At 71.6% G+C, this 57671-nt stretch carries 44 protein-coding genes (1 of these 44 running past the window's edge); 24 read left to right on the top strand and 20 right to left on the bottom strand.

Annotated elements, in window-relative coordinates:
- The 4 genes from CBQ26_RS07410 to CBQ26_RS07395 all read left to right on the top strand — a co-directional run.
- Window positions 1–196, top strand: partial view of a type II toxin-antitoxin system death-on-curing family toxin gene (locus tag CBQ26_RS07410; RefSeq protein ID WP_088248013.1) — the end only. It extends 203 nt beyond the left edge of the window; the window shows 196 of its 399 coding nt (coding positions 204–399); its start codon lies beyond the left edge, outside the window; the stop codon is at window positions 194–196.
- Between the two features lies 1 nt (window position 197).
- Entirely contained in the window at window positions 198–1013 is an 816-nt protein-coding gene (locus tag CBQ26_RS07405; RefSeq protein WP_088248012.1) for an SDR family oxidoreductase, read from the top strand.
- Complete coding sequence (locus CBQ26_RS07400) at window positions 1010–2152, top strand: phosphotransferase family protein (RefSeq protein ID WP_088248011.1); 1143 nt, start codon at window positions 1010–1012, stop codon at window positions 2150–2152. Before CBQ26_RS07405 ends, CBQ26_RS07400 begins: the two co-directional genes overlap by 4 nt.
- Window positions 2153–2306: 154 nt before the next feature.
- Window positions 2307–3002, top strand: a complete 696-nt coding sequence (locus tag CBQ26_RS07395) for a histidine phosphatase family protein (RefSeq protein WP_088248010.1) — start codon at window positions 2307–2309, stop codon at window positions 3000–3002.
- 3 nt (window positions 3003–3005) lie between these two features.
- Here CBQ26_RS07395 and CBQ26_RS07390 read toward each other — a convergent pair whose 3' ends face one another.
- The 4 genes from CBQ26_RS07390 to CBQ26_RS07375 form a co-directional block, all read right to left on the bottom strand.
- Window positions 3006–4157 (bottom strand): acyl-CoA dehydrogenase family protein, encoded by a 1152-nt coding sequence (locus tag CBQ26_RS07390; RefSeq protein ID WP_088248009.1) that lies wholly within the window; start codon window positions 4155–4157, stop codon window positions 3006–3008.
- 16 nt (window positions 4158–4173) lie between these two features.
- Window positions 4174–5427, bottom strand: coding sequence for an MFS transporter (locus CBQ26_RS07385; protein ID WP_088248008.1), 1254 nt, complete (start codon window positions 5425–5427; stop codon window positions 4174–4176).
- A 150-nt stretch (window positions 5428–5577) separates the two neighbouring features.
- Complete coding sequence (locus CBQ26_RS07380) at window positions 5578–7647, bottom strand: S8 family serine peptidase (RefSeq protein ID WP_088248007.1); 2070 nt, start codon at window positions 7645–7647, stop codon at window positions 5578–5580.
- Between the two features lie 67 nt (window positions 7648–7714).
- Window positions 7715–9730, bottom strand: coding sequence for an Ig-like domain-containing protein (locus CBQ26_RS07375; protein WP_088248006.1), 2016 nt, complete (start codon window positions 9728–9730; stop codon window positions 7715–7717).
- 544 nt (window positions 9731–10274) lie between these two features.
- Here CBQ26_RS07375 and CBQ26_RS07370 point away from each other — a divergent pair.
- Window positions 10275–12395, top strand: coding sequence for a molybdopterin-dependent oxidoreductase (locus CBQ26_RS07370; RefSeq protein WP_088248005.1), 2121 nt, complete (start codon window positions 10275–10277; stop codon window positions 12393–12395).
- A gap of 283 nt (window positions 12396–12678) precedes the next feature.
- On the opposite strand, the gene CBQ26_RS07365 is transcribed toward CBQ26_RS07370, so the two are convergent.
- The 3 genes from CBQ26_RS07365 to CBQ26_RS07355 all read right to left on the bottom strand — a co-directional run bounded on the left by CBQ26_RS07365 (window position 12679) and on the right by CBQ26_RS07355 (window position 16507).
- Window positions 12679–13665 carry a type I phosphomannose isomerase catalytic subunit gene (locus CBQ26_RS07365; RefSeq protein WP_088248004.1) on the bottom strand — a complete coding sequence of 329 codons (987 nt, stop codon included), beginning with the start codon at window positions 13663–13665 and terminating at the stop codon, window positions 12679–12681.
- Between the two features lie 66 nt (window positions 13666–13731).
- The gene (locus CBQ26_RS07360) at window positions 13732–14736 is read right to left on the bottom strand and encodes an aldo/keto reductase (RefSeq protein WP_088248003.1); all 1005 of its coding nucleotides are present in this window, start codon (window positions 14734–14736) and stop codon (window positions 13732–13734) included.
- A 121-nt stretch (window positions 14737–14857) separates the two neighbouring features.
- Window positions 14858–16507, bottom strand: a complete 1650-nt coding sequence (locus CBQ26_RS07355) for a long-chain-fatty-acid--CoA ligase (protein ID WP_088248002.1) — start codon at window positions 16505–16507, stop codon at window positions 14858–14860.
- Between the two features lie 322 nt (window positions 16508–16829).
- Here CBQ26_RS07355 and CBQ26_RS07350 point away from each other — a divergent pair, with 322 nt between their 5' ends.
- Window positions 16830–17204 carry an HU family DNA-binding protein gene (locus CBQ26_RS07350; RefSeq protein WP_088248001.1) on the top strand — a complete coding sequence of 125 codons (375 nt, stop codon included), beginning with the start codon at window positions 16830–16832 and terminating at the stop codon, window positions 17202–17204.
- Window positions 17205–17272: 68 nt separating this feature from the next.
- On the opposite strand, the gene CBQ26_RS07345 is transcribed toward CBQ26_RS07350, so the two are convergent.
- Window positions 17273–18931, bottom strand: a complete 1659-nt coding sequence (locus CBQ26_RS07345) for an FAD-binding dehydrogenase (RefSeq protein ID WP_088248000.1) — start codon at window positions 18929–18931, stop codon at window positions 17273–17275.
- 349 nt (window positions 18932–19280) lie between these two features.
- Between CBQ26_RS07345 and CBQ26_RS07340 the strand changes: the two genes are divergently transcribed.
- From CBQ26_RS07340 to guaD, 4 genes are read left to right on the top strand one after another with little or no spacing between them, the layout of a single operon-like run.
- Window positions 19281–20708, top strand: a complete 1428-nt coding sequence (locus tag CBQ26_RS07340) for a xanthine dehydrogenase small subunit (protein ID WP_088247999.1) — start codon at window positions 19281–19283, stop codon at window positions 20706–20708.
- Complete coding sequence (gene xdhB / locus CBQ26_RS07335; protein ID WP_088247998.1) at window positions 20705–23056, top strand: xanthine dehydrogenase molybdopterin binding subunit; 2352 nt, start codon at window positions 20705–20707, stop codon at window positions 23054–23056. Before CBQ26_RS07340 ends, xdhB begins: the two co-directional genes overlap by 4 nt.
- 24 nt (window positions 23057–23080) lie before the next feature.
- Window positions 23081–23935, top strand: coding sequence for a xanthine dehydrogenase accessory protein XdhC (xdhC, locus tag CBQ26_RS07330; protein WP_088247997.1), 855 nt, complete (start codon window positions 23081–23083; stop codon window positions 23933–23935).
- Window positions 23932–25239: a guanine deaminase gene (gene guaD / locus CBQ26_RS07325; RefSeq protein ID WP_088247996.1), complete on the top strand. Its 1308-nt coding sequence runs from the start codon at window positions 23932–23934 to the stop codon at window positions 25237–25239. The genes xdhC and guaD overlap by 4 nt, the downstream gene beginning before the upstream one ends.
- 189 nt (window positions 25240–25428) lie before the next feature.
- Here the strand turns inward: guaD and CBQ26_RS07320 are convergent, their stop codons facing one another.
- Genes CBQ26_RS07320 through CBQ26_RS07310 form a run of 3 tightly spaced genes read right to left on the bottom strand, consistent with a single transcriptional unit; the run spans window position 25429 to window position 28018 of the window.
- Window positions 25429–26292 (bottom strand): metal ABC transporter permease, encoded by an 864-nt coding sequence (locus CBQ26_RS07320; RefSeq protein ID WP_088247995.1) that lies wholly within the window; start codon window positions 26290–26292, stop codon window positions 25429–25431.
- Window positions 26292–27068, bottom strand: a complete 777-nt coding sequence (locus CBQ26_RS07315) for a metal ABC transporter ATP-binding protein (protein ID WP_088247994.1) — start codon at window positions 27066–27068, stop codon at window positions 26292–26294. Before CBQ26_RS07315 ends, CBQ26_RS07320 begins: the two co-directional genes overlap by 1 nt.
- On the bottom strand, window positions 27065–28018 hold the full coding sequence (locus CBQ26_RS07310; protein ID WP_088248139.1) for a metal ABC transporter substrate-binding protein: 954 nt from the start codon (window positions 28016–28018) through the stop codon (window positions 27065–27067). The genes CBQ26_RS07315 and CBQ26_RS07310 overlap by 4 nt, the downstream gene beginning before the upstream one ends.
- A gap of 104 nt (window positions 28019–28122) precedes the next feature.
- Between CBQ26_RS07310 and CBQ26_RS07305 the strand changes: the two genes are divergently transcribed.
- From CBQ26_RS07305 to CBQ26_RS07275, 7 genes are all read left to right on the top strand, one after another.
- Window positions 28123–29433 carry an RNA-guided endonuclease InsQ/TnpB family protein gene (locus CBQ26_RS07305; protein ID WP_088247993.1) on the top strand — a complete coding sequence of 437 codons (1311 nt, stop codon included), beginning with the start codon at window positions 28123–28125 and terminating at the stop codon, window positions 29431–29433.
- A 118-nt stretch (window positions 29434–29551) separates the two neighbouring features.
- A complete protein-coding gene (locus CBQ26_RS07300) occupies window positions 29552–30508 on the top strand; it encodes an ABC transporter substrate-binding protein (protein WP_088248138.1) in 957 nt (318 codons plus the stop codon).
- Window position 30509: 1 nt separating this feature from the next.
- A complete protein-coding gene (locus tag CBQ26_RS07295) occupies window positions 30510–31487 on the top strand; it encodes a sucrase ferredoxin (RefSeq protein WP_088247992.1) in 978 nt (325 codons plus the stop codon).
- Window positions 31484–32470: a FecCD family ABC transporter permease gene (locus CBQ26_RS07290; RefSeq protein WP_088247991.1), complete on the top strand. Its 987-nt coding sequence runs from the start codon at window positions 31484–31486 to the stop codon at window positions 32468–32470. Before CBQ26_RS07295 ends, CBQ26_RS07290 begins: the two co-directional genes overlap by 4 nt.
- Before the next feature lie 56 nt (window positions 32471–32526).
- Window positions 32527–33486, top strand: a complete 960-nt coding sequence (locus CBQ26_RS07285; RefSeq protein WP_229844171.1) for an ABC transporter substrate-binding protein — start codon at window positions 32527–32529, stop codon at window positions 33484–33486.
- A 5-nt stretch (window positions 33487–33491) separates the two neighbouring features.
- Entirely contained in the window at window positions 33492–34499 is a 1008-nt protein-coding gene (locus CBQ26_RS07280; protein ID WP_244898005.1) for a FecCD family ABC transporter permease, read from the top strand.
- Window positions 34496–35302: an ABC transporter ATP-binding protein gene (locus CBQ26_RS07275; RefSeq protein ID WP_088247989.1), complete on the top strand. Its 807-nt coding sequence runs from the start codon at window positions 34496–34498 to the stop codon at window positions 35300–35302. The genes CBQ26_RS07280 and CBQ26_RS07275 overlap by 4 nt, the downstream gene beginning before the upstream one ends.
- Before the next feature lie 229 nt (window positions 35303–35531).
- Here CBQ26_RS07275 and CBQ26_RS07270 read toward each other — a convergent pair whose 3' ends face one another.
- Complete coding sequence (locus tag CBQ26_RS07270; RefSeq protein WP_088247988.1) at window positions 35532–36479, bottom strand: ABC transporter substrate-binding protein; 948 nt, start codon at window positions 36477–36479, stop codon at window positions 35532–35534.
- Between the two features lie 160 nt (window positions 36480–36639).
- Here CBQ26_RS07270 and CBQ26_RS07265 point away from each other — a divergent pair, with 160 nt between their 5' ends.
- Window positions 36640–37038, top strand: coding sequence for a PAS domain S-box protein (locus CBQ26_RS07265; protein WP_088247987.1), 399 nt, complete (start codon window positions 36640–36642; stop codon window positions 37036–37038).
- Between the two features lie 98 nt (window positions 37039–37136).
- On the opposite strand, the gene CBQ26_RS07260 is transcribed toward CBQ26_RS07265, so the two are convergent.
- The 3 genes from CBQ26_RS07260 to CBQ26_RS07250 form a co-directional block, all read right to left on the bottom strand.
- The gene (locus CBQ26_RS07260; protein ID WP_088247986.1) at window positions 37137–37970 is read right to left on the bottom strand and encodes a uroporphyrinogen-III synthase; all 834 of its coding nucleotides are present in this window, start codon (window positions 37968–37970) and stop codon (window positions 37137–37139) included.
- Window positions 37949–38281 carry a nitrite reductase small subunit NirD gene (locus CBQ26_RS07255; RefSeq protein ID WP_088247985.1) on the bottom strand — a complete coding sequence of 111 codons (333 nt, stop codon included), beginning with the start codon at window positions 38279–38281 and terminating at the stop codon, window positions 37949–37951. Before CBQ26_RS07255 ends, CBQ26_RS07260 begins: the two co-directional genes overlap by 22 nt.
- 107 nt (window positions 38282–38388) lie before the next feature.
- Complete coding sequence (locus tag CBQ26_RS07250) at window positions 38389–38778, bottom strand: hypothetical protein (RefSeq protein WP_088247984.1); 390 nt, start codon at window positions 38776–38778, stop codon at window positions 38389–38391.
- A 235-nt stretch (window positions 38779–39013) separates the two neighbouring features.
- On the opposite strand from CBQ26_RS07250, the gene CBQ26_RS07245 reads away from it, so the two are divergent.
- A complete protein-coding gene (locus CBQ26_RS07245; protein ID WP_088247983.1) occupies window positions 39014–41140 on the top strand; it encodes a molybdopterin oxidoreductase family protein in 2127 nt (708 codons plus the stop codon).
- A 365-nt stretch (window positions 41141–41505) separates the two neighbouring features.
- On the opposite strand, the gene CBQ26_RS07240 is transcribed toward CBQ26_RS07245, so the two are convergent.
- Complete coding sequence (locus tag CBQ26_RS07240) at window positions 41506–42381, bottom strand: hypothetical protein (RefSeq protein ID WP_088247982.1); 876 nt, start codon at window positions 42379–42381, stop codon at window positions 41506–41508.
- A 345-nt stretch (window positions 42382–42726) separates the two neighbouring features.
- On the opposite strand from CBQ26_RS07240, the gene CBQ26_RS07235 reads away from it, so the two are divergent.
- Window positions 42727–44256 (top strand): DEAD/DEAH box helicase, encoded by a 1530-nt coding sequence (locus CBQ26_RS07235; protein ID WP_088247981.1) that lies wholly within the window; start codon window positions 42727–42729, stop codon window positions 44254–44256.
- 543 nt (window positions 44257–44799) lie between these two features.
- Here CBQ26_RS07235 and CBQ26_RS07230 read toward each other — a convergent pair.
- A complete protein-coding gene (locus tag CBQ26_RS07230) occupies window positions 44800–46098 on the bottom strand; it encodes a hypothetical protein (RefSeq protein WP_088247980.1) in 1299 nt (432 codons plus the stop codon).
- A 138-nt stretch (window positions 46099–46236) separates the two neighbouring features.
- On the opposite strand from CBQ26_RS07230, the gene CBQ26_RS07225 reads away from it, so the two are divergent.
- From CBQ26_RS07225 to CBQ26_RS07215, 3 genes are all read left to right on the top strand, one after another.
- Window positions 46237–48318, top strand: coding sequence for an HD domain-containing phosphohydrolase (locus CBQ26_RS07225; RefSeq protein WP_088247979.1), 2082 nt, complete (start codon window positions 46237–46239; stop codon window positions 48316–48318).
- Complete coding sequence (locus CBQ26_RS07220; protein ID WP_244897994.1) at window positions 48315–49892, top strand: GGDEF domain-containing protein; 1578 nt, start codon at window positions 48315–48317, stop codon at window positions 49890–49892. Before CBQ26_RS07225 ends, CBQ26_RS07220 begins: the two co-directional genes overlap by 4 nt.
- An 83-nt stretch (window positions 49893–49975) precedes the next feature.
- Window positions 49976–51184: a sensor histidine kinase gene (locus CBQ26_RS07215; protein ID WP_088247978.1), complete on the top strand. Its 1209-nt coding sequence runs from the start codon at window positions 49976–49978 to the stop codon at window positions 51182–51184.
- A 119-nt stretch (window positions 51185–51303) separates the two neighbouring features.
- Here CBQ26_RS07215 and CBQ26_RS07210 read toward each other — a convergent pair whose 3' ends face one another.
- From CBQ26_RS07210 to CBQ26_RS07200, 3 genes are all read right to left on the bottom strand, one after another.
- The gene (locus CBQ26_RS07210) at window positions 51304–52146 is read right to left on the bottom strand and encodes a hypothetical protein (protein WP_088247977.1); all 843 of its coding nucleotides are present in this window, start codon (window positions 52144–52146) and stop codon (window positions 51304–51306) included.
- Window positions 52143–54992 (bottom strand): hypothetical protein, encoded by a 2850-nt coding sequence (locus CBQ26_RS07205; protein WP_088247976.1) that lies wholly within the window; start codon window positions 54990–54992, stop codon window positions 52143–52145. The genes CBQ26_RS07210 and CBQ26_RS07205 overlap by 4 nt, the downstream gene beginning before the upstream one ends.
- Window positions 54993–55071: 79 nt before the next feature.
- Window positions 55072–56505, bottom strand: coding sequence for an HD-GYP domain-containing protein (locus CBQ26_RS07200; RefSeq protein WP_088247975.1), 1434 nt, complete (start codon window positions 56503–56505; stop codon window positions 55072–55074).
- A 486-nt stretch (window positions 56506–56991) separates the two neighbouring features.
- Here CBQ26_RS07200 and pstS point away from each other — a divergent pair.
- Window positions 56992–57671 (top strand): phosphate ABC transporter substrate-binding protein PstS (gene pstS, locus CBQ26_RS07195; RefSeq protein WP_088247974.1); only part of this gene is annotated, 680 nt, incomplete at its 3' end.

The raw sequence follows: 57671 nt of genomic DNA, 5'->3' as shown, positions 1-57671 counted from the left end.
TGCGTTCATAGATGGCAACAAACGCACGGCCTACGCGTCAACGTACGTGTTTCTCCTTATGAACGGACTGCATTTGAGTGGGTCGGATGACGCAGTGTTCGAGCTGGTCCTGGCGACGGCTCAGGGTCAACTGGCTGACCCGAGAATGGTCGCTGAACGATTAATCCAACTGGTAACACCACTAACGGAGGAATGACATGGAATTCAACGGAAAAGTGATTGTGGTGACGGGAGCGGCGTCCGGGATCGGGCTGGCGCTGGCGCAGCGGTTCGTGAAGGAGGGCGCGGTGGTCGTGGCGTCCGACCGGAACGCGGAGGTTGGCGCGGCGAAGGCGGCCGAGATGGGCGCGCGGTTCCTGCCGGCCGACATCGGGCAGGAGGCGGGCGTCAAGGGCCTGATCGACGACGTGCTGGCGAACGAGGGCCGCATCGACCTGCTGTGCTCGAACGCCGGGATCGCCATCGGCGAGGGGCCGGAAACGAGTGACAAGCACTGGGACCTGATTCACCGCGTGAACGTGATGAGTCACGTGTGGGCGGCCCGTCACGTGCTGCCGCACATGCTGGAGCGGGGCGAGGGGTACCTGCTGAACACGGCGTCGGCGGCGGGTCTGCTGACCGAACTGCACTCCGCGCCGTACGCGGTGACCAAGCATGCGGCCCTGGCGTTCGCGGAGTGGCTGGCGATCACGTACGGCGACCGGGGCATCAAGGTCGCTGCGCTGTGCCCGGAGGGCGTGTGGACGCCGATGATCCAGAACGCGCCGCTGCTTCAGCAGACCGCGATCACCACCGACGAACTGGTCGAGAAGACCCTGGAAGTCCTGCGTGCCGACGGCTTCCTGGTGACCACGCATCCGAGCACCCTGAAGTCCTTCCAGAACAAGGCCAACAACTACGAGGAGTGGATCAGCAAGATGCGTCACCTGCGTGGCAAGGCCATGAAGCTGCTCGACGGTCAGGCCTTCGCAGCGCAGCCCGGCGCGGGTCACCCGGAGGAGTCGCGGGCGTGACCCGACCCGAGACGGCCCCGGTCCGGCCGGGTGAGGAACTGCCGCTGGACGCGCTGCGCGAGGCCATGCGCGGCCGCGTGGCGGGTGACGTGGACGACCTGAGCGCCCTGCAGTTCCCCGGCGGGTTCTCGAACCTGACGTACCTCGTGCGGGCGGGCGATCCGGCGCGGGGCGGGCAGGAGTACGTGCTGCGCCGCGCGCCGCTGGGGCCGGTCCCGAAGGGCGCGCACGACATGGTCCGCGAGGCGCACCTGCTGGAGAAGATCCACCCGGTGCTGCCGGTCGCGCCCCGCCCGGCGCTGATCGTGGAGGACCCGGCCGTGATCGGTTCGCCGTTCTACCTGATGGAACGCCGCCACGGCACGGTGGTCCGCACGCGCCTGCCCGCCGAGTACCGCGACCTTCCGGACGCGGCGCGGCGCATGTCCGGCGCGCTGGCCGACACGCTAGCGGACCTGCATGCGGTGGATATCGACGCGGCGGGCCTGCGGGACATCGGCAAGCCCGAGGGCTTCAATGCGCGGCAGGTATCCGGCTGGGCCGGGCGCTGGCGACGCGCGCGCGAGGCGCTGCGGGACACGGGCGACCTGCCCGCCCCGGACGACCTGAACGACGAGCGCGTGATCGCGTGGCTGGAGGCGCACACGCCCCCCGAGAGCGCGCACACGCTGGTCCACAACGACTTCAAGCTGGACAACCTGATGCTGGACCCGGCCGATCCGGGCCGCGTGACGGCGCTGCTGGACTGGGAGATGACCACCGTGGGCGACCCCCTGGTGGACCTGGGCCTGACCCTGACCTACTGGACCATGCCCGAGCTGCCCGGCGGGGCGCCCAACGAGGTCGGCGCAGCCTCGCCCGGCTTCCTGGGCCGCGACGAACTGGTCGCCCGCTACGCGGCGCGCGCTGCTCGTCATGTGACGAGCGACCCGCAATCACACCTCGCGGCGCTGGAACGGGCGCTGCCGTGGTACGAGGTGCTGGGCCACTTCAAACTGGCGGTGATCGTCATCCAGATCTTCGCGCGCTACCGCGCCGGGCAGACCAGCGACCCGCGTTTCGCCCCGCTGGCCGGTCAGGCCGGGTGGCTGATCCGCGAGGCGTGGCGGCGCATCCGGGAGCAGGACGCCCGCGCGTGATACGGGTTCCGTCTGTTTCGCTGACAGATCGGAACACCACTGATCTGCCAGCTTCACGTCCGGAACCCGTTTTTCTCCTACTCTGCGGGGCAGCTCTACGAGTCGCATCTGCCCGGATTGAATGGGCTTTGCAGCCCATTCAATCGGAGTTCATATGAGCGAACTGATCCTGATCCGCCACGGGCAGGCCACGCCGTTCGAGGCCGACACCGACCGCCTCTCCCCGCTGGGCGAGCAGCAGGCCTGGACGGTCGGCGCGGCCCTGCACGCGGCGGGCGTGCGCCCCACGCACGTCCTGCACGGCCCGCTCGTGCGGCAGCGGCGCAGCGCCCAGCTGGCCCACCAGCCCGGCTGGCCCGACCCTGTCCTCGACCCCAGACTGGCGGAATTCGACGGGGACGGCCTCGTCGGTCACCTCGCCCCCATCCTGGCCGAGCGGGACCCGGCCTTCGCGGCGCTGTCCGCCGAACTGGCCGCGCAGACCGGCGGCCCGGAACGCAACCGCGCCTTCCAGAACTACCTCGAAGCCCTGGCCGCCGCGTGGCAGGCCGGGACCCTCACCGACCGCCGGGTCGAACCCTGGGCAGAGTTCCGGGCGCGCGTGCGGGCCGCGCTGACCGACGTGCTGCGCCAGGGCAGCGGCTCGACCGTGCTGGCCTTCACCAGCGGCGGCGTGATCGGCCTGACCGTCGCCCTCGCCCTGGACGCCCCGGACGCCTCCGCGCTGACCCTGAACTGGCGCGTGAAGAACGCCTCGGTCACGCGGCTGACCTTCGGCGGGGGGCGCGTCAGCCTCGATACCTTCAACGAGACGCACCACCTGCCGCCCGACCTGATCTCCTGGCGCTGAAGCCTACGCCCGGTCGGGGGCGTCCAGCAGCGCCGCGCCGTACGCCGTGAAGGCGGTGTCCTCGCCCGGCGGGTGAGTCAGGCCCGCGCGGGCGTCCCGCAGCAACTTTCCCAGCGGCAACGCGGCCGTCAGCGCCCCGCCCCCGGCGGCGCGCATGGCGAGGTCCGTGGCGTCCACGGCGGCGTTCGTGCAGACCGCCTTCGCCGCGCCGATCAGCGGGACCGCCCCCGCGCCGGGCCGGGCGTCCCAGGTGGCCGTCGCGTGCGCCAGCAGCGTCCGCGCCGCCATCAGCTGCGCCCCGATGCGGCCCACCGTCTCCTGCACGCGCGGCAGCGTGGCGATCGGGGCGCCCAGCGCTGTCGGGATCCGCTCGTGCGCGTAGCGGCGCAGGGCGTCCAGCGCCGCCTCGCCCACACCCAGGTACGTGGCGGCCACCGCCGTCCAGAACCACGCGCTGCTCGCCGGATGAGACGCGGCCGGCGGGGCCTGCAGCGCGGCGGGCGCCCGCTCGAACACCACGTCGTGGCTGCCGCTGCCGCGCAGGGCCAGCGCGCCCTCCCAGGTCGGCTCGACGCGCACGCCCTCACCGCGCAGGTCCACCCAGTAGCGGCCCACCCGCCCATCCGGCGTGGCGGCCGACACCAGCGCCCAGCGCAGCGCCCGCGCGCCGGTACTCCAGGTCTTGCGGCCCGTCACGAACCACACGCCGCTCTCGAAGCCGCTGCCGTCCGGGGTCGCCACCGTGCGCGGCAGCCCCCCGCGCGACGGACTGCCCAGCTCCGGTTCACTTGCCAGGGCGTTCAGCAGCTCGCCGCGCACACCCGCGCCCGCCACGGCGTCCAGCAGGTGCGGCGGCAGGCTGCGCCCCTGGAACGCCGCGCCCGTCACGTGCCCGTGCATCGCCAGGATCAGGGCGAGGCTGGCGTCCGCGCGGCCCACCTCGGCCTGCGCGCGCGCGAACACACCCAGGCCCGCGCCCAGGCCACCCGCCTCCGTGGGCACGGTCAGGCGCGTGTACCCGCTCTGCGAGAGGGCCAGCGCCGCCCCCGGCGTCACGTCCTGCGCCGCCTCGCACGCCGGGGCGTGCTCCTGAATGGCGCGGACGGCGCGGGCCACCACCTCGGCCTGCTCGGACGTGAACTCCGGAAAGGTCATGCGCGCAGGCTAGCGTTCAGGCGGCGGGCCGCGCGTCCCGCCGGGCCGGGGCGCTGATGCCCAGCGCCAGCAGGCCCGCGCAGACGGCCAGCACCGCCGACGCCAGGAACGCCGGGCCGTAACTGCCCAGCACGTCCCGCACCTCGCCGCCCAGCCAGGACGCCAGCGCCGCGCCCACCTGATGCGCGCAGAAGATCCAGCCGTACACCGTGCCCACGTTCGCCCGACCGAAGGTGTCGGCCGTCAGGGCCGTGGTCGGTGGCACCGTGGCGATATAGTCCAGCCCGAACAGCACCGCGAACGCCGTGAACGCCAGCCCCGGCGGCACCAGCGGCAGCAGCGCGAGGCTCAGGCCGCGCACCACGTAGTACACCGCCAGCAACAGCCGGGGGTCCACGCGGTCGGTCAGGTAGCCGCTGGCCAGGGTCCCCACGAAGTTGAACGCGCCCATCAGCGCCAGCAGGCCCGCCGCGAAGGTGGCGGTCAGGCCCAGGTCGCCGCAGTACGCCATGAAGTGCGTGCCGATGATGCCGTTGCTCGTGAACCCGCACGCCAGGAACGTCAGGCTCAGCAGCCAGAAGTCCCGGCTGCGCACGGCGCGGCGCATGACGTGCGGGTCAGGGACGGGCGGCGGCGTGGGCCACGCGTGCGTATCCCCGTCCGGTTGCAGTCCCAGCGCCTCCGGCCGGTCGCGCAGCAGCGCCCACAGCGGCAGCGCCAGCAGCAGCGCCGCGCCCGCGACGACCAGCGCTGCGCCGTCCCACCCGATCCGGCCCGCCCAGGCGGTCAGCAGCGGAATGAACAGCAACTGCCCGGCACTCGTGGCCGCGCCGAACACACCCACCACCAACCCGCGTCGCCTCACGAACCAGCGCGTGGCGACCGTCGCGCCCAGCACGCTCCCGACCAGTCCGGTGCCCAGACCGCTCAGCAGGCCCCAGCTCAGGTGCAGCGCCAGCGCCGATCGCGCCAGCGTGCTCAGCCCGAAACTGACGGCCAGCAGCAGCAGGCCCGCCGTCGCCACCCGGCGCGGCCCGAAACGGTTCATCAACCGGCCCGAGAGCGGCGCGGCCAGCCCGAACACCAGCAGTCCCAGGCTGGCCGAGAAGGACAGCGTGCCCCGGTCCAGGCCCAGCGCCTCCTGCATGGGCAGCAGGAACACACCCGGCGCCGAGCGCGCACCCGCCGCCACGAGCAGCGCGACCACCGTGACCGCCACCACCACCCACCCGTAGTACAGCCGCCCACGCGGCCCCGAGTTGTCTGTCATGCGCCCAGCATACGGGGGGCGCGGCGCGGGTGGGCGGCCATTTGCTGCCACCCACTACAGCAGAACCCCCACCGTCGCGGGTGGGGGGGCAGGAACCTTACATGGACCCGGATTGAACAGGCTTCGCAGCTTATTCAATCCGAGTGCATATCAGTTGGTCTTGCTGAGTTTCAGGCGGTACTTGTTGAAGGGGCTGTCGTCGTCCTGCCCCTCGCTGATGTCGTAGCTGGTGACGGCCAGGAAGTAGTTGCCGTCGGCCGGCAGCGTGAAGTTCAGTTCGGAATCCGAATCCCCGGCGCCGCGGTCGTCATTGACTTCCAGGACCTTGCCGGTCGGGTCGAGCAGGTACACGAACGAGTCGAGCTGACCGCCGAACTGGATGCGGGCCTGCACCTCGGCGCGGATGGCGTCGCCCTTCTTGCCGCTGAAGGTGAACACGTCGAAGTCCTGGGGTTTGCCGTAGATGTACGCCGTCTGGGTGGTCTGCCCGTACGCGATGGGCGCGGCGTTCCCGAGGTCGTCGTTGGGTTCGTAAGGGTCGGTGGGGTTGGTGTCCACGAACGCGGCGGGCAGCAGCAGGCGCTTGCGGTCCGGCGCGGCGTAGGTGCTGCCGCTCGTGGCGGTCAGGGTGCCCACGAACGTGCCGCGCTCGTCGGTCTTGCCGCCAGTGGTGCTCAGATCCGGGCCGGCGATGTACAGGTCGTACGTGCCGGGCGCGATCTCGCTGAAGCGCACGTCGCCGTTCTCGTCGGTGGGACTCAGGTACAGCGGGGTGGGGTCGTCGGTGGCGCCGGCGCGCATGCCCTGGCCGCGCAGGATCACGTCGCCCAGGATGCCCTTCTGGGTGCCGCTGCCGTTCACGTACGAGAGGTTCACGTGGACGTTCGCGCCGCGGGCGGGCAGGGCGGCGCAGTCGGTGAGGGTCTGCGCGATCTTCCCGGCATCCAGCGCGCCCCAGCCGGTGTCACGGTCGAAGCCGGTGGGGTTGCTGCCGATGGCGCCGTTGGCGTTCATCTCCATCACGCGGCGCACCTGGTAGGGCGTGGCGGCCGGGCATTTCTGCAGGACCAGCGCGGCCACCGCGGCCGTGTACGGTGACGAGAAGCTCGTGCCGGAGATCAGGGCGTACCCGCCGCCCTGCCAGGTGGGCCGGGCGAGCATGGTGTCCTGGCCAGGAGCGCTGCTGGAGATGTGACGGCCGGTGGTGCTGAACGTCACCTTGCGGTTGCTGCCGTCCAGCGCGCCAGACGCGATGATGCCGGGCAGGGCCGCCGGGTACTGGAATTCGTCGTGGTAGGAGTTGCCCATGCTGGCCACGACGGTCGTGCCGTTCGCCATGGCGTAGTCGAAGGCGTCCTTGACCGGCCCGAAGCTCACGCCGCCGCCCCAGGAGTTGTTGATGACCCGCGCGCCGTTGTTGGTGGCCCACACCGCCCCGAGCGCGATGTTGAAGCTGGAGTACCCGCCGGGGTTGAACATCACGACCGGCATCCACTTGGCTTCGTAGGCGAGGCCGACGATGCCCTGGCCGTTCTTCGCGGCGATGATGCTGGACGCCACGTACGTGCCGTGGTCGTTCTCGGGTTTCTGGAAGTACTTGGCCCACTCGGCGCCGTTGGTGTACGTCTTGGCCTGCGCGGGATCGAAGGCCTTCCCGGCCCAGTTGGGCGCGAGGTCCGGGTGGGTCACGTCGCCCGGATCGTCGATGACGGCCACCAGCACACCCTTGCCGGTCAGGCCCTTGTCCCAGGCGGCCTTGGCGTTCAGGTGGCGGGGGTCGAGCGCGTACTGCGGCAGTTCGTCGAAGATCTGGTCGGCGCTGGCCGCCTGGGCGTTCAGGCCCGCCCCGGCGACGGGCGTGGGGTCGCCGCGCTGCGGGGTGACGACCACGTTCGCGCGGGCGTAGCGGACGCCGCTGACTTTCGAGCCGGTCCCGGCGACTTTCAGGGCGTCGCCCGGCACGCGGATCAGCGCGGTGCGGATCTCCGGGATGGTCCGGACGACCGTGCCGTTCATGGCGGCGGCGGCGGCGTTCAGGCCGGCCTGGGTGTCGTACCCGACGACAACCTCATTGCGCACGTACTGCGTGGTGCCGGCGGTGGCGAGGTCGGTGTCGGCGGGTGCCGGCGCGGCGACGGGAGCGGCGGTCTGGGTGGAGCACGCGGCGAGCAGGGCGGTCAGGCCCAGCACTCCGAGGGTCAGTGGGAGGTTCTTACGCATCAGGGGGTTCCTCACAGGGCAAAGCACGGTCGGGGAAAGGTCAGGAGAGGACGGGGAGGTCGCGGGGTTACTTCTCGCCGGTGATGAAGTCCCAGTTGAGGTTCACGGGGCGCGTCTGATTGATGGGCGCTTCCTGCGCGGACGGCCAGGTGAACACCGAGTACGCCGAGATGCGGTTGCCCTCGTCCGGGGCGTAACGGTACGCGAAGCCGGAGTACATCTCCCACTTGTAGGGCCGCAGGGGTTGCAGCGGGGTCGTCACGAACGAGTTCAGCGGGAGGCTGACGGTGTGCGCCGCCGTGTCCACGCTGGCGCGACCGGGGTTGCTGGGCAGGTACCGGCCGCCGGTGTCGGCCAGGATGGACGCGGCCGTGGTGGGCGCCCCCAGGACCGGGCCGGTGCTCGTGAACACCAGCGACTGGCCGGGCGTGACGCCGTTCCCGCCGCTGCCGGTGCCTTCCTCGACGCGGATCAGGGCGTTGGAGGCCGTGCCGGGCAGGTTGTAGCCGCCCAGGGTCATCAGGTCACGCAGGCGCAGGTTGAAGGCCGCGCCGTCCGCGCCGATGGCGGTCTGGTTATGCCCCAGGACGAAGGTGGGGGTCAGGCTCACGCCGGTGGATTCGTCGGCGGGACCCTGGAAGGTCGGCGTGAACTGCGCCAGGGGCGTGGTGCGGCTGTCGTTGCCGGCCACGCTGTTCGCGCCGCGCGCCTTGACGCGGTACGTGAAGGTCTTGCCGACGCTCAGGTCGCTGCTGGTGTCCCGGAAGTTGTAAGGGCGGGTCGCCTGGTTGGTGCTGCACGAGGTGGTTGCTGCGCCGCCGACCGTGCCGATCTTCTGGAAAGTGGTGCCGTCGCTGGAACGTTCGATGTCGAACGCGAAGGGCGTGGCGGCCACGTTGGTGTAGCACCAGCGGACGTCCACGAACACGCCGCTGCCGTTCGGGGCGGCGTCGGGGGTGGGCGCGTCGTAGGGGGTGGTCCACGAACCTTCCTGCTTCAGGGTGAAGGCCGTGGCGGCCACTCGGGTCGGGGCGGTCACGGTGGGGGCCGCGGCCGCGCCCGTGTTGATCAGGTTGATCGGCACGACGTAGCGGGAGTAGTTGTAGTTGTAGTCAACCGTCATGATTTCCAGGTAGACGCGCTCGCCGGTGGCGCTCCCGAACCCGGCGGTGAAGTTGCCGCTGGTGGTCACCTTGTCCGTGTCGATCACGCCAGTCTGGTCCTGGGGCGGCGAGTAGTTCCAGTTGCTGGCGGTGGTGGAGCCGGTCACGCCGCCGCTGCCGGGCGTGCGGCCCAGCTGCGCGTACATGATGCGGATCGGGCCGACGTGGTCGCTGGTGGGGGCGGTCTTGATCCGGAAGTCGATCTTGTCGGTGAAGGTCGCGCCCGCGATAGGGCTGCCGTCGGCGCGGGTGATGACCAGCGTGGCGGGGTTGGTGGTGGCGCTCGTCTCGAAGGCGGGGCGCTGTACGAGGCTCACGCTGGGCGTCTCGGTGCCCACCACGACGCCGTACAGGTCCGAGCCGGCCATGCCGGTCTTGCGCGCGCGGAGGTCGTAGGTGCCGGCGCTCAGGCCGCTGAGGGTGAAGGTGCCGTCGGCGCCCGTGGTGACGGTGCCGAGCGCCTTGCCTTCGCGCAGCACGGTGATGGTGCTGCCCGCGACGGGCGCGCCGATGTTCTGGTCCACGACCGTGCCCCTGAGCGGGGCGGTGTTGGCGGTGATGGCGACCGTGACGTCGGTGCTGCCGCTGGCCTTGTTGCCGGCGGCGTCGTAGGCGGTGGCGGTGTAGGTACGCTTGCCGTTGTTGAGCGCATTGACCGTGGTGGTGAATTCGAAGGGCGAGCTGGTGTCCTCGCCGACCTTGGTGGTGCCCTCGAAGAACTCGACGCGGGTCACGCCGTTCTCGTCCTTGGCATCGGCTTTCAGGGTGAGAGTGCCGTCAGCGGTGACGGGGTTGGGCGTGGCGGTCAGCGTCACGGTGGGGGCGGTGGTGTCGCTGGGCGTGGTGTTGGTGCTGCCGCAGCCGATCAGGAGGGTGCCGAGCAGAAGGGCAGTGCCGATGGAGCTTGGTTTCAGGGCCATGGGGTGGGGTGACTCCTTGATGAGGGCGCGTGATAAAGGGCAAGGAATGGCCGCGCCGGTCCAGGTCCGGGCGCGCGGACTGAACACGGGAGATGGACGGCCAAGTTTCAGAACGCAGAAGTCCTTGCGGAACTTCTGAGACCACAGGCCGAATCATGTATGACTCGTGAGGTTGAGCCTACGGGGGTGGGGGGGGGTGGGTCAAGTCAAACTGTCAATGTGTCAGATCATGGTCAGGCGGCCTGCCTAGACCAGCAATACAATGCCTGCACACTCTTTTTGTGTGGTCGCTACCAGACGACAGGTCAAATAAGGCGTGACAGAGCACGTTTCTTTTCTGAGTGACTTGTACCCCTGGCAACCGTCTGACCCTGGATGAAGAGTTCATAAACCCCCTGCCCCGGCGCGCTGTCCCACATGCCGGGCCGACTCCGGGTGGCATACTGAACCCAGTCCACAATTCAGCGCCCAGGTCGCCCCGGCCCACCGCCGGCCCGCTCCTGACCCCAGCCGGTCACCGCGACCGGACCCCACGGAGGCCCCCATGACCGCATCCACCCACACCAGCCCACCCGCCCCCGACGGCGTCCACTACCGCGCCTGCAACCTCTGCGAGGCCATCTGCGGCCTGAAGATCACCGTGCAGGGCGGCCGCGTCACCGACGTGCGCGGCGACCCCGACGACCCCCTGAGCCGCGGCCACATCTGCCCCAAGGGCACGGCGCTGCCCGACCTGCACGCCGACCCGGACCGCCTGAAAACCCCCATGCGCCGCGTCGGGGACAGCTGGGAACCCATGGAATGGGACGCGGCCCTCGACCACGTCGCCGCGCGCCTGCGGGCCGTCCGGGAGCAGCACGGCCCCGACGCCGTCGCCACCTTCCAGGGCAACCCCAGCGTGCACAACAGCGGCACCCTGCTGTCCGCCGGGGCGTTCCTGAAAGCCCTGGGCAGCCGCAGCCGCTACACCGCCACCAGCATCGACCAGCTGCCGCACCACTTCGCCGGGGCCGAGATGTTCGGACACCCACTCCTGCTGCCCATCCCCGACGTGGACCGCACCGACTTCTTCCTGATGATGGGCGCCAACCCGCTCGCCAGTAACGGCAGCATCATGACCGCGCCCGGCATCCGCGACCGCCTGAAAGCCATCCGCGCGCGCGGCGGCCGCGTCGTGCTGCTCGACCCGCGCCGCACCGAGAGCGCCGAGTACGCCACCGACTTCCACCACATCCGCCCCGGCACCGACGCCCTGTTCCTGCTGGCCCTGCTGAACGAGGTCTTCGCCAGCAACCTGGAACGCACCGCACACCTGGGCGGCGTCATGACCGGCCTGGATTCCCTGAAGGCCGCCGCCGCGCCCTTCACGCCCGAGGCCGTGGAGGCCCGCACGGGCGTCAGCGCCGGCGTGACCCGCGAACTCGCCCGCGCGTTCGCCACCGCGCCCCGCGCCGCCGCGTACGGCCGCATCGGCCTGAGCATCCAGGAATTCGGTGGGCTGTGCCAGTGGCTCGTGAACGCCCTGAACGCCGTCACCGGCCACCTCGACACGGTGGGCGGCGCGATGTTCCCCGCCCCCGCCTTCGACCTGCTCGCCGGCGCGAAAGCCGGCGCGACCCACCACGGCCGCCACCACACCCGCGTGCGCGGCCTGCCGGAATTCGACGGCGAACTCCCGAACGTCGCCCTGGCCGAGGAGATCCTGACACCCGGCGACGGCCAGATCCGCGCGCTGGTCACCGTCGCCGGGAACCCCGTCCTGTCCGTCCCGGACGGCGCCGCCCTGGACCGCGCCCTCGGGAGCCTGGACTTCATGGTCAGCATCGACCCCTACCTGAACGAAACCACCCGCCACGCCCACGTGATCCTGCCGCCCGCCTTCGGCCTGGAAGTCCCGCACTACGACGTGATCTTCCACCACTTCGCCGTGCGCAACACCGCCCGCTACTCCCAGCCGGTCTTCCCGATCCGCCCCGACCAGCGCTTCGACTACCAGATCTTCGACGGCCTCGTGCAGCGCCTGACCGGCAAGGCCCTCGCCACGCCCGAACAGCGCCTGGGCGCCGGCCTCGCCCACGGCCGCAGCGGCCTGACCCTGGACGACCTGAAAGCCAACCCGCACGGCGTGGACCTCGGCCCACTGCAACCCTGCCTGCCCGGCCGCCTGCTGACCGCCACCGGCGAACTGCACCTCGCGCCCGCCCCGATGCTCGCCGACCTGCCCCGCCTGCGCGCCACCCTCGACCAGACGCCCGAACCGCTCGTCCTGATCGGCCGCCGGCAACTGCGCAGCAACAACTCCTGGATGCACAACACGCCCCGCCTGATGCGCGGCCCCGACCGCTGCACCGTGCAACTCAACCCCGCCGACGCCCAGGGTCTCGAACACGGCCAGACCATCCTGATCCGCTCCCGCGTCGGCGAGATCACCGCGCCCCTGGAAATCACGGACACCGTCATGCCCGGCGTCGCCTGCCTCCCCCACGGCTTCGGACACGCCCGCAGCGGCACCCGCCTGAGCACCGCCGCCCGGCACGCCGGAGCCAGCCTGAACGACCTGACCGACCCCACGCGCATCGACGCCCTGACCGGCAACGCCGCCGTGAACGGGACCCCCATCACCGTCCACGCCACCGAGCAGGTAGGGGAGAGCGCCGCCGACTGACGGACGGCGAGTGCGCGGCTGACCTCCGCCCCGGTCACTCCCTGCCACAACCTCTCCCCAACAACGATGCGGAGGCCCCCGGTGTGATCTGCCGGGGGCCTCCACTCAGGCCTGATGGCGCTTTACACGGACTGCCGTTTGTTTCGCCGACAATCCGGAACTTCACCGCCCCTGCCGGCTCCACGTCCGGAGGGGCGTTTCTCTCCTTCTCTGCGGGGCAACTATACGAGTCGCATCCGCTCGGACCGGGCGGGCTTTGCAGCCCATTCAATCGGAGTCCGGATCAGTCCTGTGGGGAGTCGTTACCGCTGCTCTCCGCTGGCCCCACGCCCACCTGCGCGACGAGTGCCCGGCCGTGCCCGTCGATGCGGTAGGGGCCGGTCGCGGCAGGAATCAGGACGGTCTGGTGGGTGTGCAGGGGCAGGCTCTGGTTTCCGGCAAGCAGGGTCAGGGTGTCGCTGAGGGCAGTCACCAGGGCGAAGCGGCCGGCGGTGTTCTGCTCGATGCCGCCGCTCACGCCGGTCAGCGTGAACTGTTCGCAGCGGACCAGTTCGCCCAGCCCGCCGGTCTGCGCGGCGGTGCGCAGCTCTCCCTGCCGGGCCGGGTCGGTCACGGCGACGCTCTCCTCGAGGTGCAGGGCGCGGCCGGCGCTGGCGGGGCGGTCCCAGTCGAACACGCGGTACGTGGTGTCACTGGCCTGCTGCACCTCGTACAGCAGCAGGCCCGGCCCCAGGGCATGCAGGGTGCCGGCCGGGATGAACAGCGTGTCGCCCTCCTGCGGCCGGTGCCGCTGGCTGAGGTCCAGGATGCCGCCCCCGCGGATGGCGTCCGCCAGGGCCTGCGGGGTCGTGCCGGGCTGCACGCCGGCCAGCAGTTCCCCGCCGGGTTCCACGTGCAGGAAATGCCACGCCTCGGTCTTGCCGCGCTCGCCGGGGCCGACCATCTCGCGGGCCTGCGCGTCGTTCGGGTGAACCTGCACGCTCAGCCAGTCGCGGCAGTCGAGCAGCTTGATCAGCAGCGGAAAACCAGACTGCGGGTCCCCCCCGGCACCCAGCAGCGCCGCCGGGTGCGCCTGCATGACGGCCGTGACGGTCTGCCCGGCCAGCGGGCCGCCGCTGACGACGCTCTGCCCGTCGGCCATCCAGGCCTCCCCGATGGGCGTGCCGTCCGGGGCGGGCGGCGCGAGGCGGTCACCGCCCCACACCCGCGCCTGGTAGCGGGGCGTGAGCGGCAGGAAGGCGGGCAGGTCGGCGTTCGTCGGGTGGGTCATGGCGGGCGTCCTTTGAGGAGTGGGGAGTGGGGTCGGGGAGGATGAAAGCTCGATTGTACGCAGGGCCTAGGCGGGCGTGCCGCGCAGGATCGCCTCGATGGCCTCCAGTTCCGCGTCGGTCAGGGGCGGGGCGTTCAGGGCGCCGGCAGCGTCGGTGATCTGCTCGGGACGGCTCGCGCCGATCAGGGCGCTCGTCACCTGCGGCCAGCGCAGCGCCCACGCCAGCGCCAGTTGCACCAGCGTCTGCCCGCGCGCGGCGGCCACGTCGTTCAGCGCGCGGACCTGCGCGATCCGCTCCGGGGTCACGGCGTCCGCCTTCAGGAACCCGGTGGCGCTCGCGGCGCGGGAATCGCCGGGAATGCCGTTCAGGTAACGGCTGCTCAGCAGGCCCTGCGCCAGCGGACTGAACACGACCGCGCCCACGCCCTCGTCCTCGAGCGCGCCGATCAGCCCGTCGGGTTCCAGCCAGCGGTTGAACATCGAGTAACTCGGCTGGTTCAGCACGAACGGCGTGCCCAGGTCCCGCAGGATGGCGGCCGCCTCGCGCAGCCGCGCCGCCGGGTAATTGCTGACGCCCACGTACAGCGCCCGCCCGCTCCGCACGATCTGGTCGAGCGCGCCCATCGTCTCCGCCAGCGGCGTGTCCGGGTCCGGGCGGTGGTGGTAGAACACGTCCACGTACTCCAGGCCCAGCCGCCTGAGGCTCGCGTCGCACGACGCCAGCAGGTACTTGCGGCTGCCCCAGTCGCCGTACGGGCCGGGCCACATGGTGTATCCGGCCTTGCTGGACACGATCAGCTCGTCCCGGAACGGCGCGAGGTCGCCGCGCAGCAGCCGCCCGAAGGTCTCCTCGGCGCTGCCGGGCGGCGGCCCGTAATTGTTCGCCAGGTCGAAGTGCGTGATTCCGGCGTCGAAGGCCGTGCGGACCATCGCGCGGGCGTTCTCGAAGCGGTCCACGCCGCCGAAGTTATGCCACAGGCCCAGCGACACGGCCGGCAGCCGCAGCCCGCTGCGGCCCGCGCGGCGGTAGGGAAGAGCCTCGTAACGCTGCGGATTCGGTTCGTAGGGCATGCAGGGCACCTCGCGAGGGGGGGGGAAGTGGAGCCGGACGGACGCCCATTCTGACAGCGGGCAGGCGCGTCCCGGTGATCGTGACCGGGACGCGCCTGCCCGCCGCTCGGGGGGCGGATGTTCAGGAGGCCATCTGGGCCCGCGCGGCCTCCTGCAACTGCCGCCACGCGACCTTGCCGGTCGGGCTGCGCGGCAGGCTGTCCACGAACTGCCAGTCGCGCGGGACCTTGTAGGTGGCCATCTGCTCGCGCGCCCAGGCTTCCAGTTCGGCCGGCGTGGCGCTCATGCCGGGACGCAGCACGATCAGCGCGCGGGCGCGTTCGCCGCTGCGTTCGTCCGGCACGCTGATCACGCAGGCCTCCTGAATGGCGGCGTGGCCGTGCAGCAGGTTCTCGACCTCGGCCGGCCAGACCTTCATGCCGGACACGTTCACCATGCGCTTCAGGCGGTCCGCGAAGTAGAAGTACCCCTCGTCGTCCATGTACCCCAGGTCGCCCGTGCGGAAGAACCGCTGTCCGCCGATGTCCATGAACGCCTCGGCGGTCGCGTCGGGGCGGTTCCAGTACCCCTGCATAACCTGCGGTCCCCGGATCACGATCTCGCCCGTCTGCCCGGCCGGAAGTTCCTGCCCGCTCTCGATGTCCACGATGCGGGAATCCACGTTGAACAGCGGAATGCCCAGGCACTGGAGTTTCTGGCGGCCCTTGGGGTTGCTGTGCGACTGCGCCATCGTCTCGGACAGACCGTACCCCTCGAGGAACATGATGCCCGTCAGGTCCAGCAGGCGCTGCCCGACCGACGCGGGCAGGCTGGCGCCGCCGCCCGTGACGCTGCGCAGCGACCCCAGGTCCGCCGGGTCGAAGTGCGGGGAGGCCATCAGGTCGATGACCATGGTGGGCGTGTTCGTCCAGAGCGTCACGCCCTGCGTGCGGATCAGGGTGCGGGCGGCGTCGCGGTCCCAGCGGGACATGATCACGACCCGCGCGCCGCTGCTCACGGCGCCCATCAGCGAGTTGATGAAGCCCGTCACGTGGAAGAACGGCAGGGCCGCCAGGAACACGTCCTCGACGGTGCTGTCCACCCACACGCCCGCGCCGAACACGTTCGCCTGCACGCTGCGGTGCGTGTGCATGCAGCCCTTGGGCAGCCCGGTCGTGCCGGACGTGTACGGCATGATGCACAGGTCGTCGGCGGTCACGTCCGCCATCGGGACCGGCGCGGCCTGGAGCGCGGTTTCCAGCGTCACGTCGCTGCCCTGCATCTCGGGTGTCAGGTCCAGCCCGTCGGGCAGCGCGACCCCGGCGCGGGCGGCGTCCGTGCCGTGCATGACGTTCGCCACGACCGCGTGCGCCAGTCCGCCCTGCTTGGCCCGTTCGTACAGTTCCGCGCCGACCACGCCCACGCGGATGCCGGCGTCCTGCAGGAAGAACCCGAACTCGCGGGCCTGCAGCATGGGGGCCAGCGGCACCACGACCGCGCCCAGGTGCCACGCGGCGAAGGCGCTGATCACCCAGGCGGGACTGTTCTGCATCCACACGGCCACGCGGTCGCCCTTGCCGACGCCCTGCGCGGCGAGGTGCCCGGCGAGCCGCTCGGCCTGCTCGCGCAGCTCGCGGTACGTGATCTCGCGGCCGTAGTGCCACAGCGCGACCTTGTCGGGGTAACGGTCGGCGGACACGTGCAGGCTGTGCATCAGGCCGGTGGCGGGCAGCGTCAGGGACCGGGGTTTCCCGGCGGGCCAGTAGCGGGTAGGAGCAGGAGCAGTCGTCATAGGAACCTCCGTGGCAGTGAGACGGCGGCCCCCTGGGTCCAGACAACGCGGGTGGACCGCCGAAAACAGGTTGTGGGTGCCCCGAGTGTAGCGCAGCCCCGCGCCCCGGCAAGCGCGATTCGTCTGCCCAGCTGCCCGGCCCGGCCGTGAGCAGACCTTCATACATGGGCAGGTACGGGAAGTGACGTGCCACACGCCCGAATTCCCCGAATGAAAAAAAGCGCGTCTGGGAGGGGGTTTCCGGGCGTGTGGTCGGCGGAAGGGCGTGCTGGCGGGCATTCCCGCCCCCTCCCCCCCCTTCCCAAGGGCGCGGCGGTATGTCATGCTGCTCACCATGACGAAAAAGTCTGCTAAAGCCCCCGCCAAGAAGCCCGCTGCCAAGGCCGCTCCCGCCGCCAAGGCCGCCACCAAGGCCGAGAGCACCAAGGTCGCCAAGACCCAGCTCGTGGAAATGGTCGCCGACAAGACCGGCCTGACCAAGAAGCAGAGCGAGGAAGCCGTCAGCGCCATGCTGGACGTCATCGTGGGCGCCATCAAGGGCGGCCAGAGCGTCGGCCTGCCCGGCCTGGGCACCCTGAGCGTCAAGGCCACCGCCGCCCGCACCGGCGTGAAGCCCGGCACCAGCGAGAAGATCCAGATTCCCGCCGGCAAGAAAGTGGCCTTCAAGGTCGCCAGCACCCTCAAGGGCAACCTGTAAGAAACGGTCTGACCGTTTGAAGGGAGGCGCGGCCACTGCGGCCGCGCCTTCCGTCTTGTGGTTCCGCGCTACACGGCTCCGGCGGCGGCGCGGCCCGCGATCCGGCCGCTGAACAGGCAGCCGCCCAGGAAGGTGCCTTCCAGCGCGCGGTAGCCGTGCAGGCCGCCCCCGCCGAAGCCCGCGACCTCGCCCGCCGCGTACAGGCCGGGAATGGGCTGCCCGCCCTGCCCCAGCACGCGCGCGCTCAGGTCGGTTTCCAGGCCGCCGAGGGTCTTGCGGGTCAGGATGTTCAGTTTCACGGCGATCAGCGGGCCGCTCTGCGGGTCCAGCAGCGGTCCCGGTTTCGCCACGCGCACCAGTCGGTCGCCCAGGTAGGCGCGGGCGCCGCGCAGCGCGGTGATCTGCGGGTCCTTCCCGAAGGGGTTGGCCAGGGCCGCGTCGCGCGCGTGAATCTCGCGGCGGACCTGTTCGGGGTCCAGCAGGCCGTCGCCGGTCAGGTCGGCCATGCCACGCAGCAGCTCGTCCAGGGTGTCGCGCACCACGAAGTCCTCGCCCTTATCCATGAAGGCCTGCACGCTGGGCGACACGCGGCTGCCCACGCGGCCCAGCGTGGCGCGGATGTCCCGTCCGGTCAGGTCGAGGTTCTGTTCCGAACCGCTGAGCGTGAATTCCTTCTTGATGACCGCGCGGTTCAGCACGAACCACGTGTACGGCCAGCCGCGCGTGGTGATGTGCGTCAGGGTGCCGAGCGTGTCGAAGCCCGGCGCGTGCGGGTACGGCAGCCGCTCACCAGTGGGGGAGAGCCACAGGCTGCTCGGCCCCGGCAGCACGCGGATGCCGTGCCCCTGCCAGATGGGATTCCAGTTGCGCAGGCCCTCGGTGTAGTGCCACATGCGGTCCGGGTTGATCAGGTTCGCGCCCTGCGCGTGCACCGTCTGCTGCAACTGCCCGTCCACGTGCGCCGGGACGCCCGCCACCATGAACGCCGGGGGTTCACCCAGCCGTTCACGCGGCCAGTTGCGGCGCACCAGATCGTGGTTCCCGCCGATCCCGCCGGACGTCACGACGACCGCCCCGGCCCGCAGGTCGAAGTCCCCGACGACCACGCGGGAACTCGCCTCGCCGCGCGCGACCGCCGAGGGTTCCAGCACGTCGCCGCGCACGCCCGCCACGGCCGGGCCGTCGAACACCAGTTCCCGTACCCGGTGCCGGAAGTGCGCGCGGATGCGTCCGGACAGCAGGTGGGCGCGCACGCGCCGCTCGAACGGTTCGACCACGCCCGGCCCGGTGCCCCAGGTGATGTGGAAGCGCGGCACGCTGTTGCCCGGCCCCAGCGCGCCCTGCCCGCCCCGCTCGGCCCAGCCGACCACCGGGAACAGTTTCAGGCCCTGCGCGGCCAGCCAGGAGCGTTTCTCGCCCGCCGCGAAGTCCACGTACGCCTGCGCCCACTGCCGGGGCCAGTGATCCTCGGGCCGGTCGAAACCGGCGGTGGTCATCCAGTCGCTCAGGGCCAGTTCGCGGCTGTCGCGGATGCCCAGGCGGCGCTGCTCGGGGCTGTCCACCAGGAACAGGCCCCCGAAGGACCAGAAGGCCTGCCCGCCCAGGTTCTGCTCGCCCTCCTGGTCCAGCAGCAGCACGCGCTTGCCGGCGTCGGCGGCCTCGGCGGCGGCGACCAGTCCGGCCAGTCCGGCTCCCACCACGATGATGTCTGCGTTCGGTTCGCTCATGGGTTCTCCCTGGGTTCAGGTCGGGCCTGCCTGCGCCCGCTCTGTGTGGTGCCGCGTGGCGCGGCTGGATTCGGAACGCCGCCATTGTGCCGCAATCCGCGCTGTTCTGTACCGGGTTCACTGGACGACCCGGCCCCTTTCCTGCCCAGACGAGCGGCGTGCGCAGCGGCCACTCCTGCCTTATGCTGGGCGGGTACCCAATCAGGCCGTTGTTCTGCATGGATAACCAGCGGCCCGCCCCAGACACCGCGTCCGGCGTGAACCATGCGTCCGCCCTTGAAGGCCTTCAGGCCGGTGGGCGCAGGGCGCCGGGTGTTTCCCACCGCACGAAGGGTGGTCAAGGAGCGACATGCAGACAGTGAACCTGACCTTGAACGGCCAGCCGCGCGAGCTATCGGCCGGCGCGCACACGAACCTCCTGAACACGCTGCGGGCGCAGGGCCTGACCGGCTGCAAGGAAGGCTGCGCCGAGGGCGAGTGCGGCGCCTGCGCGGTCCTGATCGCCCGCGACGACGGGCAGGGCGGCACCCGCTGGGACAGCGTGAACGCCTGTCTGGTGACGCTGGCCGCCGTGGACGGCGCGCAGGTCGTGACCAGCGAGGGTCTGGGCTCGCCCGCCGCGCTGCACCCGGCGCAGCGGGAACTGGCGGTGCGGGGCGGCTCGCAGTGCGGGTACTGCACGCCGGGTTTCGTGGTCAGCATGGCCGCCGAGTACCTGCGCCCGGACCGCGTGGACGGCCAGCACGGCGCCGCCAACGGCTTCGACCTGCACGCCCTGAGCGGGAACCTGTGCCGCTGCACCGGCTACCGCCCCATCGCGGACGCCGCGTACGCGCTGGGCACGCCGGACGCCGCCGATCCCCTCGCGGCGCGCCGCGCCCGGCCCGCCCCGGTCCCGCGCCCCACGGCCCTGAACGCCCCGGACGGCGCGTTCCACCGGCCCGCGACCCTGGCTGAAGCCCTGGACCTCCTCGCCGCGCACCCGGACGCGAAGCTGCTGTCTGGCGGCACCGACTGGGGCGTGGAGGTGAACCTGCGCCACGCGCGGGCCGCCGTGACGGTCGCCGTGGATCACCTGCCGGAACTGCGGGTGTTCGAGGAGGGCGCGGACTCGCTGCTGCTGGGCGCGGGCCACAGCCTCAGCGAGCTGGAACGCCGCCTGGACGGGCGCGTGCCGCTCCTCTCGGCGTGGTTCCCGCAGTTCGCCAGCCGCCTGATCCGCAACTCCGCCACGCTGGGCGGCAACCTGGGTACGGCGTCGCCCATCGGGGACAGCCCGCCCGTGCTGCTGGCTCTGGACGCCTCGGTGCAGCTCGTAGGCCCCGGCGGCGTGCGCGAGGTCGCGCTGGCCGACTACTTCACCGGCTACCGCCAGACGGTGCGGCAGCCGGGCGAACTGATCGCCGCCGTGCGGATTCCGCTGCCGCTCTCGCCGCTGACGGCCTTCCACAAGATCGCCAAGCGCCGCTTCGATGACATCTCCAGCGTGGCGGTGGGGTACGCGCTGGACGTGCGCGGCGGCGTGGTCATGCGTGCCCGCATCGGCCTGGGTGGCGTGGCCGCCACGCCCCTGCGCGCCGTCGAAACTGAGGCCGCGCTGGAAGGGCAGCCCTGGACGGAGGCGACCGTCCGGACAGCCGCGCGCCTGCTGGGGCAGACCGGCACGCCCCTGAGCGACCACCGGGCCAGCGCCGCCTACCGCGCCGCGATGCTGGAACAGAGCCTGCTGAAACTCTGGTTCGAATCGCAGTCCGCTGAACAGGAGGTGGGCGCATGAGCCTGCACGAACGCCCGGCCGCCGCGCCCGTGGGCGAGGCCATCGCGCACGAGAGCGCCGCGCTGCACGTCACCGGGCACGCGCTGTACACCGACGACCTGGGCGTGCGGCTCCAGAACCTGCTGCACGCGTGGCCGGTCGGGTCGCCGCACGCGCACGCCCGCGTGACCGGCCTGGACATGGGGGCCGCACTGGCCGTGCCGGGCGTCGTGCGCGTCCTGACGGCCGCCGACGTGCCCGGCGTGAACGACGCGGGCGTCAAGGGCGACGAACCGCTGTTCCCCACGGAGGCCATGTACCACGGGCACCCGGTCGCGTGGGTGCTGGCCGATTCCGAGGACGCCGCCCGCCTGGGAGCCGCCGCCGTGCAGGTGACCTACGAGCCGCTGCCGTCGGTCATCACGGTCCGTGAGGCCATCGCGCAGGACGCCTTCCAGGGCGCGCAGTCCACCCTGGCGCGCGGCGACGTGACGGTCGGCTTCGAGCAGGCCGCGCACGTGTTCACGGGCGAGTTCGACATCGGCGGGCAGGAGCACTTCTACCTCGAAACGAACGCCGCGCTCGCGCACGTGGACGAGGCCGGGCAGGTGTTCATCCAGTCGAGCACGCAGCACCCGACCGAGACGCAGGAGATCACCGCGCACGTCCTGGGCCTGCCGTCCAGCGCCGTGACCGTGCAGTGCCTGCGCATGGGCGGCGGCTTCGGCGGCAAGGAGATGCAGCCGCACGGCTACGCGGCGGTCGCGGCGCTGGGAGCCACCCTGACCGGACGACCCGTCCGGCTGCGCCTGAACCGCACGCTGGACATGACCCAGACCGGCAAACGCCACCCGTTCCACGCCGCCTGGAAGGCCGGCTTCGACGCCGACGGCCGCTTCACGGCGCTGGAGGTCACCCTGACCAGCGACGGCGGCTGGAGCCTGGACCTGTCCGAACCGGTCATGGCGCGCGCCCTGTGCCACCTGGACAACGCGTACTTCATCCCGCACGTCCACGCGCGCGGGCGGATCGCCAGAACGAACAAGACCTCGCAGACGGCCTTCCGGGGCTTCGGCGGTCCGCAGGGGATGCTGGTCACCGAGGACATCCTGGGCCGCGTGGCCCCGCTGCTGGGCCTGGACGCCCACGAGCTGCGGGCGCGGAACTTCTACCGGCCGGGCGAGGCGACCCCCTACGGCCAGCCCGTGCGGCACGCCGAACGCATGCACGACCTGTGGGCGCAGCTGCTGACGCGCAGCGACTTCCGGGAACGGCAGGCGGAAGTCGCCGCGTTCAACGCCGCGCACCCGCACCGCAAACGCGGCCTGAGCGTCACGCCGGTCAAGTTCGGGATCTCGTTCAACTTCACGGCATACAACCAGGCGGGCGCCCTCGTGCACGTGTACAAGGACGGCTCGGTGCTGATCAACCACGGCGGCACCGAGATGGGCCAGGGCCTGCACACGAAAATGATGCAGGTCGCCGCGACCGCGCTGGGCGTGCCGCTCTCCAGCGTGCGCCTCGCCCCGACCCGCACGGACAAGGTGCCGAACACCAGCGCCACCGCCGCCAGCAGCGGCGCGGACCTGAACGGCGGGGCCGTCAAGGACGCCTGCGACCAGATCCGAGCGAACCTCGCCGCCGTGGCCGCCGGAACGCTCGGCGTGCACCCGGACGACGTGCGCTTCGAGGCGGGGCGCGTGTTCCCGCTGGGCCACCCGGAACGCGGCCTGGACTGGAAGGCGCTCGTCCACGACGCATACCACCTGCGCACGCAACTGTGGGCGGCGGGTTTCTACCGCACGCCGGGCCTGCACTGGGACCGCGTGGCCATGCAGGGCGAGCCGTTCAAGTACTTCAGTTACGGGGCCAGCGTCACCGAGGTCGAGGTGGACGGTTTCACCGGCGCGTACCGCGTGCGCCGCGCCGACCTGCTGCACGACGTCGGGGACAGCCTCTCACCGCTGATCGACCTGGGGCAGGTCGAGGGCGGGTACGTGCAGGGCCTGGGCTGGCTGACGCTGGAGGAACTCCGCTGGGACGAATCCGATGGCCCGAACCGGGGTCGCCTCCAGACCCAGTCGGCCAGCACGTACAAGCTGCCCAGCTTCAGCGAACTGCCCGGGCAGTTCAACGTGGGCCTGCTGGAACGCGCCACCGAGACCGGCGTGGTGTACGGCTCCAAGGCCGTGGGCGAACCGCCGCTGATGCTGGCGATCTCGGCGCGCGAGGCGCTGCGCGAGGCCTGCGCCGCCTTCGGCCCGCCCGGACGGACCACGCCGCTGAACAGTCCTGCCACGCCCGAGGCCGTGTACTGGGCGCTGGACGCGGCCCGCGCCGCCCGCCCGCAGGAGGTGCCCGGTGACTGACGCCCGCGTGCGCGGTGGCCCCGCATGAACTGGCGCGAGGCCCTGAACGCCCTGCACGCGCGGGGCGAGGCGGGCGTGCTTGTCACGGTCGCTGCCGCGCGCGGGCACACGCCCCGCGAGGCCGGCGCGAAGATGCTCGTCAGCGCCGAACACACCTGGGACAGCGTGGGCGGCGGGAACCTCGAGGCGACCGCCGTGGACCGCGCCCGCGCCCTGCTGGCGACCGGCGCGACCGCACCGGACCTGATGACGCTGCGCCTGACGGACCGCGCCGCGAACGACCACGGCCGCCAGTGCTGCGGCGGCGAGGTCACGCTGCTGCTCGAACCCATGCAGGCCGCCCGCGCGCACGTCGCGGTGTTCGGCGTGGGACACGTGGGCCTGGAACTCGCGCGGATCCTGTCGCGGCTGCCGCTGCACCTGCACCTCGTGGACTCGCGCGCCGCGCAGCTGACCCCCGAGCGCCTGTCGGTCCTCTCGGACGCCGCCGCGACCCTGCACGTCCATCACTCGCCCATTCCCGAGATGACCCTGCACGACCTGCCCGCCGGCACGCACCTGATCGTCATGACGCACGATCACGCCGAGGACGCCGCCCTGATCGACGCCGCGCTGCGCAGGTCCGACCTGGGGTTCATCGGCCTGATCGGCTCGTCCGCCAAGTGGACCCGCTTCCAGACGCAACTGCGCGACCTGGGTCACCCGCCCGCCGCGCTGGCGCGTGTCACCACGCCCATCGGCCTGCCGGACCTGATCCGGGGGCCGCAGCGCAAGCACCCGGCCGTGATAGCGCTGGCCGTCGCCGCTCAACTCCTCCCGCTCATTCAGGCCGCACCTGTCCTCCCGACGCTGCCCGCCGCCCCAGAAAGGACCCCATGACCTCCCCCTCCACCGCCCCCACCCTGTACCGCGCCACCTACCTGCACACGCCCCGTAACCCCTTCACGCACCCGGACGCGCTCGACGCCCAGTCGGACGGCGGCCTGCTCGTCCAGGACGGCGTGATCCGCGCCGCCGGACCCTTCGCGGACATCCGGGCCGCGCACCCGGACGCCCCGGTCACCGACCTGCGCGGCGGCCTGCTGCTGCCGGGCTTCATCGACACGCACGTCCACCTGCCGCAGGTGCGCGTGATCGGCGGGCTGGGCCTGCCGCTCCTCGACTGGCTCGACCAGTGCGCCCTGCCCGAGGAGGCCCGCATGGCCGACCTCGCCTACGCGCGCGGCGTGGCCCGCGACTTCATCGGCGGCCTGATCGGCGCCGGCACGACCACCGCGCTGGTATTCGGGTCGCACTTCGCGGGCGCCGTGGACGCCTTCTTCGAGGAGGCCGGCCGCACCGGCCTGCGCGCCGTGGCGGGGCTGGTCGTCAGCGACCGCCTGCTGCGTGACGAACTGCACACCACGCCCCAGCGCGCCTACGACGAGGGCCGCGCCCTGATCGAACGCTGGCACGGCACGGGCCGCGCCCTGTACGCCGTCACGCCCCGCTTCAGCCTGTCGGCCAGCGAGGGCATCCTGGACGCCTGCGCCGCCCTGATGAAGGACTTCCCCGGCGTGCGCTTCACCAGCCATATCAACGAGAACACCCGCGAGATCCAGACCGTCCGGGACCTGTTCCCCTGCGCACGCGACTACCTCGACACCTACGAACGCGCCGGACTGGTCGGCCGCCACTCGGTCCTGGCGCACAACGTCCACCCGACCGACCGCGAACTGGGCGTCATGGCCGCGCACCGCTGCACGGCCGCGCACTGCCCGTGCAGCAACTCCGCGCTCGGCAGCGGCTTCTTCCCGCTGCGCCGCCACCTGGACGCCGGCGTGCACGTCTCGCTGGGCAGCGACGTGGGCGGCGGCACCGGCTTCAGCCTACTCAAGGAGGGCCTGCAGGCGCACTTCATGCAGAACCTGATGCCCGGCGGCGTCCCCCTGAGCCCCTCGCACCTGCTGTACCTCGCCACGCTCGCCGGGGCCGAGGCGCTGGACCTGCCGCACACCGGATCCTTCGAGCCGGGCCGCGCCTTCGACGCCGTGCACCTGAACCCCGCGCCCGGCACGCCCCTGGACGCCGTGTTCCGCCACGCCGCCAGCCCCGAACGCGCCCTGGCCGCCGCCTTCGCCACCGGCACGCCCGCCGACGTCGCCCGCGTCTGGATCGGCGGGGACACCGTCCTGGGCGGCTGACCCCAAAAGAGAGGCGCGCCCCTGGTCAATCCGGGGGCGCGCCTTTTGTTGTGCCTTGTGTGGAGTCCGTCTGTTTCGTCCTCCACCCGGAACCACCACCGGGTGGAGAACTCCACGCCCGGACCCCGCTCTGTTCCTGCTCGCTCCGCTCGGATGGAACGATCTGCAGACCGTTCCATCGGAATCCTTTCAGCCCTGCAATTCCGCCTCGCGTTCCAGGCGTTGCTGGCGGCGGCGGGCGAGCTGGCCGTGTTTCGGGGCGAACAGGAACGCCAGTCCGAACAGCACGCTCTGCGTCAGGACGATGCACGCGCCGGTCGCGCCGTCCAGGAAGTAACTGACGTACGTGCCGAGCAGGCTGGACAGCACGCCGGTCGCCACGGCCAGCCACATCATGCGGCTGAAGCGGTCCGTGAGCAGGTACGCGGTCGCGCCGGGCGTGATCAGCATGGCGACGACCAGAATCACGCCGACCGTCTGGAGGGCGCTGACGATGGTCAGGGCCAGGATGACCAGCAGCGCGGCGTACAGGAAGCCGGTGTTCAGGCCGATGGAGCGGGCGTGCGTGGCGTCGAACACGTACAGCAGCAGGTCGCGGCGCAGGATCAGGATGGCGCCCAGCGCGACGGCGCCCGCGACGACGGTCTGCCACAGTTCGTTCTGGCTGATGCCCAGCACGTCCCCGAACAGGATGTGCGACAGGTGCACGTCGCTGGACACGCGCGAGATCATCACGAGGCCCAGCGAGAACAGCGCCGTGAAGACCACGCCGATCACGGTGTCCTCCTTGACGCGCGAGCGGGACTGGATGAAGCCGATGGCGCTGACGCTGATCAGGCCGAACACGAACGCGCCGATCACGAACGGCAGGTTCAGCAGGTACGCCAGGACCACGCCGGGCAGCACGGCGTGCGACACGGCGTCGCCCATCAGGGACCAGCCCTTGAGGGTGATGAAGCACGACAGGACCGCGCAGACCGCGCCGACCAGCGAGGAGACCAGCAGGGCGCGCAGCATGAAGTCGTATCCGAGGGGGGCCAGCAGGGCGTCCATCAGCGGACCTCCAGGGCGCGTTCGGGAATGCGGGCCGGGTCGTGCAGCGGCGAGCGGCCCCCGAAGGCGCGGGCGAGGTTCCCGGCGGTGAGGGTCTGCGCGGTCGGCCCGACGGTCAGGACGGTGCGGTCGGCGATCAGGGCCACGTCGTCGCAGAAGGTTTCCAGGGTGCCCAGGTCGTGGGTGCTGACCAGGACGCTGCGGCCACTGTCCGCGAGGTCGCTCAGCAGGCCCGTGATGGCCTCGCTGGTGCCGACGTCCACGCCGCCGAAGGGTTCGTCGAGCAGCAGCAGGCGGGCGTCCTGCGCCAGCGCGCGGGCCAGGAAGGCGCGTTTACGCTGCCCGCCGGACAGTTCCCCGATCTGCCGCTCGGCGAAGTCGGTCATGGATACGCGCGCCAGGGCGGCCTGCACGGCGTCGCGGTCGGCGGCGGACGGGCGGCGCAGCAGGCCCATGCGGCCCTGGCGGCCCATGGTGACCACGTCACGCACGCTGACCGGGAAGTCCCAGTCGACGTCCTCAGCCTGCGGGACGTAGGCGATCACACCGGCCTTCTGCGCCTGCCGGACGGGCTCCCCGAACACCTGCACCTGTCCGCGCAGCGGCGGCAGGAAGCCCATGATGGTCTTGAACAGGGTGCTCTTGCCGGCGCCGTTCATGCCGACCAGACCGCAGATCCGGCCGGGTTGCAGGGCCAGCGTGGCGTTTCTCAGGGCGAGGCGGCCGCCGCCGTAGGCGACGCTCACGCCCTGCACGTCCAGGGCGGGGGCGCTCACGGCTGGCCTTCCGTCAGGCCGGCGAGGATGACCTCGGCGTCGCGGCGCAGCAGGTCGAGGTAGGTGGGGACCTCGTCGGACAGCGAATCCACGTGCAGGTCCCCGCCGTAGCGGGCGCCGGCCTCGGCGGCGACCTGCCGCATGCCCTTGTCCGGGACGGTGCTCTCGCAGAACACCGCCGGGATGCCCTGGGCGCGCACGCCGTCGATCACGGCGCGGATCTGGCGGGGCGTGCCCTGGCCTTCCTCGGCGTTGACGGGCCACAGGTACAGTTCCTTCAGGCCGTAGTCGCGCGCGAGGTAGCTGAAAGCACCCTCGCAGGTGACCAGGGCGCGGCGGTTCGGGGGCAGCTGGCCCAGCTGCGTGGAGAGCTGCCTGTCAACCTCGCGGATCTGCTTGGCGTAGGCGTCGGCGTTCGCCTGGAAGGTGTCGGCGCCGGCCGGGTCGAGGTCGGTCAGGGCGCGGCGGATGTTCTCGACGTAGATCAGCGCGTTTTTCGGGGACATCCAGGCGTGCGGGTTGGGTTTGCCGGCGTAGGCGTCGGCGGCGATGTTCACGGGCTCGATGCCCTCGGTGAGGGTGACGGTGGGCGCCTCGCTGTCCTGCGTGAAGCGGCTGAACCAGCGTTCGAGGTTCAGGCCGTTGTTCAGGATCAGGTCGGCGTCCTGCGCGCGGATCAGGTCGCTGGGGGTGGGCTGGTAGCCGTGGATTTCCGCGCCGGGTTTGGTGATGGACACGACCTCGATGCGGTCCCCGGCGACACTGCGGGTCATGTCGGCTAGGATGGTGAAGGTGGTCAGGACGCGCGGGCGGTCGCCAGCGCCGGAAGCGTCATCGGGAGCGGCGTCCGGGGTGGCGCCCTGTGTGGTGGTCCGGGTGGCCGGTTCGGCCGGGCCGCAGGCGGACAGTGTGCCGGCCACGCACAGCAGAGCGGCGGAAAGCAGCAGCATCTTCATAGGTGTGACGACTGTGTGAGGTACCAGGATCACGCCGAAGGCGGACCGAATTTCCGAATTTTGTTGCCTATTTTTGTTCATTGACATAATATCTCCCTGTGAAGTTGACGATCAGCGCTAAGTTGAAACTGCGGCATACCCCAGAGCAGAAAACTGCTCTGGACGCCGTGACTTTGGCCTACCGCGACGCGCTCAACTTCGCTTCCGAGAAGGCGTTCAAGCTGGAGAAGACGTCCTCGGCCCCGAAGATTCACAAGGCGGTCTACGAGACGCTGCGGGATCAGGAGGGGCCGTTCCGCCTGGGGTCGCAACTGGCCTGCACCGTCAGTCGTCAGGTGGCCGCGTCCTACAAGACCCAGTGGACGAAACTCAAGCAGAACATCAGCGCTCGGCAGAAGGGTTTCACGAAGAGGCGCTACAAGGGTCTGGATACCGCGCCAAAGTTCGTGTCCCGCACGCTGGAATACCAGTACGGACGCGACTACTCGTGGAAGAAGAACGGCAAGGTGAGCGTTGGGACGCTGGCTGGGCGCCTTGTTCTGGAGTTCGACGGCTACCAGAAGCACCTTGATCTGATTCAGGCAGGTGCAGAAACGGGCGCCGCCAAACTCTACTACCAGAAGTCGAAGAAGCAGTATTACTTGATCGTGGCCCTGAACATCAAGCTGCCAGACCCACAACCCACGGACCACCAGAAGGTCGTGGGTGTTGATGTGGGGCAGCGCTACCACTTCGTCGCCACCAACCTGAACGGGCAGAGTCTGTTCGAGAAGGGGGCGGCGATCCACCACAGAAAAGACCAGTTCTCTCGCGTCAGAAGATCCCTCCAGCGCAAAGGCACCCGTTCTGCCACAAGGCGACTCGTCGCCTTGTCGGGCCGGGAAAGACGGTTCGTCGCTGATCGCAACCATGTGTTGAGCAAGACCCTGTTGACCCGTTTCCCAGGTTCGATCTTCGGCCTGGAAGACCTCACGAACATCCGCGACCGCACCGAGGGACGCAGCAACCCACAGTCCAGCCTCAGGGCCAGACGGTCGAGGCGTCGCCGTTCCCAGTGGTCGTTCGCGGAACTCCAGGCGAACCTGGCGTACAAGGCTCCGCTGCACGGCTCGCTGGCGGTGCAGGTGGATGCCGATTACACCAGTCAGGCTTGCCCGCGTTGCGGGCACACGTCGAAGGGGAACCGGCCGAACGCGGGGCTGATGTTCGTGTGCGAGGTGTGCGGTCATGCGGGTCACTCCGACAGGGTGGCGAGTGTGAATATTGCGTTACGAACGTTACTTGTCCGGCAGGACTGGATGAGTACGGGTGCCTTATCAATGCGCCCTGATGTGTCGGATGTTGAAGTCAAAGTCGCTCGCCTTTCGAGGTACGCGGAATTGCGATGGAATCCAGACACAAACCCGTGACTCCAGTCATGGGCTATTGATATTTTTAGTCTTGCCTAAAAATTTCTCGCGGTCAAGCTGAGACAGCGTTTACCTTTTATACTTGACTAAATCGCTCGGATTACCTAGGGTGCAGTCCGTGAATCGCCTCCCCTCCCTGCTGGCCGCCCTGCTGAGCGCCGCCCTGACCGGCGCGGCCGGCGCCCAGACCACCCAGACCGGCCTGCCCTGCGCCGGCACGACCGTCACGCACGCCATGGGCCAGACCTGCGTGCCGAAACTGCCCCGGCGCGTCGTCACCCTCGAATGGACCCACACCGAGAACCTGCTGGCCCTCGGGGTACAGCCCGTCGGGGCCGCCGACCTGAGCGGCTACGCCCAGTGGGTGCGCGTGCCCGCCGCCCTGAACGCCTCGGTGCAGGACGTCGGCACCCGCCAGCAACCCAGCCTGGAACGCATCCGCGCCCTGAAACCGGACCTGATCATCACCACCCGACTGCGCGCCACACAGAACTATGCCGGACTGTCGGCCATCGCCCCCACCATCGTCTTCGACCCCTACGCCGGCGGCTCCCAGCTCGCCGAGATGCGCGCCACCTTCCAGACCACCGCCCGCCTGCTCGGCCGGGAACGCACCGCGCAGCAGGTCCTGAGCAACCTCGACGCCCGCCTCGACCGGGTCCGGCAGGACCTCAAACGCGGCGGCCGCGCCGGGCAGAGCTTCGTGTTCGCGCAGGCCTACACCGCGCGGGGCGGCGCCCCCACCCTGCGGCTGTTCACCGGCAACTCCATGCTCAGCGAACTCCTGACCCGCGTGGGCCTCGTGAACGCCTGGAAGGCCCCCGCACAGCCGTACGGGTTCAGCGAGGTCAGCCTCGAGGCGCTCGCCGGCCTGAACACCACGCACTTCCTGTACGTCGCGCAGCAGGAGGACGACGTGTTCGGCGCGCCCAGCGTGCGCCCGCTGTGGCAGGCGCTGCCCTTCGTGAAGGCCGGCCGCGCCCACGCCCTGAACGAACGCACCTGGACGTTCGGCGGTCCCCTGAGCGCCCTGACCCTGACCGGCGAGATCAGCCGCGCCCTCAGCGGCCGCTGACGTGCCCCGCCTGAACCTCTGCGCGGACGACTCCCGCGCCGCCGGAGAGGACCCCATCGGCACCGCCCCCCACTGGGCCGAGGTGACGGTCCTGGAACTCGACGTGCCCATGTGGGCGCGCCTGCGGGACGTGAACGCCTGGACGCCCGAACAGCAGGCCGTGTTCACCGCGCTGCGGGGCAAGGTCGAGGCCAGCGGCGCCGGCTTCGGCCTGCTCATGAGCGCCCCCGCCACGCCCGGCCAACCCCTGCGCGTGCGGCACTACACGCTGGGCGCCGCCGGTGACGGCACCCTGGGCGGGTACGTCCGGCGCGACTACGCCAGCGACCTGCCCCAGAGCGAGTGGGCGCGCGGCCTGCACGACACCCTGCTCGACCCGTCCGCCCTGACTGGCGGCGACAGGACCGGCGGTGACAGGACCGCCGTGCCCGCCCCGGACGGCCCGGACCTGCACGTCTGCACGCACGGCACCGTGGACGCCGCCTGCGGCCGCTACGGCGTGCCGGTCTACCAGGCGCTGGGCGGCGCGGGCGTGCGCGCGTGGCGCACCGGGCACTTCGGCGGGCACCGCTTCGCCGCGACCGCCGTGGACCTGCCCTCGGGACTGCTGTGGGCGCACCTGACCCCGGAACTGGCCGTGCAGGTCGCCCGGCGCGAGGTCACGCCCGCCCAGGTCGCCGGGCACCTGCGCGGCCACGCGGGCCTGCCGCCGCTGGCGCAGCTGCTCGACCGGCACCTGCTCGTCCAGCACGGCTGGGACTGGCTGAACCGCGCCCGCCACGCGACGGTCGAGACCCACCCGGACGGTGACCACACCGTCACCCTGACCGCCAGCGGCCCGCACGGCCCCGAGACGTACCGCGCGCCGGTCCTGACGGCCGCGCCGCTGCACCTGCGTGGCTCCAGCCACTCCGGGGACACCGCTCCCGTCCGGCAGTTCACGCTGGGAACCGTCACGGCCTGCGCAGGACACGCGTGAAACTCCGGCCCGCCGCGCTGCTGCCCCTGGCCGCCCTGACGCTGCTGCTGGGCGTGCTGCTGTCCCTGGCACTCGGCGCGACCGACATTCCCCTGGCGGACGCCGCGCGCCTGCTGCTGCGCCCGGACGACAGCACCGACAGCCTCGTCATCCACACGCTGCGGCTGCCGCGCACGCTGGTCGCCGCGCTGGCCGGCGCCGCCCTGGGCGTCTCGGGCCTGCTGCTTCAGGGCGTGACCCGCAACCCCCTGTCCGACCCCGGCATCCTGGGCGTCGAGGCGGGCGGCGCGCTCGCCATCCTGATCATGGTCGTGTTCCTGCCCACCGCGCCCGCCGCGCTGTTCGTCCCGGCGGCCTTCCTGGGCGGCCTGCTGGCCGCCGCCGCCGCGTACGGCGCGGCCCGCACGGCCGGCGTGACCCCGCTGCGGCTGGCGCTGGCCGGCGTGGCCGTCGCGTCCCTGGCGGCCGCCGCCACCCGCGCCGTGCAGATCCTGTTCGAGGAACGCGCCCAGGGCGCGCTGTTCGCCCTGTCCGGCTCGCTGGCCGGGCGCACCTGGGAGCAGCTGGCGCAGATCGCGCCGTGGCTGGGGGGCGGGCTGCTGCTGGCGCTGCTGGCCGCGCCGCGCGTGAACGTCCTGACCCTCGGTGAGGACGTCGCCCGCAGCCTGGGCGCGCGCACCGAACGCGACCGCGTGATCGTCACGGGTCTGGGCGTGCTGCTGGCCGCCGGGTCGGTCAGCGTGTGCGGCCCCATCGGCTTCGTCGGCCTGATCGTCCCGCACGCCGCCCGCGCCCTGATTGGCCCCGACCACCGCCTGAGCCTGCCGCTCGCGGCGTTGCTGGGCGCCGCGTTCCTGACCCTGGCCGACACCGCCGCCCGCCTGATCGACCGGCCCGCCGAGACCCCGGTCGGGATTCTGGTCGCGGCCGTCGGCGCGCCCGTCTTCGTGATGATCGCCCGCCGCGTGGGCCGCCGCACCTGACTCCCACTCCTCACCCTGACCTTCATACCGAACGAACTGCCACGAAAGGAATCACCATGCCTGACCGCTCCATGCGCCCCGCCCACCTCCTGACCGCCCTCCTCCCGGCCCTGCTGCTCGCGCCCGGCGCCTCGGCCGCGCCGGTCAGCGTGCCCACCGACCGCGGCACCCTGAGCCTGCCCGCACCCGCCCGGCGGGTCGTGGCCCTCGAATACTCCTTCGTGGACACCCTGCTGGCCCTGGGCGTCCGCCCGGTCGGCGCCGCACTCGGCACGCAGGGCGGCGACCGGGGCGCGCCCCCCTACCTGCGCCCGAAGGTGGGCGGCATCCCCCACACCGGCAGCCGCGGCCAGCCCAGCCTGGAAGCCATGGCCGCCGCCCGCCCGGACCTGATCCTCGCGGACGCCCTGGTCCACAAGGACAGCGCCGCCGGGTTCGGGCGCCTCGCGCCGACTGCCGTATTCCCCAGCCGCCGCGCGGACCTGGACGAACTGAACAACCAGACCCTCCAGATCGGCCGGCTGGTGGGCCGCGAGGCCGCCGCCCGGCAACTCCTGGCGGACCAGAAGACCCTGATCGCCAAGGCCCGCGCGTTTGCCAAGAAGAACGCCCCGACCTTCGTGGCGGGCGTCGTGACGCCCACGTCGTTCACGGTGCACACGCAGGGCAGCTTCGCCGGCAGCTTCCTGGAAGCGGTGGGCCGCCGCAACGCCGTGCCGGTCCGTGACGGGCAGACGCAGTTCGAGACCAGCCTGGAGGGACTGGTCGCCCTGAACCCGCAGACGCTGGTGCTGTTCACCGCCCCCGACGAGAAACCCGTCACGGACACCTGGGCGAAAAATCCGCTGTGGCAGAAACTGAGCGCCGTGAAACGCGGCCGGGTCTACACCTTCGACCGGGACGACTGGACCCGCGGGCGTGGCCCGACCGCGCTGAAACTCATGACCGCGCAGGCCATCGAGAGCCGCTTCCTGCAGGACGCCGCGCCCGCGCGGGGCTACCAGTACCAGCCGTGACCGCCCTGCCCGGAGGCGCCCCGCGCTTCACGACCGCCCGCGCCGTCACGGTCGCCGTGATCCTGGCCGCCCTGTGCGCCGCGCTGGCCATCCTGGCGCTGGGCCTGGGCGCCGTGCCCACGCCCGCCCGTTCGGTCCTGGCCGCGCTGCTGGGCGGCGGGGACGACCTGACCCGTCAACTCGTGCTGGACCTGCGCGTCCCGCGCGTGGTCGTGGCGCTGCTGTGCGGCGCGATGTTCGCCGCGTCCGGCACGGTCATGCAGGGCGTGATCCGCAACCCGCTCGCCTCGCCGGACCTGGTGGGCGTGGGCGCCGGCGCGGGACTGGCCGCGACGGTGTTCCTGCTCGCGTGGCCCGCCGCGCCCCCCGGCGGCCTGCCCTGGGCGGCGCTGGCCGGCGCGTGGGGCGGCTTCGGGCTGGTGCTGCTGCTCGCGCAGGAACGCGGCGGGCGGCTCCACCCGGTGCGGCTCGCGCTGGTGGGCGTGGCGGTCGCCGCCGCGCTGGGCGCCGCGCAGCAGCTCGTCCTCGTCCGCGCGCCCGACGGACTGGGCAGCGCCCTGACCTTCCTGACCGGCACCGTGTACGGCGCCGACAGCCTGCGCGCCGCGCGCCTGCTGCCGTGGGCGCTGATCCTGCTGCCCGCCGCGTGGGCGCTGCACCGCACGCTGGACATCCTGAACCTCGGCGAGGACCTCGCCACCAGCCTCGGCACGCGCGTCAACCCCGCGCGACTCCTGGCCCTCGGCGTCGGCGTGGCCCTGGCAGGCGCCGCCGTGACCGGCGCGGGTATCCTGGGCTTCGTGGGCCTGCTCGCCCCGCACCTGGCCCGCCTGCTCGTCGGCGCGCGGCACGCCCGCGCCCTGCCCGTCTCGATGCTGCTGGGCGCGGCGCTGGTCCTGGCCGCCGACACGCTGGGCCGCACGCTGCTCCCCCCCCTGGAAGTCCCGGCCGGACTGCTGACCACCCTGGTCGGCGCGCCGTACTTCCTGTACCTGCTGAGGAAAACCCCATGACCGACCCCGCCCACCCGCCCGCGCCGCTCTCCACCCGCGACCTGCGCCTCGGGTACGGACAGAACGTGATCATCCCGGACCTGAACCTCAGCATACCGGCCGGGCAGGTCACGTCCATCATCGGCCCGAACGGCTGCGGCAAGAGCACCCTGCTGCGCGCCCTGGCCCGCCTGCTCCCACCGGGCAGCGGGCAGGTCCTGCTGGACGGTCAGGCCCTGCACACCCTGCCCGGCCGCGAGATCGCCCGCCGCCTCGCCATCCTCCCGCAGGGCCCGGTCGCCCCCGAGGGCCTGAGCGTCGAGGAACTCGTCTGGTTCGGCCGTCACCCGCACCAGGGCCGCTTCCCCGTCCGCCGCCCCGGCGACCGCGAGGCCGTCGAGTGGGCACTCGACCAGACCGGCATGCGCGTCTTCGCGGGCCGCGTCCTGGACGACCTGAGCGGCGGACAGCGGCAGCGCGCCTGGATCGCCATGAGCCTCGCTCAGCAGACCGACATCCTGCTGCTGGACGAACCCACCACCTACCTCGACCCCGCCCACCAGCTCGAGGTGCTGCACCTCGCGCAGCGCCTGAACCGCGAGCAGGGCAAGACGGTCGTGATGGTCCTGCACGACCTGAACCAGGCGGCCCGCTACAGCGACCACCTGATCGCCCTGCGGGGCGGCGAGATCTACGCGCACGGCCCGGCCGCCGGGGTCCTGACGCACGACATGCTGCGCGACGTGTTCGGCCTGAAAGCGCACCTGCTGGCCGACCCGGACACCGGCTGCCCGCACGTCATCCCGTACGCCCTGACCCGCTGAACCGGACCCCGGTCGATCCAGCCGGACGCGCGCCCCTGCACAGGTCGGGGGCGCGCGTTCTGTTCGCTCTGTCTGTCAGCCAGGGTGTCGGCTCATACGGACTCCGATTGAAAGGGCTGCAAAGTCCTTTCAATCCGAGCGGACGCGAGAAGGAGCAACACGGGTTCCGGACGTGGAGCCGGCAATCCGGTGAAGTTCCGGATTGTTGGCGAAATAAACGGAATCCGTATCAGGGGTTCCACTGCCGCTGGAGTTCGCGGACCATCAGTTCCTCGGCGATGGGGCCGCGCAGGCGGCTGAACAGCTGGGCGTCCAGGACGTACACGCGGCCGCTGCGGCTGGCGTTCAGGCGCTGCGCGAGCGGGTTGGCCTGCCAGTCGCGGCGGGCCTGGGCGGTGGTGTTGCGGCTCGACGCGATCAGGAAGACCACGTCGGCGTCCAGGCCGGCTAGGACCTCGCTGCTGACCTTGCGGTAGCCCTCGCCGAGGCTGGGGTCGGCGCTGCCGGGCAGGGCCAGCCGGAAGCCCAGGTTCTGGAAGAACCCGCCGGTCCAGTCGCGCGGCCCGAGGACCGTGAACACGTCCTTCTGCGCGCCGCCGGCGTTCCAGACGACCAGGGCGCGGGCGCCGCGCAGCGGGGCGGGCACGTCCTGCGCGGCGCGGCGGATGAAGCTGGCGTGGCGGTTCAGGACGGTTCGGGCCTGCTCCTCGCGGTTCAGGGCGCGGCCCAGCGTCACGAGGCTCTTCTGCCAGTCGCCGCTGTGAATGCCGTGCAGCAGCAGCGTGGGGGCCAGTCGGGTCAGGGCCGGGTAGTTCGCGGCGGCGTAGTTCTCACCGACGATCAGGTCGGGCTTGACGGACAGCAGGACTTCCAGGTTGGGGTTGAAGCGGTCCCCGACGTTGATGGGCGCGCCGGTCACGCGGCTGCCCAGGTAGCGGATCTGCCGGATGGGGGAGCCGTAGTCGCGCGTGGCGATGTGTGAGGCCTCGCCGTACCCGGCGGGCTGCACGCCGAGCGACAGCAGCAGGTCCAGGGCGTGCGGGCCGAGCGCGACGACCCGGCGGGGTTCGGCGCGCAGGGTCGTCTGCCCGGAGGTGTGGGTGACGGTCACGGGGTAGCTCGCGGCGGCGGCGGTGCCGGTCAGGAGGGTCAGGGTGAGGGGCAGCAGGACACGCATCAATTGAGAATAGCAAATCATTATCAGGTGTGGTCATGCCCCGACAGGTCAGGGCCGGATACGGTCCCGCCTGCCAACGAACGTGAACAGGACGGCTCCCGGCGCGGGAATGGACCGCCGGATGCCCTAGAATGAACCATGCTCCCCAGGAGGCCGCCGCATGTCCGACCTTGAAACGCAGCTGTTCGTCGCCATGTTCAGGAAGTCGCCCATCGGCATGGCGCTGGTCTCCCCGCTGGGTCGCTTCATGACCGTGAACGACGCCCTGTGCGCCCTGCTGGGCTACCCGCGCGAGCGGCTGCTGACCCTGACCTTCCAGGACATCACCCACCCGGACGACCTGGACGCCGACCTGACCCTGCTGCGCCAACTCGTCGACGGCGACATCACCCAGTACGAGATGCGCAAACGCTACCGGCACGCCGACGGCGAACTGCTGTGGGCGCAGCTGAACGTCTCCATGATCCTGTCCGACGACGGCTCCCCGGCGTTCTTCGTCTCGCAGATCCAGGGCCTGCCCGCCCCGGCACCCGTCCCGCCTGCCACCGTCACCGGCTGAGCCGGTCGCCTGCTCCTCGGGACACGGCAGAAGCAGGGAGGCGTGCCGCCGGACGTGGCGCGCCTCCCTGCTTCTGCCCCGCTGTCCCGCGGGGACGGTCAGCCGGCGCGGCCCAGTCGGGCGGCCAGGATGGCCGGGGCGTGCTCGGCGGCCGTGCGGACCAGGATGCCCATCTTGTGCGGGTTGGCTTCCAGGTCGATGCGCAGGCCCAGATCGGCGGCGGCCTCGCTGCACGCCGGGCCGATGGACACCACGACCATGCGGTGCAGGCCGGCGCGGGCCTCTTCGAGCAGGTTCAGTTTCTCGGCGTACTTCAGGAAGTGCAGGATCTGCGTGCCGCTGGACAGCAGCAGGATGTCCGGCCCGCCCAGGATCACGTCGCGCACGGCCTTCGCCAGCGGGGCGGTGTCCTGCGGGAAGGCGCAGCGGTACACGGGCACGCTCGTCACGCGGATCCCGGCGTACCCGAGTTCGCGCAGCATGGCGGTCGGGACGGCCTCGCCATACTCGAGGATCACGGCGTGCTGCCCGCGTTCCAGCGTGGCGATCAGGTGCTCCTGCACCTCATGCCAGGTGCTGGGTTTGGGCACGATGGTGCTGCTCAGGCCGAAGGTCTTGAGGGCCTGGGCGGGTTTGCTGCCGCGCGACACGAACGGCACGCCGCGCAGGGTTTCGAGGTGTTGCGGGTCGCGGGCGGCGAGTTCTTTCAGGAACATGCGGGTGCCGACGCCAGTGAGGCAGGCGACGGCGTGAATGTCGCCGGCGTGCAGGTCGCGTTCGAACTGCGCGAGCGGCGCGCTCAGGTCGAGTTTCATCTCGCGCATGCTGGGGGCGACCTGGGGCGCGCCGCCATACCGGCGGATCAGGGTGTCCATCTCTTCACTGCGGCGGGATTCCAGACTCAGTACGTTCAGGCCGGCGAACCAGTCCATACGTCACCTCCTTCGGTGCGGGTGGCGTACACGGGAACGCGTACGCCGGGGGTTTCCAGGCTCTCGCCGGTTTCGAGGTCAAAGGTGTGTTTCAGCAGGGGCGAGGCGACCTTCAGGCGGGTCTGACCGTCACGGGTGTCACTGCCGGTCAGGCCGCGCGAGAGGACGCCCACGCCCGTGAACGGGTCGAGGTTCCCCAGGGCGAACACGCGCCCCGCGACGCGAAACACCTCGACCTGCTGCCCGGCGATCAGGGCGCACACGCGCGTCCACGGCAGGGCAGGTGGGGTGGGGGAGACGGTGAGGGTCATGCGGGGCTCCTTGCAGGTGCGGGGGCGGGCGTCGCGGTCAGGGTGAGGGGCGGGGGTCAGGCCGGGGTCAGCGGTGGGCCAGTGGTCCGGATGGTGGCGCGGGTGGGTCAGTCGCCGCCCAGGGGCAGCGGGTACAGGTGCGGGTTGTCGGCGGGCCGGATCTGGCCGCGTTCATCCACCCACTGCACGCCGTCCTCACGGGCGTCGCTGTTCACGAAGGTGCGCAAGCGGGTGCGGATGGCGGGGTCCTGCACGACCGTCACGCCCGCCTCGCGGTAGCTCACGTCGATCGCCAGGGAGAGGTCGGGGCGGGGGTCGTCGAGGGGGTTCGACAGGTGCACGCGGTCGTACGCGAGATGGGGTTCCTCGTTCAGCACCGTGACGCTCAGGTTCCGGGCGCTGGCGTGAGTGCGTGGCTGTTTGGCCGGGTGGTGACCGACCATGCCGTTGCCGATGATCACGACGTGCGGGGTGCTGGGAGCCTGGGTTGGGGTCATGGGGTCCTCCGGGCGGGTCGCGGCCAGTGTGTGGGGGGCTGGCGGGTACGGTGACGACTGCTGCCGCACATTGAGCCGGATTCTGAGCATTTTGTCAAGTTTTTATGGCCAAATCTGTCTAATGACCGAACGTCAATCAATCTATGCCGTCAAAACCGGCATGTTGTGATCAAAAAATCCGACAGTCTGCAAAATTGATCTTGACTTTTCTCACGCTGGCCATCAGGCTACCCCCATGAACGCGGCTCCCTCCCGCACCGTCCGCACCACCTGCCCCTACTGCGCGGTGCAGTGCAACTTCGACCTGCACACTGAACAGGGCCTGGTAACGCGCACGACTCCCACACGCGACTGCCCGGTCGCGCACGGCACCGTCTGCAAGAAGGGCCTCTCCGCGCCGGGCGACCTGCGCCACCCGGACCGCCTGACCACGCCCCTGCTGCGCCGCGACGGCCAGCTGGTCCCCGTCGGCTGGCCCGAGGCGCTCGCCTACGTCCGGGACGCCCTGACCCCGCTGGTCCAGAGCGCCCCGCAGCGCGTCGGCGTGTTCGGCGGCGGCAGCCTCACCAACGAGAAGACCTACCTGCTGGGCAAATTCGCCCGCGTGGCCCTCCGCACGCCGCACATCGACCACAACGGCCGCTACGGCGTGGCCTCGGCCAGCGCCGCCCTGAACCGCACCTTCGGCCTGGACCGGGGCCTGGGCTTCCCGCTGGACGACCTGCCCCGCAGCGACCTGATCGTGCTCGTCGGCGCGAACGTCGCCGAGACGCTCCCGCCCGTCATGCAGTACCTCAAGGCCGCCAGGAACCGGGGCGGCGCCGTGTACGCCATCGACCCGCGCGTCACGCCCACCGCGAAGGTCGCCGGGCGGCACCTCGCGCCGCGCCCCGGCACGGACGGAGTGCTCGCCCTGGGCCTGCTGCACCTCATGAAACAGTGGGGCCGCATCCGCCCCACCGCCCCCGCCCACGGCCTGAGCGACGTCCTGTGGCACGCCGACGACTACCCCCCGGCCCGCGTGGCGCACGACTGCGGCGTTCCCGAGGAGGAACTGATCGTCCTGGCCCGCGCCTACGCCGACGCGCGCACGCCACTGATCCTCACGGGACGCGGCCCGGAGCAGCACACCCACGGCACCGACACCGTCCAGGCCTGGATCAACCTCGCGTTCCTGACCGGGCACGTCGGCAAGCAGGGCGGCGGGTTCGGCACCCTGACCGGCCAGGGCAACGGCCAGGGCGGGCGCCAACACGGCCAGAAGAACGACCAGCTGCCCGGCGCCCGCAGTCTGCGCGACCCCCGCCACCGCGCCCAGATGGCCGCCCACTGGAACATCCCGGAACACCAGCTGCCCCAGCCCGGCCACAGCGCGCAGGAACTCCTGAACGCCTGCGGCGACCCCGGCGAGGGCGGCCTCGACGCGCTGATCGTGCTGGGCAGCAACCCGGTCGTCAGCGCGGCCGGCGCCGGACAGATCACCGAGCGCCTCAAGGCCCTGAAGCACCTGATCGTCATCGACTTCCTGCCCAGCGAGACCACGCAGCTCGCCACGCTGGTCCTGCCCGGCAGCATGTGGTGCGAGGAAGAAGGCACCACCACCAACCTCGAAGGCCGCGTGCAACGCCGCCGCCGCGCCATGACCGTCCCCGGCGCCGCCCGCGAGGACTGGCGGATCCTGTGCGACCTCGCCCACGCCGTCGGCCGGCCCCACGGGTTCACGTACCCCACCTTCCGCAGCCTTCAGGACGACTTCTTCCTCGCCACGCGCGGCGCCAGGGCCGACTACAGCGGCCTGAGCGCCGAACGCCTCGACCGCGCCAGCGCCCAGTGGCCCGTCCCGCGCGCCGACGGCCCCGACACGCCCCTGGCCTACGCCCCCACCTACCCCACGCCCGACGGACTGGCCACCCTGCATGTGCCGCGCCTGCCCGCCCCGGACCTCGCCCCGCGCGCCCTGCGCCTGACCACCGGCCGCCTGAGCGGGCAGTACCAGAGCGGCACCCAGACCCGCCGCAACCCCGCCCTGAAAGGAGCGAACGCCGCGCAGATCCACCCGGACACCGCTCACGCGCACGGCCTGCGCGCCGGCCAGAGCGTCACCCTGATCACCGCGCACGGACAGGCGACGCTGCCCGTCACCCTGACGCCCGGCATCCGCCCCGACACGCTGTTCATTCCCCCCTTCCACTGGCCGGGCGCGGCCAACCTGCTCACCGACCCGGCCGCCCTGGACCCGCACTCGCGAATGCCGGGATTCAAGGTCACGCCCGTCACGCTGCGCCCCGCCCCTGCCATCACTGCGAACAGCGCCCCGGAACGCGCCACGCCGCACCCGACCAGCCCCGCGCTTCAGCCCTGAGCGGCCGCGCTCCGATCGGTATTCCCCGGTACACCCGACACGCGGGCACTCGCCTGGGCCAACAGGCACAGCACGCTGCTCGTGCTGGCGTTCAGGGTAGTCCGGCCTGGATCGGGAACGCATGGACCGCGCAGGGGACGCTGGTTTCCCGGTAGGGCCTCACACTGGGCACCTCTGGAGCGGGGAACCCAGGGGCCAGTTTCCCGGCGGATGGTAGTTCGCGCTCGGTTCTGTCGTTGCTGTGCGCCGCGCTGACGGCCGTGGTCCGGCTGAAGTCCTGCGGAGCCAGCCGCGTCTGACCTGATCCGGTCGCCCGCTTTTGCTTCCACTGGCTTCGCTCGGATTGAAGGGGCTGCCAAGACCGTTCAATCGGGGTCTGCGTGAGTCCCGTCCGGGTCGCGGGTGCCGAGGCTGCGGGCGAGGTTCTGTGCGAGTTCGAAGGAGCGTGGGTCGGCGTACCCGGCGTCCGTCTGCGACAGTGGGAAGTCCCGCAGGCTGGCGCGGCGGATCTGCGACGGTCCGATGAACGGCAGGTTGGCGCCCTGGCACACCCGGAAGATCGCGAGGCGCAGGTCGTCCTGCGTGCGGTACGGGAAGACGTGCGCGTCGTCGTGGGCGTGCAGCGGGCCGCCCGCGTCTGCCAGGAGCGGTTCGAGGGCCTGCACGCCCTGCGGGTCGAGGGTGCTGACTGTGCGGCGGCGCAGCAGGCGGCCGCGGGCGTGGTCGTACATGCCCCAGCGCATGGACAGGATTTCCGTGACCTGCAGGGCGTGGCGGTACATCAGGGTCAGCGCGGCGTGCAGGGCGGGGTCGGTGGCGTTCAGGAGCAGGCGGGTCAGGTCGTCGCGGTGGGGGAGGGCGTCGCGGGCGTGTTCTGCGGGTGGGGTCTGGAAGTCGGTCAGGGGGTCGCTGGTGATCAGGCTGGCGCGGCGCAGGGTGGTGTACAGGCCGCGCAGGGTGCTGGTGCGGGCGATGATGGTGTTGTTGCTGGCGACGCCGCCACGGGCGTTGCTCAGCAGCGGCGTGCGCAGCCAGCGGTGAAAGTCGGCGGGGGGGCGCAGCAGGTTGATGTGGTCGGTGCGGGCCTGTTCGAGGATGGGTTTGAGGTTCGCGCGGGTCTGCGCGGGGGGCCGGGTGAGGTTCCCGCCGGCCTGGAGGGTGGCGACGAGGGTGTCGAGGTCGAGGTCCGTGAGGGCGCGGGTGAGTTTCAGGGCGAGTTCGTCGGGGTGCGGGCCGGCCATGTGGACCTCCGGGGGAAATCGGGCACTCGGATATTTGTATGTATATGATAGCACGTATCTCTCCCTGCCAGCGCACCGTGCTCACCTCCTCCCACTGCCCCCACTTGCGCCCCCGCCAGCTGACCGTGCGCCCAGCCGCGTCCCGTGCAGGGGGGAGGCTGTGTTTTTCGCGCCGGATGCGGCATGATGGGGGGATGACTGGTCGCCGGGAGCGACCGGCTCGTGCAGTAGCTCTCGCCGGGATGTCTGGTTCTGTCCGCCTGGACGGACGTGTGACGGCGCCCCATTAGTTTCAAGCTGCGCTCCGGCGCGGCGCGCCCAGTGTGGGCGTCGACAGGATGTTTCATGACCCGAATTCAGGATAAACCCCGCCAGTCGGCGGTCGCTTCTTCGTCTGCCAGCGCCTCGTCTGCCGGCCAGACCCGTTCCTCCGCCCAGACCCCCGCCCGCGCTCCGGCCGCAGCCACCGCCGACTGGCGGGCGCTGCTGGGCGACCGTACGCCCACGCCCGTGCAGGCTGGCGCGATTCCCGCGCTGCTGTCGGGCCGTGACGTGATCACGACTGCCCGCACCGGCAGCGGCAAGACCCTGGCGTTCCTGATCCCGGCGGCGGCGCGCGGCATCGGCATGGGCGCCGTGCGCGGCATGCGTCCCGAGGTGCTGGTCATCACGCCCACCCGCGAACTGGCCGTGCAGATCCGCGACGTGGCCCGCGAACTCGGCCTGACCGCCGGGCGCATCACGGGCGGCATCACGCCCGGACAGACGCGCAGCGAGGCGACCGGCAAGGGCCTGATCTCCGGCACGCCCGGCCGCCTCAAGGACCTGATTGGCCGCAACGAACTCAGTCTCGCGGGCCTGCGGTACGTGGTGCTGGACGAGGCCGACGAACTGCTGTCCCTGGGCTTCCTGCGGGACGTGGGCGACATCCTGCGCGCCGCGCAGCAGCAGAGCTCCAACAGCGGGCACCTGCAGGTCGCGATGGCCTCGGCGACCTTCCCGGCCGAGATCCGCGCGGTCGCCGAACGGTTCATGCTGAACCCGGAACGCATCGACATCGCCCCGGCCCGCTCGGACGACGCCGCCGCGAACGCCGCCGACGTGCTGGGCGGCGCGACCGGCGCCACGCACCTGCTCGTGAACACCACCCGCGATCAGGTGCTGGACCTCGCCGCCGACCGCGCCCGCGAGGCGCTGCGTGAACCCGGCGGTTGCGTCGTAATCTTCAGCCGCACGAAGTCCCTCGTGAAACGCCGCGCCGAGAAACTGAACGAACTGCTGCCCGGCGAGATCGTCAGCCCGCTCGAGGGCAACATGGACCAGAAGAAACGCGAACGGACCATGGCGCTGCTGCGCGAAGGCAAGTCCCGCATCCTGATCGCCACGGACATCGCCGGGCGCGGCATCGACCTGCCGGAAGTGCGGCTGGTGATCCACATGGACATCTCGTCCACCGCCGAGGATCACGTCCACCGGTCGGGCCGTACCGCCCGCGCGGGTCGCCCCGGCACGAACCTCGTGCTGTTGATTCCCGAACAGCGCGCCCTGTGGCAGAACGTGCGGCGCAAACTGCCGGGCGCGCTGCACCCGCCCCTGACCCGCGAGGAAAGCCAGATCGACAAGGACATCCAGGAGAAGCAGGGCCAGGGCCGTGGTCAGCAGGGTCCGGGTGGCCGTCAGGGTCAGCCGCGCGCGCAGGGTCAGGCCCAGCCGGCCCGTTCCCAGGGCGGCGGTCAGAACGCGGGCGGCGGCACGCGCGGCGCTCAGGGTGACCGTCCCCGCCAGGGAAGCCAGGGTCGCGGCGACAGCCCCGCCGGGACCGGCGCGGGCCGGGTCGGTCCCCAGCGTCCCCGTGGCCGGGGCGGGCGCCGCTGAGCGGACGTTCCTGATGTTCAGAAGGGAGAGGCGGGTGCGCCTCTCCCTTTTTCTGTGCAGCTGGAGGGATCATCGTCGGAAAAAACCGTACTGGACGGCCAAAAACTACCATCCTCACCTGATTGCCTCTAGGCGACCGCGATCGATCCCCGAAGGGTTCTGGATGGGGAGAACGGTCCTGGCGTTTTCACACTAATCTCTCTTAGCTTGAAACCGTGAGAGCGTTCCGGAGAAGGACGATACGTGGCAGTAACCAGGGTCTGCACGCGGGAATCCGGAGCTGGGGACTTGGCATCAATCCAAGTCCCCAGCTCCGGCAGGTGGAAACCGCTGGTGTTAGCGGGTTCTTGCGCCGCTCGTTTCATACGGACTCCGATTGAATGGGCTGCAAAGCCCGTTCAATCGGAGCGGATGCGAGCAGGAGAGAAACGGGTTCCGGACGTGAAGCCGGCAATCCGGTGAAGTTCCGGATTGTCGGCGAAACAAACGGAATCCGTATCAGGTGTGCTGAGGGGAACCCCTCAGCGTACCTGAACACTGCTGTCAGAATTCCGCGCGGCAGTTGCCGTCCTGTTCGCGTTTGCCGTTCAGGATCAGTGCGGAGTCGCCGCTCAGGCTGCCGCCCAGCGCGCCCTGCGCCTGTTCGGGCAGCACGCAGCTGAAGGTGACGCCGCCGCGCGTGACGTCCAGTTTCAGGCCGGTTGCCAGCCACGTCAGGCGGTACGTCCAGTCGGTCGGGAGTTTCTCGGCAGTGCCGTTGTCGGTCAGGGTCGCCCGTCCGCTCCAGCCGTCCGCCTCGGCCCGGTCGAAGTCCAGCCGGTACGTGAGCAGGAAGTTGCTGAACTTCCAGCTCTGACCGGCTTTCGGGACGCGGTTCACGGCGTCCAGCCAGCGGGGCGGTTGCGCCGCGCCGACGCTGCTGCCCGGCGCAAGGGCGCCCAGCGTCAGTTCGCACAGCGTGTCGGTCAGCAGGGCGCGGCCCGTCACTGTCAGGCCCGGCGTGTACCCGTTACTGGCGAAACTGAACAGGCACACCACGGCGCGCGGGTCGTTGTCCTGCCCGATCTGCACGGCCAGCGTGTCCGGGTACTGCCGGTCGCTGCGGTCGAAGTACCGGAATTCGGCGGGCGCGCTGCTCAGGCCGGTCGCCTGTCCCTGACCGGCGCTGGCGGTGGCGCTGTCCACCCGCACGTTCCATTTCGCGGTGGGCGCCCCGAACGCCGGGCGGGTCTGCAGGGTCCAGTTCTGCCCGGCTTTCGGCAGGACCGGCCAGCCGAGCGCGGTCGGCGTGGCCGGGCGGGAATAGGTGGTCGGGGTTCCGTTCTCGCGGGTGGCGGCGCAGCCCACGCCGAGGTCCTGGGCGGGGCGGTTGAGGCTGGCGGCGTAGGCGCGTCCGGCCAGGGTGGTGGGGTTGCCGGGGGCGGGCGGGCCGGTCACGACGCACAGCAGGCGGTAGTAGGCGTTGCCGCCGATGATCTGGCCGTTCTCGGGTTCCACGGCGAACAGCGCGTACCGGCTGAGTTTCGGGAGGCCGTCGACGACGCCGGTGGCCCGGTCCCGTCCGGCGCTGAGGTCCTCGGCGGTGAACATGAACGCGGCCGCCCGGTTGCCGGCGGTGCGGCCGGTGGCCGTGCCGGTCAGCTGGCGGCCCCGGACGGCGCCGGGCGTGCCGAGCTGGAAGGTCCAGTTGCCGACGCCCTCTTCGAAACGGACCTGCCAGGTCTGCGGTCCCTCGAAGGTGACGGGGAACGTGACGGTCTGGGCGTGGGTGACGGTCTGCGCGGCGGCGAGCGTGAGGACGCTCAGGGCGGTCAGGAGTCTGGGCCTGCGGGGTCTGGGCATACTCCATCTAAAGCACATTCCGGGAGCGTCTGCCAGGGCGTTCGCGCGGCGGAGCAGACCTGCTGACCGGGCGACTTCTTGTGAGAATCGTCACGCTTGCGGGGGAACGCGCGGCGGGTCCGGGGCGCAGCAGGTAGGATGACGCTCAGGACTTCCATGCCGACCCTCCCGCCCGACAGTGAAACGCTTCTGCTGACCGTCACGCGGCAACTGCTCGCGCAGGGCAGCGAGACGGACCTGTGCCAGCAGGGACTGGCGTTCCTGTCCGAGGTGCTGGGCGCGGACCTCGGGATGCTGCACCTGCGCCTGAGCGGGCACGAGTACGTCCTGACTGCCTCGTGGGGCGACCATCCGCTGCTGGGCGTTCACCGCCGTCAGGTGATGGAACCCGACTGGGTGACGCTCCTGACGGCCGGCACGTGGATCAGCGCGCCGGTCCCGTCGCCGGACTGGCACGGTCCGGAGGAACGGAACTACGCGCGGCTGGGAGCGCGTCACCTCGTGAATTTCGGGCTGTTCAACGGGCCGGAGCTGGTGGGGACGGTCAACCTGCTGTTCAACCGGCCGCGCCCGGACCTGAACGGGCTGGGCGTGCTGGGCACGATCGGGGCGCTGTGGGGAACGCTGCTGAGCCGCCTGCAGGCGGAAAGCACGGTCCGCGCGCGTGAGGCGATGCTGCGGACCGTGACCGATCAGGGCACGGACCTCGTGACGGTCCTCGACCGGGACGGGCGGGTGCTGTACCAGAGCGGAGGCGCGCGGCAGTTGCTGGGCCGCAGCGCGCGGGACGTGACAGGCCGCGCCGCGCTGAACGTCGTGCATCCGGACGACCTCGGGCGGGTTCAGGAGGCGTTCATGGCCATCCAGCGGCTGCCGGACTCGGCGCTGAACCTCACGTTCCGCGCGCTGCACGTGGACGGGCGGGTGCTGTGGCTGGAGGCGCGCGGCCGGAACCTGCTGCAGGAACCGTCGGTGCGCGGGGTGGTGGTCCACTCGCGGGACGTGACGGCGCAGCACCTCTCGAAACGGGCGCTGGAGCGGCGGGTGCAGGAACTCACGTTGATGCACGCCACGGGCCTGCAGTTGCAGGAGGCGCAGAGCGTGGATGAGATCGCGTCGCGGGTCGCGCGGCTGATCGAGGGACGGCTCGGGCATCCCTTCGTGTGGGTGGCCGAACGCGTCGGAGAGCAGCTGCTGATGCGGGCCTGCGACGGGAACCGGGAAGCCTGGACGGCCCTGGACGCGCAGTCGCTGCCGGTCAGCCGGGGACTGTGCGGCGCGGCCGTGCGGGGCGGCGTGACGCTGATGGTCGGGGACGTGACGCGCGACCCGCGGTACGTGCCGATCGGGCATGAGGTGCGCAGCGAGCTGGTCACGCCCATCCGCGTGGCCGGGCGGGTGTGGGGCGTGCTGAACGTGGAAAGCCCCCTCGTGGACGCCTTCGACGAGGATGACCGGCAGGCGCTGGAGACGGTCGCCGCGCAGATGGGCGCGGCCCTGGCAAGCGTGCTGCTGCTCGCGGACCTGCGCGGCAGCCGTGACGAACTGAGCCGCGCGTACGACCAGACCATCGAGGGCTGGGCGCGGGCGCTGGATTTCCGGGACCGGGAGACCGAGGGGCACAGCCAGCGTGTCACGGAACTCACGGTGCACCTGGCGCGCCGCATGGGCCTGAGCGGCGAGGCGCTGCTGCACCTGCGGCGCGGGGCGCTGCTGCACGACATCGGCAAGATGGGCATCCCGGACGCGGTGCTGCTGAAACCCGGCCCGCTCGACGATCAGGAATGGGCGGTGATGCGGCGGCATCCGGACATGGCGCTGGCGCTGCTGGAACCCATCGAGTTCCTGCGCGGGGCGCTCGACATTCCGTCCGCGCATCACGAGAAGTGGGACGGGACCGGCTACCCGGCCGGACTGGCGGGCGAGGAGATCCCGTTGCCCGCGCGGATCTTCGCGGTGATTGACGTGTGGGACGCCCTGCGGCACGACCGGCCCTACCGCCGGGCCTGGGATGCCGGGCGGGCCCGCGCGCTGATCGAGCAGGAGTCGGGCCGGCACTTCGACCCGCAGGTCGTCCGGGCGTTCCTGGCGTGGCTGGACGAGACGGGGGACGTGGGGACCAGCAGCGAGGCCGCTCCTGACGGGGCCGCCGGCGCCATTCACCGGCCGGCAAGCGACCCGGTGGGGCTGACCGACCGTCCGGACAGGAGCGGGCCGTGACGCCGGAAGCGACCCCGCCGGACCCGGAACTGACCGACCTGCGGGCCGTGGAACGGGAACTGCAGGACACGCTGGCCGCGATGGACGGCGTGAGCGACCTGCGGCAGCTGACGCTGCTGCGCCGCGACGCGACGTACCTGGCGCTGGACCTCGGGGACCTGCAGGCCGCGATGACGCACGCCGTCGCGTGCCTGGACCTGGCGCGCACGTCGGGCGACGCCGGACTGACGGCGCGGGCGCACGTGGCGGTCGCGCTGGTCATGCTCGACGTGTACGACGACCTGGGTGCCGACGGGCACTTCCGCGAGGCGGACGCCCTGGCCCGCGCGGCCGGCGAGGTGCGGGACGTGGCGCTCGTCGCGGTGAACGCCTCGCACTACGAACTGGAACGCGGACGGAACGCGGCGGTCGCGGCCCGCCTGCTGGAACTGCTGCGCTCCCCGTTCCGGGCGGGCCTGGACTCCGCGGAGCCGGGCGTGCCGCCCCTGTCGACCGCGTTCCACATCAATTTCGTGCGCGGCGCGGCGCTCGCCCTGCAGGCCGGTGAACTGCCACCCGAACTGGTCGAGGAGGCGCGCGCGCAGCTGCCGGTGTCCGTGCGGGAACTGCGGGCCATGCAGACCGGTCCGCAGGAGGTCGCGGTCCTGCGCCTGCAACCGGAAATCCTGGAGTCGCTGGTCGCGTGGGAACTGCTGAGTGGCCGCGTGCCGGTCGCCAGGGCGCTCGCCACCGAGCGGGTGCGGCTGGCCCGCGCCTCCGGCAGTCAGCAGGCGCTGGGGCGGGCGCTGCTGGACCGCGCGCGGGTCGGCGCCGTGGACGCCCGCTGGGCGGACATGGAGCGGGACGCGGCCGCCGCGGTCGGTGCGTTCCAGCGGGCCAGTCTGGACCTGCTGGCCGCGCAGGCCCGGCAGGTGCAGGCGGACGCCCAGGCGCGCCAGGGGCGGTTCGAGCAGGCCTTCGAGGTGCAGCGGGACCTGACCCGCCGCCTGGAAGGTCTGTACCGCGAGTACTTCCAGCAGGGCGCGCTGCTGCGCGAGATCGAACGGCAGGCCAGCGAGGCTGAAGTGCGCGCCGAGGCGTTTGCGGAAGCGGCGCTGCGCGACCCGCTGACCGGCGCGCCGAACCGCGCGGCCGCCATGACCCACCTGGAAACCCTGCTGACCCGCGCGGCCGGCGGGCACCCGTCGGCGGCCGCGCTGCTGGATCTCGACCACTTCAAGGGCGTGAACGACCGCTACGGTCACGTGGTCGGGGACGCCGTGCTCGTGCGGGCCGTGCAGGTCCTCACGCGTGAAATCCGGGATCACGACTGCCTCGCGCGGTTCGGCGGAGAGGAATTCCTGCTGCTGCTGTCCGGCGCGAGCCTCCCGGTCGCGCGGCGCGTCTGCGAACGCCTGCGCGCCGCGCTGGACACGCACGACTGGACCGACATCCACCCGGAGCTGCACGTCACAGCCAGTTTCGGCCTGACCGTCCTGACCGCCGGGGACGAACCCACCCAGGCGCTCCAGGCGGCCGATCAGGCGCTGTACGCCGCGAAAGCCGCCGGACGGAACACCGTCCGCGAGGCGTGACCTGCCGCCGACCGACCCTCGCGCCGGCCGGTCGTGAAGTCCCACACGATCACCGCAGCGGCAGATACCCTACACTGAGACGTATGCTGGAGCCCGGTCCGCAGTTGCTGGAACCCAACCCCGCCACCGACCTGCTCACCGGCGACGTTCCCGTCTCGGATCAGGCGTGGCGGGACCGGTACCTGACCAGCGTCCACAACCTCAGCGCGGACTGCATCAAGGTGGTCGACCGGCACGGCCGCCTGCAATCCATGAACCTGCGCGGCCAGGAAGCCATGCAGGTCGACGATTACAGCGCCTGCCACGGCGCCGACTGGCTGTCCTTCTGGGAGGGCGAGGCGCGCGACGCGATGCTCGAAGCGTTCGCGGTCGCGTCCGGCGGGACGCCCGCGCAGTTCACGGGGTTCTGCCCGACCATGCGCGGCGAACCCCGCTGGTGGGACGTGACGCTCACGCCCCTCCCCGACCCGGTCCGGCCTGCCGCGCCTTACGACGTGATCGTCGTGTCCCGCGACGTCACCGACCGCGTGCAGGCCCAGCAGGCCCTCGAAACCCTCAACGCCAGCCTCGCCGCCGAAGTCGCCCGGCAGACCGCCGCGCTCCGGCAGGAAAAGCAGCTGCTCGTGCAGACGAACGAGGAACTCGAGAACATCACCTACGCCATGTCGCACGACCTGCTCACGCCCGTCCGGCACCTCCTGAGCTTCGCGCGCCTCGCCCGGCAGACCACCGACCCCGGCAAACGCGACCGGTACCTCGGGATCATCGAGGGCAGCGCCGCGAACCTCTCCGGCATGATCGACGGCGTCATGCGCTTCAGCCGCGCCGGCCGCTGCGCCCTGCGCGTCCAGCCGGTCGACCTGAACGAACTGCACGCCGAGGTGCAACGCGAACTCCACCCGACCACGCCACACGCGACCTGGACGGCCTCTCCCCTGCCCACCGTCCCCGGCGACCCGCACGCGCTGAGGTCCGTCCTCAAGATCCTGTGCAGCAACGCCCTCAAGTACACCCGCAACACACCCGACCCGCAACTGCACGTCAGCGCCCACCACGACCCGCACGCCCGCACCTGGCGGATCGACGTGCAGGACAACGGCGCCGGATTCGACCCCGACTACGCGCACAAACTGTTCCGCCTGTTCCAGCGGCTCCACCACCAGAACGACTTCGAAGGCACCGGCACCGGCCTCGCGCTCATCCGGCGGGTCATCACCCGGCACGGCGGAACCGTCCACGCCACCGGACAACCCGGACAGGGCGCGACGTTCTCATTCACGCTACCGGAGTAACGCGGTCGGTCTGCTACGGACTGCCTCCGGTCAGGTTTGGTGAGGCGGGTTGATCTGGGACACTCTGACACCCTTCCCTTCATATACATAAAAATATTTTGCTGTCCCCCGTGCCTCCCTCACCGCTCGGCGAAGGGCACCTCCTCCGCCTCCACCCGCGCGCCCGGCAGCGTAACAGCCGGCGTGGCGGCGCCCGCCACCGGTGTGAACGGCACCTGCACGTTCCAGCTGTCCTCGACAGCCGTCAGGACTGCCGCCTCGTTCTCGACCACGCGGTTCCCGAGGCGGTCCCGCACCTCTGACCAGCGCCCGGCCGCCTCCTCCGGCCGGGCGCGGCTGAGCGGGCCGGGCAGCAGGTCCACCTCGCCGGACTCTCCGGCCGCGCCGCCCGTCACGGCCGTGACCGACATCAGGCCCGTTACGCGGCCCGGCGGCAGGAACACCCACGCTGTCAGGTGCTTGACCGGCACTGTCCGGCGCAGCGTCACGCCGTCCGGGCGTTCCATCCGCACCGTCACCGGCCGCCGCGTGACGTTCCCGTGCCGGTCCGTGGGATGCAGCACCAGCGCCGGCGGGCGCGGCTGCGTGACCCGCACCGCCCGCCCCCCCACCTTCAGGGTCAGCGGCGACACCGGCTCGCCCGGCTCACGGCGCACCTGCCCCTCGAAGCGGTGCGGGCCGACCCGGACCTCGAACGGCACGGCGCCCGCCCGGACGGACGGCACCCGCAGCGTCACCTGCCCCGCCTGCGTGCCGGCGCGGGTGACGGTCTCGCCCGCCGGACCGAACAGCGACACCTCGGCGCGCTCCCCGGCCGGCAGGTCCGGGCCGGCCAGCGTGAAGCGCAGGTCGTCCGGTCCCATACGCACCGTCAGGGACGGCCGCGCGAACGGACGGGGCGGGTCGGCGCAGGCGGCCAGCAGCGCCAGCAGGACCGACGCGCCCAGCACCGCGCGCCTCACGGCGCCTCCGGGGACGCGGCGTCCGGCAGCACCTGGAACGTCAGGGTGTACGACCCGCCCGTCAGGACCGTGTCCGGCAGTGGGAACGACCCCGGCGCCGTCCGGGCGGGCCGCACCGTCCCGGCGTCCGGGGGGCCGGCGACCTCCTGCACGCGGACCCTGGCGTTCGCGGGGGGCGCGGCGGGCAGGCTGAACGTCCAGACCGCGCCGGGCGGCAGGGCCGGGCCGACCACGCCGCGCACCCACGCCACGCCGCGCGCGTCGGACACTGCCAGCAGCGCCTGCGGGACGGCCAGCGTCCGCGTGGACACGTTGCGCGCCTCGACGACCACCCGACCGCCCTGCACGCGGCTGCGGGCCGCAATGGGCCGTTCGAGGCTGCGGCCCGTCACCACCGCCCGCGCCGCGACGTCCAGCGTCAGGGACGCCGGGTCCGTGCCGGGCGGCAGGGGCGGCAGGCGCACCAGCCACGGGGTCCGCTCGCCGGGACGGAGTTTATGCAGGACGCTCAGGCCCGCGTTCCCGCTGACGATCACCTGACCGTCCGGGCCGCGCAGCGTGGCACTCAGGGTCAGGTCGGCGGGGCGCGCGTCGGCGTTCAGCAGCGAGCCGACCGCCACCACGCGCCCGGCGAGCGTGACCGTCCGCGCGGACAGGACCTGCACGACCGGCCGGTCGAGCACGTCGGCGGGCGCGGTGGCGTTCGTGGTGATGCGGCGCGGCGCGCGGTCGTACGCGGCGGCCGCCTGCGGCGACGGCACGACCCGCCGCAGGGCCAGCGCGCCCGCCTCCGGGGGCGTGACCACCCAGCCGCCCCGCCCGAAGTGCAGCGCCTGCGTCCCGGCAGTCTGCCGCGCGCCCAGCGGCGTCCACCACTGCGCCGTGACCCGCGCCTGCCACGCCCACCGGTCCGTCGGTGGCAGCCCGGCCGGGCGGGTCAGGCGGTAACGGATTCCCTCAAGCCGCGCGAATTCGCCGCGCAGGCCGCCGCCCGTCATGCCGGCGCGGGCCCGCGCGGTCCAGTCGCGTTCCAGCGCCCAGCCGGGCGACAGCCGCAGCGCCAGCCCGCCGGCCAGCACCAGCAGCGTGACGCCCGCCACCACCCGCACCGGGCCCCACGCGGCCGTCCGGGCGTCTGGCGGACTGGCCCCCGCGTCGGTCTGGCCTGCGCTGCCCGTACCAGCAGCGCCGGGCTGGACGCGGCCGCGCGCGCGTTCGCTGGGCGCGGCGCGCGTGATCGCCAGTCCCGCCGCCAGGAGTGCCGCGAGCGGCCCCACGCCCCACAGCGCCGCCGCCCAGGACGGCAGGGCGCTGCGCGGCAGCCTCGCCGGGAGGGGCGGGACGTCCTCGCGTTCCCAGACGACCACGCCGTTCTCCAGCGTGCCGATGGAGTGCCAGCCGTGCAGGAACAGCAGCGGGTCGAGCGCCGGACTGGCCGCGTACACGAACTTCAGGTACGAGCGTTCCGGGTGCGTCAGCAGCGCCGACAGCGACCCGGCGCCCGGCAGGTCGGCGCGTTCCGGAAGGGCCGCGAACGCGCCGGGCGGCGCGAGCGGCTGCGGCAGGTCCGGCGGCAGGTGCCACAGGCCCGCCGGGGTCGCCGCGCGCGTCTGCGCGGTCAGCAGGCCCAGCTGCCGCCCGAACCCGACGGTCAGGAAGCGGTAACGCCAGTGTTCGTCCTTCTCGATGAAGTTCAGGAGCGGCGCGAAGTTCAGCGGCGCCGGCTCCAGCGGCCGGGTGCGGGGCAGGGCGTTCAGGCCGACCGTGACGATCAGGGTCAGGGCCGCCGCGCCCACCAGCGGCAACGGACCCGGCCCGGTCGGAGCGCGGGCGGCGTCCCAGGCGCGCAGCGCGACCCGCGCGGCCAGCGGCAGCAGCAGCAGCGAGGCGACGAACACCACGGTCTCCGGGGCGGGCAGGCGCAGCGGGCCTCGGCCGGCCGACCCGACGAGCGGCAGCCACAGCAGGGCCGCGCCGGGCAGCAGGGCCGCGCCGGCCAGCGCCAGCCGCTCCGTCACGCCCCAGCCGCGCGGGCCGGCACGCAGCAGGCCCGGCAGGGCCGGCAGCACCCACTGCACGCTCCAGAGCGGCAGCAGCAGGCACAGCCACACGCTGCGGCCCGCGCCGGGCGGCGGCGGCACTGGTGGGGTCAGGGCCGGGGACCACAGCCAGCCGGCCCAGCCGGACAGGGCCGCCTGCGCCAGCAGCAGCGTCCCGCCCGCCGCGCCGCGCCGCCCCCGCGCGCCCGGCCCGGCCAGCAGCAACGCGCCGCCCAGCAGCAGGGCCGTGACCGGGTCGGCCGTGCCCGCCGCGAGCAGCGGCGGCAGCGCCCGGCGGCCCACGCGGGCCTCGCCGCGCAGCCACGCCCACAGCGGCGGCGCGGCGTGCAGGGCGAGCCCGGCCGCGAACACCGCGCCCAGGTGCCCGAACACGTTCAGTTGCAGGGTCAGGGCGCTGCCCAGCGTGACGAGCAGCGTCGCCACGCCCGCCACCCGCGCGGACGAGCAGGCCAGCGCCGCGCGGTACGCGCCCCACGCGAGCAGAGCCGCCGCCAGGAACTGCGCCGCGCCGTACGCGCCCTCCAGGCCCAGCGCGCCGGACAGCAGCGCGATCAGCTGCGCGGCCAGCGGCGCCTCGCCGGTCAGGGGCACGCCGCCGTACCAGCGGTCGTCCCAGGGGTCCAGCGGGTGGCGGGCGTACGCGCTCGCCAGGAACTGCAGCGCGCCGGCGCCGTCCGCGCCCCGGTACGCGCGGGTCAGGACCAGCGTGCCGTGGTACGCGCCGGTCAGCAGCAGCGCCAGCAGCAGCAGGCGCGGCGTGGCAGGGCGTGGCGCAGGGTCCGGCACGCGCCCAGCGTAGCGCACGTACCCGAACAGGACGTCCGGCGTCCGTGAAGGAGAAAACGCCCCTCCAGGCGTGGGAGGCTCAAGCTGGCTGCAGGACCTCCCCGAGCAAGTGAACCGCCCGGGGATCGAACTGCTGCCCGCTGAGACGCTGCACTTCCGCCCAGGCAGCCTGTGGCGTCCAGGCCGCGCGGTAGGGGCGGTCACTGGTCAGGGCGTCGTACGTATCGATCACGGCGAACAGGCGCGCTGGCCTGGGAATCTCCTCACCGCGCAGCCCGGCAGGATACCCGCGCCCGTTCCAGTGCTCGTGGTGTGAGCGGACCACGTCCAGCGCGCCGTCCGGAAGGTGCGGAACGCGCTGCGCGAGCGCGGCGCCCAGCCCAGGGTGGCGCTGCATGACCGCGCGTTCCTGATCGGTCAGCGGACCCGGTTTGAGCAGGATCGCGTCAGGGATGGCCAGTTTTCCGAGGTCGTGCAGGAGGGCGCCCAGGTGCAGCGCCTCGGCCTCCTCGGGATCCAGGTCAGCCGCCCGGGCCACCTGCTGCGCCCAGTGCGCCACGCGCCGGGTGTGGCCCTGGGTTTCCAGATCGCGGGCTTCCAGGGCGGCGCCGATCAATTCCAGGGCGTGGTTTCTCGATTCGAGGAGTGATCCGCGCTGCTGTTCTCGCAGGTGCGCGTGGTGGACGCGGTCGGCGAGGCTTCTGAGTGACAGTTGCGCGAGTGCCCGCGAGGACGTCGGTGCGCTCCAGGTCAGGGTAAGGAATCCGTCGAGGCAGGGCTCTGTGATGCTCAGGCTCGGATCGAACCGTGACGGTTGAACGGAGTGGTGCGCGGCCGCGCCGAAGGCCGCGGCCACGCGGCGCAGGCCGGCGCGCAGCAGTGCGTGAGGATCCATGATGGGGCGCAGGAGATCCCCGAGGCGGGCCATTTCCCAGAGTTCGTTGCGTTCCCGCAGGTGAGCGTCGGCGGACGCTGTCCAGGAGCGCTCGATCAGGGTTCGCAGGAGGTTCACGGCGTGTTCTGGCAGGGAGGGCAGCGCCTCCACACCGTCGATGTTTAGGTGAGCGACGACTTCACCGTGGCAGGTGAAGGGTTGCAGGAGGTTGGCCTGCAGGGTGTCCAGGTTCCCCCGCTCACGCAGCGTGCGGTAATGGTCCTGTGGGCCGAACAGCGTCTCGATGCGGCCCAGGTGTCCCTGCAGGTCCGGACCTGAGAGTTGCCGGGACTTCTCGGCGTACCAGGCTGATTCTGACTGCCCGTACCAGGCGCGCTCGGTGTGGAGGGGCAAGCGCAGGTCCAGAAGGTCTGCGGGGTACCCGGTGACACCCTGAACCTCGAAGTGGGTGCCCTGGCGGATGGCCAGCAGGGCGCGCTGCGCGCCTGGGTGGATGTCGACCAGCGCGCTCAGGACAGCCGGCCAGGCGGAGCCGCCGTGGTCGGAGCTGGCGGCCCGGGCCAGTCGGTCGAGGTCGCGTGAGGTCCACGTTTCAGGGGCGGGTGGGGCGCAGTGCACGTGCGGGAGTCTGCAGCAAGCCGGTCAGGGGCACGTCGGCGCCGCCTGCGGGCGGTCCGAAGCGGTCCGACATCGCCCGGTCCTGATCACTGCGGGGGAGGCGAAGGAACTGATACGGACTCCGATTAAATGGATTGCAAAACCCGCTGGGTCCGAGCGCATGCGACTCGGAGAACCCCTCCGCAGAGCAGGAGAGAAACGTCCCTCCGAGCGTGGAGCCGGCCATCCGGTGACGTTCCGGATTGTTGACCCGGATTGCCGGCGAAACAAGCGGCAGTCCCGTATGCCTTGCGGCGCTGCCGGGTCCCGGCGGACTCGTAGAGCCCCGCAGAAACAAGAGGAGCGCCACAGACGCAAGCCACGTCAGGCGGCCACCGACAGCCAGTGTGCTGGGTTCACTTTTAATCTGACTGGAGTCTGATGATCACTGCATCTTTTTCAGATTCAGATGACACGGCACTGACGCGCGACGCACACACTACCGGCATGAAGAAGACGATCCTCCTGGCCATGGCCCTCGCAACCGTCAGTAGCGCTTCCGCCCAGGGCAGCGTGACGGGTGCCGGCGCGAGCTTCCCGTTCCCGCTGTACAGCAAGATGTTCGCCGAGTACAAGGGCGACACCGGCGTCACCGTCAACTACCAGAGCGTCGGCAGCGGCGCTGGCCAGAAACAGATCACCGAACGCACCGTCGACTTCGCCGGCAGCGACAACCCCATGAGCGATGAGGCCATGAAGGCCGCCCCCGGCAAGCTCCTGCACGTCCCCACCGCCATCGGCGCCGTCGTGCCGTCCTACAACCTCCCCGGCGTCACCACGCCCCTCAAGTTCACCGGGAAGGTCCTGGCCGACATCTACCTCGGCAAGATCAAAACCTGGAACGACAAGGCCATCACCGCCCTGAACCCCGGCGTCAGCATTCCCCCGCTGCCCATCACGGTCGCTCGCCGCAGCGACGGCTCCGGCACGACGTTCGTGTTCAGCGACTACCTGAGCAAGGTCAGCACCGAGTGGAAGAGCAAGGTCGGCACCGGCAACAGCCTGAACTGGCCGGTCGGGACCGGCGCGCGCGGGAACGACGGCGTGGCCGGCGTGGTCAAGAGCACGCCCGGCGCGATCGGGTACGTGGAACTGGTGTACGCCAAGCAGAACAAACTGCCCTTCGG

It is taken from the genome of Deinococcus indicus (assembly GCF_002198095.1).
Taxonomy (GTDB): domain Bacteria; phylum Deinococcota; class Deinococci; order Deinococcales; family Deinococcaceae; genus Deinococcus; species Deinococcus caeni.
Note: the sequence above shows the minus strand (reverse complement) of the source record. Positions and strands in the feature narration are given on the sequence as shown.

Excerpts from the sequence above, each read along its gene's own strand:
- CBQ26_RS07405 (WP_088248012.1), top strand. The coding sequence starts at position 198 with ATGGAATTCAACGGAAAAGTGATTGTGGTGACGGGAGCGGCGTCCGGG.
- CBQ26_RS07395 (WP_088248010.1), top strand. The coding sequence starts at position 2,307 with ATGAGCGAACTGATCCTGATCCGCCACGGGCAGGCCACGCCGTTCGAG.
- CBQ26_RS07390 (WP_088248009.1), bottom strand. The coding sequence starts at position 4,157 with ATGACCTTTCCGGAGTTCACGTCCGAGCAGGCCGAGGTGGTGGCCCGC.
- CBQ26_RS07385 (WP_088248008.1), bottom strand. The coding sequence starts at position 5,427 with ATGACAGACAACTCGGGGCCGCGTGGGCGGCTGTACTACGGGTGGGTG.
- CBQ26_RS07380 (WP_088248007.1), bottom strand. The coding sequence starts at position 7,647 with ATGCGTAAGAACCTCCCACTGACCCTCGGAGTGCTGGGCCTGACCGCC.
- CBQ26_RS07375 (WP_088248006.1), bottom strand. The coding sequence starts at position 9,730 with ATGGCCCTGAAACCAAGCTCCATCGGCACTGCCCTTCTGCTCGGCACC.
- CBQ26_RS07370 (WP_088248005.1), top strand. The coding sequence starts at position 10,275 with ATGACCGCATCCACCCACACCAGCCCACCCGCCCCCGACGGCGTCCAC.
- CBQ26_RS07365 (WP_088248004.1), bottom strand. The coding sequence starts at position 13,665 with ATGACCCACCCGACGAACGCCGACCTGCCCGCCTTCCTGCCGCTCACG.
- CBQ26_RS07360 (WP_088248003.1), bottom strand. The coding sequence starts at position 14,736 with ATGCCCTACGAACCGAATCCGCAGCGTTACGAGGCTCTTCCCTACCGC.
- CBQ26_RS07355 (WP_088248002.1), bottom strand. The coding sequence starts at position 16,507 with ATGACGACTGCTCCTGCTCCTACCCGCTACTGGCCCGCCGGGAAACCC.
- CBQ26_RS07350 (WP_088248001.1), top strand. The coding sequence starts at position 16,830 with ATGCTGCTCACCATGACGAAAAAGTCTGCTAAAGCCCCCGCCAAGAAG.
- CBQ26_RS07345 (WP_088248000.1), bottom strand. The coding sequence starts at position 18,931 with ATGAGCGAACCGAACGCAGACATCATCGTGGTGGGAGCCGGACTGGCC.
- CBQ26_RS07340 (WP_088247999.1), top strand. The coding sequence starts at position 19,281 with ATGCAGACAGTGAACCTGACCTTGAACGGCCAGCCGCGCGAGCTATCG.
- xdhB (WP_088247998.1), top strand. The coding sequence starts at position 20,705 with ATGAGCCTGCACGAACGCCCGGCCGCCGCGCCCGTGGGCGAGGCCATC.
- xdhC (WP_088247997.1), top strand. The coding sequence starts at position 23,081 with ATGAACTGGCGCGAGGCCCTGAACGCCCTGCACGCGCGGGGCGAGGCG.
- guaD (WP_088247996.1), top strand. The coding sequence starts at position 23,932 with ATGACCTCCCCCTCCACCGCCCCCACCCTGTACCGCGCCACCTACCTG.
- CBQ26_RS07320 (WP_088247995.1), bottom strand. The coding sequence starts at position 26,292 with ATGGACGCCCTGCTGGCCCCCCTCGGATACGACTTCATGCTGCGCGCC.
- CBQ26_RS07310 (WP_088248139.1), bottom strand. The coding sequence starts at position 28,018 with ATGCTGCTGCTTTCCGCCGCTCTGCTGTGCGTGGCCGGCACACTGTCC.
- CBQ26_RS07285 (WP_229844171.1), top strand. The coding sequence starts at position 32,527 with ATGCCTGACCGCTCCATGCGCCCCGCCCACCTCCTGACCGCCCTCCTC.
- CBQ26_RS07275 (WP_088247989.1), top strand. The coding sequence starts at position 34,496 with ATGACCGACCCCGCCCACCCGCCCGCGCCGCTCTCCACCCGCGACCTG.
- CBQ26_RS07270 (WP_088247988.1), bottom strand. The coding sequence starts at position 36,479 with ATGCGTGTCCTGCTGCCCCTCACCCTGACCCTCCTGACCGGCACCGCC.
- CBQ26_RS07265 (WP_088247987.1), top strand. The coding sequence starts at position 36,640 with ATGTCCGACCTTGAAACGCAGCTGTTCGTCGCCATGTTCAGGAAGTCG.
- CBQ26_RS07260 (WP_088247986.1), bottom strand. The coding sequence starts at position 37,970 with ATGGACTGGTTCGCCGGCCTGAACGTACTGAGTCTGGAATCCCGCCGC.
- CBQ26_RS07255 (WP_088247985.1), bottom strand. The coding sequence starts at position 38,281 with ATGACCCTCACCGTCTCCCCCACCCCACCTGCCCTGCCGTGGACGCGC.
- CBQ26_RS07250 (WP_088247984.1), bottom strand. The coding sequence starts at position 38,778 with ATGACCCCAACCCAGGCTCCCAGCACCCCGCACGTCGTGATCATCGGC.
- CBQ26_RS07245 (WP_088247983.1), top strand. The coding sequence starts at position 39,014 with ATGAACGCGGCTCCCTCCCGCACCGTCCGCACCACCTGCCCCTACTGC.
- CBQ26_RS07240 (WP_088247982.1), bottom strand. The coding sequence starts at position 42,381 with ATGGCCGGCCCGCACCCCGACGAACTCGCCCTGAAACTCACCCGCGCC.
- CBQ26_RS07235 (WP_088247981.1), top strand. The coding sequence starts at position 42,727 with ATGACCCGAATTCAGGATAAACCCCGCCAGTCGGCGGTCGCTTCTTCG.
- CBQ26_RS07230 (WP_088247980.1), bottom strand. The coding sequence starts at position 46,098 with ATGCCCAGACCCCGCAGGCCCAGACTCCTGACCGCCCTGAGCGTCCTC.
- CBQ26_RS07225 (WP_088247979.1), top strand. The coding sequence starts at position 46,237 with ATGACGCTCAGGACTTCCATGCCGACCCTCCCGCCCGACAGTGAAACG.
- CBQ26_RS07215 (WP_088247978.1), top strand. The coding sequence starts at position 49,976 with ATGCTGGAGCCCGGTCCGCAGTTGCTGGAACCCAACCCCGCCACCGAC.